The sequence below is a fragment of the Caldicellulosiruptor sp. F32 genome, assembly GCF_000404025.1.
Lineage (GTDB): Bacteria > Bacillota > Thermoanaerobacteria > Caldicellulosiruptorales > Caldicellulosiruptoraceae > Caldicellulosiruptor > Caldicellulosiruptor saccharolyticus.
In genome coordinates this window covers 1-41,179 of sequence record NZ_APGP01000104.1, presented here as the reverse complement: position 1 = coordinate 41,179, position 41,179 = coordinate 1, and the positions used below count along the sequence as shown (strand labels likewise).

The window sequence follows — 41,179 nt, the reverse complement described above, 5'->3', positions numbered from 1 at the left end:
AGGTGAGGCAAAGATGGCAGCAAATCCACTTACAGGAAATCTTTTAATTAAACTTCAAAATGGAACAACTTCAACTGGCAAAATCAGAGTCAAAACACTCTCTTATGACATCCGACCAGATGCGCAGGATTTGGATGTTTATCAGGTTGCTCAAGCTATAGCAAGCCTTCAGACAAAGCCACTTTACGCAATCATCAGGCAGAACAACTTTGAGCTTGTGTACTGATACACTTGAGATCTTGAGGCTTTAATGCCTAAAAAGTCTTTTAGCAAGAAAGGAGGTGAGAAGCAGTGCTCACTTTGGTTTTGACATTCAGGCTTCAAAATGGCAAAACATTCAGGCTTTCAATCCCAGACCCCAAGAGCAATTTGACAGCACAAGAAGTTGAAAATGTAATGAATTTGATAATCCAGAAGAACATTTTTTCAGTGTCTGCACCAATTGTTGAGAAGGTTTCAGCGAGAATTATAGACAGAAATGTAAATCAGCTCATTGGCTAAAAATTGGTGGGGCTGTCTTCTTAAAAGCTAAACAGAAGGCAGCCCCGATATGTCTTAATAAAAGCACATGATAATTTAAATTAACAGGAGGTGATATCAGTGCAGGAGATTATAACAAACATTGCTAACATAGGTTTTCCCATTGTACTTTGCGTATATCTTTTAACAAGGTTTGAAAGCAAAATTGACAAGCTTTCTGACACCATAGACAAGCTCTCAGAAAAAATAATACAGATTAAAAGCAATTGACTTGCAAACAATTGTTCGTTATAATAAATATAAAAGTTGTAAAATCTGGTGAAGTATCAGAAGGATGGTGATTTTAAATGGACAAGATTCCAAGAGATATTATATACTTTGTGCCACAGTATCTTGATAGCGGCGATGGAGTTATGCTTCTTCTTTTAAACGGTGAAAAGAAAGTCTGTCATATGTCAATCAGAAGCTTTACAAAAAAGCTCTATTCTATGTATGCAATTGATCCTTTGACTATAAAAAAGCTCATCTCAAAGAAGATAGGGCAGAAGAACCTTCTTCCAATTGTTCTTCCAGATGTTACATTTATCCCTGTCAAGACCAGAAAGGCAAAAGTAGCAACAGACCCTATCTTTGGCTATGTGAACTTGTCTCAGGTTTTTAAAATAGATGAAAAGAAAGAAGGTTTTGAGATTTTATTCAAGTGCGGAGCAGTTTTGCAGTGTTTTGGCTCTGCAAAGTATTTTAAAAGAAGGATAACAGCTGCAAGCATAATCAGCGACTATTTCTCTTCAATGTGGGCAAAAGGAGTGTGTACAATAAAAGAAGAGTGTGAGCTTGAAAATGTCTTTAGTTTAGAGTAGGGCAAATAATTCATTTTGCATGTGGCATCAGGGCTGCAACATCCTTTTGCAGCTTTGGTGACCACGTTTTTTATAAAAAATTCAGAAAGAAAACTCCTACCTCTCTCAATCTCCAAAGGACAGGCTACAAACTTGCTTTCTTTTTCAAATGTTTCTGCAGTAATATCTTACTCACACCCAAAAGGAAGGTTACAAACACGTCAAATAACTTGATTTTATTATATCTAATATTATATACATATGTAGATGTTTTCACATCAAAACATCTATGAATAATTAAGTTTAATATAGAAAAATCAATGAGCGAAACCACCTTAAAGCCTTTCGTCTATACAGCTGCTGCCAGAGACTTCAAAAAAGCTACGCCAAATCTAAATGAAACCGCATACAAATCAAACCTCAAAATTTTTACACTGGAGGCCGATGGATACAACTTTTGATCAAATTGTAAAATCTATTTATATTCAGAGCATAAATATAAATCAAGAATTGTACAATCAATTTTACATACTTTTTGAGCTTTCCATTGAATCAATAAAGCAGCTGATATGAAATATATGAATGTTCAATTTATCAAGAAAATGGTATATATAAGCTTTGCTAAAGAAGAGTGGTTGTACAATGAAGTTTTCAACGAAATATAGGTTACAGCCTGATTAAGAACCTTTCTATTGCATCATTTGCATTTTCAACATAAATTGGCATTGGCACAGCTTCGAGACCAACTGCGTCATAGCTTACAAGAAGCCAGCAGCCTTTTTTGAATTTGAAAGTTTGCTTGAACATATCTTCGCCTATACCAAAAGCGTCAGTAATTCTTTCTTGGTCAGATTTTCTTGGGAGTTTGCTCACAAAGTATGTATGGGGCTGTGCCATGATGTTTGTGTTAAGATAAGTTATTCGCTGAGTGGCAATTCCAACGCCAAGCCCAAATTTCCTTCCTCTTCTTGCAAGGTTCATCACAACTTCACTTGAACGCTCATAAGAATCTTTTGCATCCTGTGGAATAAATTCATCTGCCTCATCAAATATAAAGCTCACTATAGGTTCGATTATTCCATTTCTACGCCTATCTTCAAAGATTGACATGCCAAGCTGATACGCTTTGTTTCGAAGATCATTTGGGTCATGAGATTGGAATATCAAGAGCGATTTTTTAGAACCATCATTCAGTAGATTCAAACTGGTTTCTTGGTCTATGGTATATTCTGGTCTTGTGGAATTTGAGGTAAGATCCCTATATTTATTTTCAAGTTCTTTGACAAACAATTCCAAGTTAGAACGAGCTATGCTGTTCAAATCCCCTGAAAGATAATTGTTTTTTATTCTTTCTATAGTAGCCTTACAAAGATTAACATCAAGTGGGCGGTTAACCTGCTTCATCTTTTCAACAAGCTCTCTTAAAGTTGCTTCGCTTCTTCCAAGATATCCTTTAAAAAGCTGTTTTTCATGAAGTCTTACAAAATCAGCCAAGGTCAAACCTGAATCTTGCCACAGTTTTATCTTTTTATCATTTAAAATTTTATAGAATGCTTTTGTAAAAAGGTCTCTGTATTTGGCAAGACCTTTTGGATACAAAGAAGAATATGCCATGTCCTTAGCTGCTTTGATAAGCAGTTTTTTATGCTCTGCTACCTCTGGATTGCTTCTAAAAACCTCTAAGACAGATCCAACAAATGTCTTTTCGCCAAGTCCGACGATATAGGCTTGGTCAATTGAATACAGAAGGTCGACAAGCAGGGTTGAGTACTCACTCATCAAGTCAAAAATTACTATTTTTACAGGAAGTTCTACATCAAGCATAATTTTTCTAATGAGAGTGCTCAAAAGATTTGACTTTCCAGCACCTGTAAAGCCAAAAATTCCAAAATGAAGTCTTAAAAGCTCTTCAGTTTTGAGCAAAATCTTGACATTTTCATCTCTTATTAGATGCCCAATTTTTATTATCTGTTCTTGACCATCAATTCCGTGGTTGATTATTCTGTTTGTCAAATTAACATCAAGCAAAAATGCTTTTGCGCCTATCATAGGAAGATTTGACTCAATTCCAATTTCTAATTTTCCACTGCTGTTTATAACAATCTCAAAATTGGTGGGGATTGCGATACATTTTATCTTTGTTGCATCATCAAGTGGTTCATCCTGCTGGTCTTCCCAGTCTCTATAAACATTTTCAGCAGCTTCGACCAAAAAACCAGGATATCCACTCAGGTCATTGTTAAGACCATAGTGCAAAGGCAAAATGGATGAGATTTCAAGAATACAATAGTGAATTTTGTCAGAAGACGACGAAAAGTTCTGGATTGCCAAAAGAGACCCTTCTTTTATCTCATTTATTGCTTTTTTGGTGTAGTCAAACCAAACCTCAGCCCTGTATCTGGTGTAAAAATCCGAATCTACTTTCATAAGTATTCCACTTATTTCCTGATTAAACATATCTCAATTCCCACCTTTTTTAGTTTTCATCTTCAAAATCTGTATTGTCTCTTAATTTTCTCAAAGGCTTGGCCAGAGGAAATCTTTTTTCTTCTATGTCAGAACTTTTTATAATCCCTTTTGCAAATCTCAAGAGAGTCCTTGCGCTTCTGTCAGCTTTATGAAGCGGTTCAGGATAGCCTATAACCTCTGGAAAATGATTTTTTGTAAGAACGCTCAAAAAATACATATTCATTGCCTGTCCCCAGCTTGTAAAGGTTTTATCTAAGTGTATAAATGGGCAAATAGAGCCCAACTTGGGTGAATCAATTAATGTATTTTCTAAAAAATTTTTGTCAAGGCTTGGGTGCAAAAGCCTTTCAATAAATATTGCATGCCCCATTGAAGGGATTTTTTTCTTTCTGCTAATGAAAAACTGTGCAATGGATTTTGCAAATATCCTATCATCTGCAACAATGTGTCCTTTTACACCAGTTATTTCGCCTTTTTCGTTCACGAAAAGTGTTGAAAGTGCAGAGTCAAATTCCACAGAAGACCAAGGCGAGTTGAGATTGTGATTGAAGTATGCGTAGTTTTCAAAAAGCAGTCTGTCACTGCACAAAATGGGTATAGGATACTTTTCCATTTTTTCTTTCATCTCAGCTGATAACAAATTGCTTGCGATGAGGAGCTTAAGATAGTTTCGAGAAAAATATCTGCTTTGTGAATCCTTTGCAATTCCAACAAGTAAAATATTGTTATCCCAGCACTTTTCAATTAAAGCTCTTATTCCCACTGAAATTAAAAAGTTGATGTCGTCATGTGATATTACTCTTTTAAAATTTTGGTGCGAGATATTTTGGTACGGTGTGCCACTATCTTTGTAAAAATCTAACTCTAAGGATTTTGGGTCTTTTTTGATAAAAAGCTGAGAACAGAAATACTCAAAAAATTCAACTGTATATTGCCAACAAAGATCAGGAGATGTATCCATTTGTATGCCGTCTTCTTTGATTTTTAAAATTTGGTTTTTTTCTAAAAACTGGACAATTCGCTTGAGATCTTCAATATTTTTCCCAGTTAGCCTGCAAAGCTCATCATAAGTAAAGGCGGTTTTTGTTCTGTCTTGGCTCATTGATTGAGTGACTTTTGCAAGAAAATATGAATAATCCCTGTACTTCTTTTTAGATGGTACAAGCAACTGATAATTAAAAGGATGGGATAGCGAAACAACCACATTACTAATTTTTATGGTATCGTTTCTGAACCTATGACCTAACAATCCCAAGGATTTATAATTAACATATGGAATTCTCAAGAGAGAGCTTGGCATAAGGTCTAAAAGGATTATTTGAGGCATGTCAATAGTAGAGGATGAAGCCATATGGTATGCAAGGTAGATTTCTGCTAATCGCATAAGTGAAACGTGAAGGTTTAAAATCTCTTGATAATCTTTATCAGAACTTATACCCAAGAGTTTCTTTTCTTCTTCGCTTGCGATAAATTCAATTTCATAAGGCATAATTGGTATTTGGGCCATCATTGTAACATCTCTTGAAAAGTCCCATTTTTCATACTTGATTTTTTCCGAGTAAGGAGCAAGTATGATTTTTCCTCTTGCACCGTAGGCTCCAGCAAAAAATATTAGGTAATTGGAACTTTCCCATTTTGTACAAGTGCCATCAATTGCAACAAAGTTTATTTCTCTTTTTTGAAAAAAGCTCTCTATCTTTTGAGAAAGTTGATGCCTGAAAGTGGGGTTTGAAAAAAAACTATCCCATTCTATGGCAAAGTCAGGCATCACGTTTTCATAGAAGCCTGAAAGAGCTTGAAATATGCTACTTAAGTTTGTATTAAATCTAACTTTAGACTGGGTAATTGAATTTTTCCAAAAGGAATACATTTGGGACAGTTTAGACATATAAAAATTCCCCAATATTTTTTCTATTTACCTAATATTATAATTGTTTTGACGAAAATGTACAGGGGGATTGTGATAAAAATGCGAATATTCAAAACAATTCACATTTTTAATTTGTAATTATGAGGTGATTTTGATGAAAAAGTTTATAAATCATCCGACAAAAGCTTGATTTCTTAGAGAAGCAGTATCAACAAGAGAAGATTGAAAGCCAAAATATAGAATATCTCAAAAGGACAATAAGCTGCTTTTCGAAAAATCCCCTTATTAAAAGTTATCTGGAATAAGTTAGGAAATATTTTTGACATTTTAAGTGATACAAGTCTTAATACAAAAGATTCAGAGATAAAAGTTATTTTCAACTGTGAAATGGGCAGATAAAGTAAAATACAAGAGGCTGTCCACTTTGAAATATATGTGGGCAGCCTTATTATTTTAGTTTTTTCATGTTTTTTGGTCCCAGTCAATTTCTATTTCGTATTCAATAGGGTCTTTTACCCCAATTTTTCTGAAAGCTTCTATTCGCTCTGTACAAGTTCCACATCTTCCACAAGCTTTTTCACCGCCTTTGTAGCGGGACCAGGTGAGAGAGTAGTCAACACCAAGTTTTAGCCCAATCTTTAGAATATCCTCTTTTTTCAAGTCTACATATGGAGCTTCAAGCTCTACAATTTGATAGTCACAAAGAAGAATTGATCTTTTCATAGCTTCAACAAATTCTTTTCTGCAGTCAGGATAAATAGGATGGTCGCCAGCATGTGCTCCGTAGAAGAGCTTTTGTGCTTTTAAGGATATTGCATATGATGTTGCCAAGCTTAAAAAGACCATATTACGATTTGGAACAACTGTCTGCTTCATGCTCTCATCTGTGTAATATCCTTCAGGCACTGACCAGCTGCTTTTTGTCAAGGCTGATGGTGCTAAGTCTGCAAAAAAAGATATATCAACAATCTTGTGTGGAACTTTCAAAAGTTCACAGGTTTTCTTTGCAAATTCAAGCTCTTTTGAGTGTTTTTGACCATACAAAAAGCTAATAGCATAGGTTTCATATCCTTGGTTTTTGATATCATAAAGTAGAGTGGTTGAATCCATTCCACCAGACAGAACAACAACAGCTCTCATTTTTTAAAATAGCCCTTCCTTTCTTTTTCAGCTTTTTACTTTGCAGCAATAACATCAACTTCAACCAACGCACCTGGCAAAAGCTTTGCTTCTACAGTTGTCCTTGCTGGATAGTTTCCTTTGAAGATGTTGCTATAGACTTCATTAAACTTAGCAAAGTCAGCCAAATCTGAAATATATACGTTTACTTTTACAACATCGTCAAAACAAAACCCAGCCTCTTTTAATATAGCTTCGATATTTTTAAAGACAAGCTCTGTTTGAGCTTTTATGTCATCACCTTCTATTTTCCCAGTTTGCGGGTTTATAGCAAGCTGGCCAGACACAAAAAGCATATTGTTAATCAAAACGGCATGTGAATAAGGGCCGACTGGTTTTGGAGCGTCGTTTGCCACTATACACTTTTTCATTTTTTATCAGTTCTCCTTTCTAAAGTAAGTCTTTAAAGATTTTATTCAAGTTTTTGACCACAATATGGGCAGTACAGGAAGTTTTTTGAAACTCTGTTTCCACAGTTTGGACAAAAATCAGAGTCAATGCCTTCTTGGTACATTCCCTGCAAATTTCTAAAAAGTTCAACATCAGCAAGGGTAATAGGCACATCTTTGCCATACTCTAAATCATGTGCAAGTTGAGGGTTTGTAATAAGGTAAACTTTTGAACAACAACTTGTTTGAATAAAATATCTTGTGTTCCACCTCAAAACAGGTATAAAAAAGAAATGGAGATAGTTATAAACCTTAAAAAGAGTGTACGAACCTTTGCGTGTGCAAAATGGGCATATTTCAACATCTATTTGACGAATGACTTTTGCCTTTTCTTCTATACCAAATATTCCTATAAAGAACATCGACTTTAAACTCAGCTCCAGCTAAAATCTTCTTTTTAATATTTTATCATTTTAATATATGTTTTCAACCACAGAAGAAGAAACTCCTCAAAAATTTTCATGATATAATTGAGGTATGCTATAATTAATAAGGTATTTTAAATATTTTGTGGGGAGGGATTTTAAAGGTGACAGTGGTATTTGTTGGAACAAACAAACAGGTTACTATAAAAGGACCGAAAAGTGCCCAGCAGCTTGCAAAAGAGCTTGGGATAAGCTTAGAGTCACATGTTTTTATAAAAAACGGTGAGATTGTTGCTCCAGATGAAATCATACAGGATGAGGATACAGTTGAGATAATCTCTGCAATCTCAGGTGGCTGATGAGAAGGGGGATTTGGTTAATTGAAGTGTGTAAGATGCAAACAAAAAGCTAAAATTTTGCTCAAAAGACACAATGCAGCCTTTTGCAATGAGTGTTTTTTGTATTATTACAGAAATCAAGTAGCTAAAAATATTCGCAAATACAAGATGTTTGACAAAAAAGATAAGATTTTAGCAGTAATCTCTGGTGGCAAAGACAGTATGGCTCTTTGGGATGTTCTGGTCAAAGAAGGCTACAATGTTGTTGCAATGTATATAAATCTTGGAATAGGTGAGTATTCCAACAGGTCACAAGAGGTTGTTGAGAGCTTTGCAAGTAAAAATAACCTTCCGCTCATTGTAAAGGACATCAAAAAGGAGTTTGGACTTGATATATACAAGCTTTCAAAGACTTTAAAACGAAGTCCTTGTTCTATTTGTGGGTCGATCAAAAGGTATTTGTTTAACAAGGTAGCATACGACGGCGGTTTTTCGGCTGTTGCAACAGGTCATAACTTGGACGATGAAGCGGCAACACTTCTTGGGAATGTCTTAAGCTGGGAAGAGGGGTATCTTGCAAGACAAGCACCAGTGCTACCTCAAACTCATCCAAAACTCATAAAAAAAGTAAAGCCTCTTTATAGTTTAACAGAAAGAGAAAACCTCTACTATGTGCTTTTGAACAAGATTGAGTTTTTGCATGAAGAGTGTCCTCATTCTGTTGGAGCACGTTCAATTCTTTTCAAAGAAGTACTAAATAAGCTTGAAGAGGAAAGCCCTGGGACAAAGCAAAGGTTTTTAAATGGTTTTCTTGAAAAGGGCAGAAGGCATTTTCAGGATGTGAGTGAAAAACTTGAACTAAGAGAGTGCAAAACTTGTGGACAGGTCACAACGACCGAGGAGTGTTCGTTCTGCAGGTTTGTAAAGATTTGCAACCAGCAACAAGAAACTTAAACTCAAAAAGGGCTGGCAGCTTTGAAAATCCAACTCGTCCAGCCCTTTTGTTATTTATTTTGTCCTATTTTTAAACTCCTCTTTCTCTATCTGGCCAGATTATCTTGTGAAGCTGAAGCTGCAGTCTGCAGTTTTGAAGTTTATGTGATAGGATGAAATTCACAATTTCTTTTGGTTCAATTTTCCCATGCACAGGACTGAAGTAGATATTGCATGAAGGCTCAAATAACCGGATTATTTCAAAAGCTCTTTCTAAATCCTGCTTTGTTCCAACAACAAATTTCAAAACGTCAGACTTACCAAGATATTTAATATTGTCTAATAACATCTTGTCTTCCATTCCACTTGATGGACATTTGTAATCCATTGTGATAATGGCATTTCGGTTGACATATCTTATATCAACAGAGCCATTTGTCTCAATGTTAACTTCAAAACCTTCTTTAATAAGGCTATCAATAAGGTGGTATATGTGAGGCTGTATTAAAGGCTCGCCACCTGTTAGGGTAACCCTTTTAAAACCTGTTGAATTAACATATTCAAGTATTTGGTCAAGTGTTATTTCTTCATAGTTAGGATTTTGTGTGGCATACCTTGTATCGCAATAAGAGCAGTTCAAATTACACCCTGCAAATCTCAAAAAGATAGCAGGAAACCCGCTTCTTATTCCTTCTCCTTCGATGCTGACAAATTTTTCTACAACTTTGAATTTGGCTTTTTTCATTTTATCACCCTACCAGTTTTAACATCCAGTCAAGAAGAGTGTTTTTGCAAAAAAGTAAAATTCTTTTTATGCTATAATTTTTAAAGCATGACAAGCAAGAAGCTGTGCATTGATAAAATCAGCGGTGTAACTATTTTAATACATAAAAATTTAAATTTCAATGAAATATAAATATTCTTGGCAATATAAAAACCACCTTGACCTCATCAACTGAGGTGGTTTTGAGAAAAATGATTTTACTTTTTATATCTAAGTTCCCCAAAGGTAGGCTACAAACCATTAGAAAGTTTGGATAACTCAATTTAATGTAGAAAGGTCAAGGAATATAAGCACCTCAACTCTTTCCGTTTATCCAGCAGCTGCAATAATCTGAACAAGACCTTACTCTACCACGATGAAACCGAATACAATTTAAATCTTAAAAAATTGCCATTAGAGGTCGACAGAAACGACTTTTGGTCAAAATGGATATACATGCAAAAAAGATAAAAACTACAAGTGTGTAATTATAAACCGCTATAATTAAATATTAAATAAACATAGACAATGACTTCATTCATTTTATATTGAATATAACTTTCAGGAAAGTATATAATCAAGACAAGAGAAATTTATATAAAAAGAACAAAAAGGTTCAGGGATTATTATTTAGGAGCCTGTGCAGCAAAATGTTTTTGACCTCTGGACTTAGGACATATGAGAGAGTGTATAATTTCATAAAGCTTTAGGGGTGATAAAGATGATAGAGACTACACTCAATGCCCAGACAGTAAATTACCTTACCGAAAGAAAACTTGCAGATATGATAAAAAATCAAGAGTTCAAGGAAGAATTTTCTGTGCAGATATATAACTTCTTTACCGATGTTCCACTGGAGGATATTATACGATTTGTTATAAAATACAAGATTGATGAGAATATTTTATTACAGTACTATGAATCTTTTGTAAAAGAATTATATCCCAATAGAGAGTTAGAGGAGATGTTGCGAGATGTTATCTGAATTATTTAATAAGGCGCTACTTATTCTGGACTGTGCAAAAATACCTGAAGAAGAATGGACATTTGGTGGTGGTACAGCTCTTTCTTTGTACTTTCACCATAGAGAAAGCAAAGATATTGATATCTTTTTAACCGAAGCACAATATCTTCCATTTCTCTCTCCTCGGCTAAACGAAGTGGCAAGAGAAATAGTAGATGATTATACTGAGGCATCTAATTTTGTAAAGCTAAGGTTCCCAGAAGGCGAAATAGATTTTGTCGTTGCGCCATACTTAACCAAAGATTATTGTCAAATTATGGAGATTAATGGTAGAAAGGTGCGGCTTGAAACACCAGAGGAAATAATTGTCAAAAAACTTTTTTATAGGGCTGAAAATTTAAAAATTCGTGATATAGTAGATATTACGATTGTTTACAGAGAGAGAAAAAACCAAGTTAAAACAATATTTTTTATTGATTTATCCAAAAATTGAAATTATTGAGCATCGATGGGATAAACTAAAGAAAAAATATTTTGAAGACATTGGCAAAATCAAAATATTTAACAAAAGCTTGATAGAACAAGTGTCTTTGTTATTTAACCAATATTTGGAAGATTTGAGGCAAATGTCTCAATTGTAATTTTGTACTTTGGGTGAAAGTGGTATAATTAAATTAAATCAATTGTAGGCGTTATAAGTCAAGTTTCATGATAGAATTAAGATTTCACCATCTTTTGTGTTTTCTTGGCTTTAGAGGACTTGGTTATAACAAGGAGTTTGTGGATAATTTTAGAAAGGTGTATGAGAAGGTTTTTACTGAAGGCCAAAAAGTCATACTTGTCACACACCCAGATGTTATATGCCAAAAATGTCCAAGACTTGTGGATGGTATTTGCGCAGCAGAAGATAAGGTGAAAAACTTTGATGTAAAGCTTAGGGAGTTTCTTTGCAAAAACGGTATTAGCAATTTTGACAGTGTTTTGCCAAATGAGATTTACAAAGTAATAAAAAAGCTCTCAACCCAGGAATTTGAGAGTATCTGCAGAAGCTGTGAGTGGTTTTCCTTGGGGTATTGCAAAGAGGGGCTCTTGAAACTAAAAAGTGAGCAAAATTAATAAGCTTAAAAGAGGCCTCTAAACAAAGAGATTTGATTCTTCAAAAAGGAAGGGATTTTTTGAAAGCCATGGACAAAAAGTCAATATACATATTAAAAAAGCTCTGTGAAGAAGACTTTGTCTCAGGCGAAAATCTTGCAAAAGAACTAGAAATCAGCCGTATGGCAGTAAATAAAAGAATAAAAAGCCTGCAAGAGATGGGCTTTGCAATAGCATCTTATAAGAAAAAAGGCTATCAGCTTGTTGACAAAGACATAATAAGAGTTTGGGAGATAGAAGATTTCATCTCAAAGTCTGAGTTGTTCAAGGATTTCTTATATTTTCCGCAAATAGACTCAACAAACAACTATGTAAAAGAAAATCAAGAAAGCTTGAAGTCAGCAACAGTTGTATATGCAGAAAGACAGAATGCTGGCAGAGGACGGCTTGGCAGAAGCTGGACTGACTTGGAAAAAGGAGTTAAGATGTCTATTTTTCTGAGGCTTGAGGTCATTGACATAGAAAAGGTGGTTCCGCTTACACTCTTTACAGGGCTTATTGTCAACAGGGTTTTGAGAAAATATACAGTTCAAAGTTTTATCAAGTGGTCAAATGATATCCTTTTGAATGGCAAAAAGGTATGTGGGATTTTGACAGAGCTTTCAGGTGAGATCGAAGGTAGAGGAAATGTCATCATTGGAATAGGTCTTAATGTAAATGCAGCAAGCCTTCCAGATGAACTTCTTGAGATTGCAACCACATTAAGGAAGGAGATGGGGATGGACTTTGACAGGACAAAAATAATTATTGAAATCTTAAAAGAATTTGAAAACGAGCTTGAGAATTTTAAAAAGTATGGTTTTCCCCATTTTAGGGATGAGTATAAAAGCTATTGCATAAACCTTGGCAAAGAGATTATCATAAATGGCGAGAAAAAGGTGTTTTGTAAAGACATAGGCCAAAATGGTGAGCTTATCTGTGTACAGGATAGCAGAGAAATAAAAATCCAAACTGGAGAGGTGACAATAAGGTGGTGAAAATAAATTGAGATTTATTTCAAAAGATGCAAATATAAAGAAAATTATGTATCAAAAAGGGTTTGATGAGAAGGAGATTTTAGATTTTGAAAAAAGAGCAAATAGTGTAGTTTTAAAATTTGAAAATGTCAAAGATATTTCGCACTTTGTAAAGCTTCTTTCAGACCTTGGTTATTATGTAGTTACAAAAGATGATATTGCCTTTGCTACAACTTCAAAGTCTAATTTTGAAAAAACAAAGTGTTATCTTGCTGAGGAGGGTTTTGAGTGCAGCTTTGAAGCTGATTTTGCTATTTCACAAAGAATGCTTCAAGCAAAGGACAAGGTCATAAATCTTCTTAAGACAAATGTGATGGGTATAATAAATGTCACGCCAGACTCTTTTTATGAAGGCTCAAGAGTTGACTTGGCTGGGGTTTCCCAAAAAGCACTTGAAATGATTCAAGACGGGGCAGATGTGATTGATGTTGGAGGAGAGTCAACAAGACCATTTTCAGAACCAGTGCCAGAAGATGAGGAGCTAAAGAGGGTTATTCCTGCAATTGAAGCAATAAGAACTGTTAGCAAGGACATTCCAATCTCCATTGACACTTATAAAAGTTCTGTTGCAAGAAAGGCAATAGAGGCTGGTGCTGACATAATAAATGATGTTAGCGGTGGCACATTTGACAAAGACATGTTCAAGGTAGCAGCAGAATATAATGTTCCTATTATTATCATGCACATAAAAGGCACGCCCAAGGATATGCAGCAAAACCCCTATTATGAAGATGTTATAGAAGAGATTTTGCAGTTTTTTGAAAAAAGGATTGATGAGGCACTCAAAGCAGGGGTTGAGCTTGAGAACATCATCTTAGACCCAGGGATAGGGTTTGGGAAAAGGCTTGAGGACAATTTAGAAATAATAAGAAGATGTGAAGAGTTCAAAGTTCTTGGAAGGCCAATTTTGATTGGTGCGTCAAGAAAATCTACAATTGGTACTGTGTTAGGAGGGCTTCCACCTCAAGATAGGCTTGAAGGGACAATTGCAATTTCGACAATTTGTGCACTAAAGAGGATTGAATTTGTAAGAGTGCACGATGTGAAAGAGAACAAAAGAGCAATCTTGATGACAGAAGCTATTATAAATAGCTAAGGAGAAGGGATGTGGATAAAAAAATGAAGGTTGTAATTGACAGGTTTGAAGGTAAGTTTGCAGTACTTGAGCTTGAGGATGGGAAGATTGTAAATGTGCCGATTGACATAATTCCTCAGGGTGCAAAAGAAGGAGATGTGCTTTTGATAGAGATTGACAAAAAAGAGACAGAAAATAGACAAAAGAGAATTAGCAAGCTTTTTGAAGAGCTAAAAGAATAAATCAGCACAAAGGAAGGAAGTTATTGAAAGTGTCACAGAAGATAACTATTTTTTTAGGGCTTGGGAGCAACCTTGGTGACAGGCAGAAGAATATAGAGATGGCAATAGAGTATTTAAAAGAAAAGGTAGAAATTGAAAAGGTCTCAAAGATTATTGAGACAGAGCCTTACGGGTATGTAGAGCAGCCAAAGTTTTTAAACTGCTGTGTAATGGGTAAGACACAGCTTTCACCCGCTGAGCTTTTAGATTTTGTGCTGAGTATAGAAGAGAAGATGGGCAGAAAAAGGCTTTTTAAATGGGGTCCGAGAAACATTGATATAGACATTTTATTTTATGACTCTGCTACAATAGAGCAGGAGAATTTGAAAATTCCTCATCCAGAGTTACACAAGCGAGAGTTTGTGCTCCTGCCACTGATTGAAATAGCACCAGATTTTGTCCACCCAGTGTTTAAAAAGACAGTTCTTGAGCTCTACAGAGAGCTTAAAAATTCAATGTGAAAGGTGTGAAATTTGGGTATGGAATTTTTAAATATGCCAGAGTTTGAGGGCAAAATAGTTGTTATTACAGGTGCTGCCCAGGGAATTGGTCTTGTAACAGCCCTATCTTTTCTTAAAAATGGGGCAAGAGTTGCAGCAATTGACGTTGATAGAGAAGCAATTGAGGATGCAATGGAAGACTTTTTCAAAGGGTATGAAGGAAAAATACAGTTTTTTGAATGCAATTTAGCAGATGCGGAGGATATTGAAAGCACTTGTCAGGAGATTGGTCGAAATTACAAATGGATTGACATTCTTGTAAACAATGCAGCAGTTTCTTCAACAAAGCCAATTTCGCAGCGGACAGTTGAAGAGTGGGATTATGTGATAAATGTAAACCTTCGCGCACCATATCTTATGGTAAAGTACCTTTTGCCTTTCATGAAAGAAGGGAGTAGTATAGTTAATATTGCCTCAACAAGGGCGCTCATGTCAGAGCCTAACACAGAGCCTTATTCTGCATCAAAAGGAGGAATTTTAGCGCTAACTCATTCTTTGGCAGTTTCACTTTCACCTAAGAAAATCAGGGTAAACGCAATAAGCCCGGGGTGGATAGACACCTCATCTTACAAAAAAAGAAAGTATCGCCACAAGCCAAATTTGCGCGAGATAGACCATCTTCAGCACCCGGCAGGCAGGGTAGGTAGACCTGAGGACATTGCAAATACAATCTTATTTTTGACATCACAAAAGAGCAGTTTTATCACAGGTACAAACTTAATTGTAGATGGCGGTATGACAATTAAAATGATATATGAAGAGTAAAATTGAAGGTGATTAGAATATGCTTGCTGAGAATAAAAAGTGTACCTATGAAGAGTTTTTGAGAATTTCTTCTGAGAAAAGAGCAGAGTTTATAGACGGTGAGATTTATTATTTGGCATCTCCCTCTTTTGAGCACCAGATGGTAATATCAAAATTAAACATTGAATTTATGAGGTATTTTGAGGGCAGAGAATGTATTCCTGTAATATCACCATTTAATGTTGTGTTTGAGGACAAAGAGAAAAATGAGAGGCACGTTGTTCAGCCAGATATTGTAGTGATTTGTGACAAAAGTAAAATCACCGATGAAGGTTACAAAGGAGTTCCTAAACTCATTGTTGAGGTGCTATCGCCTACAACAGCTTCGGTTGATTACATTAAAAAAATGCAGCTTTACAGCAGGTTTGGGGTTTTAGAATACTGGATAGTAAATCCGCGCAACAAATCGCTACAGATATTCGTTTTAGAAAATGGAGTATATATTGAACATATAGCACTTTCTCAAACAGGCATTGCTGTGTCAGCTGCCTTTGAAGATATGAAAGTGAATATAGAAAATATTTTCAATTTCTAATGTTTATTTGGAAAAGAGAGGATTTTAAAGATGTGGGGAGGATTTTTCTCAAGTTTCGGTGGAGATTCAGTTGAGATTCGCTTTTCAAAAGAGTTTTATATTCAAACATTCTTGAGCATCTTAGCCTTGATTGCCGCTGTAGGTGCTGTATTCATTGTAATCTTAATTATAAGAAGAAGGCAAAAAAGATTTGAGAGGCTGAAAAATCTCCAGCTTGTTGAGGAGTATTACCAAAATATTTCAAAGAGGATTTTAGAGGCAGAAGAAAAATTGCCGTATTTAAAGCTAACTATGAGCTATAAGGAAGTAGAGGAGAGGTTTAACAATGCAACTTTAAACTTTACTTATTTGAAAGAGTATTATGATGGGATAAAGAAAAGCTACTCAGAAAGTGAGCTTAAAACTTTTCTTAACATCTACAGAATAATAAAAAATGATTTAGATTTTATAGAAGAGGTCTTGAAAAACTCAGAGGCAATATTGGAAAAAGAGATTGAAAGAAAAGAAAAGATTGACAGAGAGCTTGAGGCTGTTAAAAATAAGCAGGATTTAAAAAATAGAATAAATGAAATATATGAAAATGTCTATTCAGAGGATGTTTTAAAAGAAAAAATAGAGGGTATAAAAAGACTTGATGAGAAGATAGAATATTACAAAAACTTGCCTGAGGACAAAAAAGAAAAGTATTTGACAAATTTGATTAGTTTTGTGACAAATGAATTTGAAGAAAAGTATCCATTGATTTTAGCAAAATTGCCCAGGCTTGCGGAGAACATCAAAAAGGAATATGATGAGCTTTTGGCAAGACTAAAAATATCGGAAGATGTTGGAAAACTAATTTTAATTGAAGAGTTTTTAGACAAGTTTTCAAAACTTGACTCTGGCCTTTTTAAAGAAAAGACTTATGAGAAAACTTACAGCAAGGCTATTGTTGACAAATTTGCAGAGCTTAGGACAGAATACGACAATGTTGGTATGAAGTTTTACAAGATTGACCTGAAGATTGACCAAGTAGAAAGACTTATTCAAAGTGGTGCAAGACAGGAAGTAGTTGAAAAAGAGCTCGAGATTTTGAGTATGTTGATATCAAACTTCAAAAAAGATGCATCAGAGTGCAAAAGGCTTTTAGAGAGTTTTTCAAGCTTTTTAGAAAAGGCAAGTTCAAGGATATCAAACAAATACGACTTTAATATGTTAGAAAGTTATAAAGAGAGGTTGAAAGACCTTTATTATGAATGTAACTTTGATGAGTTTAAAAAACGCTACATTGAGGCCGAAAGCCTTGCACGAAATATTGTTTTAAAAAGCTTTCCTGACAGAAAAGAGGATTTTTTGAAAAGGTCTTTTAAAGACTTTTTTGATGACTTTTTTGACAGATGCTAATTATGTGCTACAAATTTTGATTAAATAAAAATTTCAAAAACAGGGGGTAACTTGAAATGGGTGTTTTTCAAAAGATTGCTCAGTTACTTAAGGCAAACATCAACGATTTGATTGAAAAGGCTGCCGACCCTGAAAAGATGCTCAATCAGCTCATTGAGGACATGGAAGACCAGCTTCAAAAAGCAAGGGCTGAGGTTGCAAATGCCTTGGCAGATGAAAAGCTTTTGGAAAAGAAGGTTGAGGAAAACAGGAAGGCAGCCGAGGATTGGCAAAAGAAGGCTGAGCTTGCAGTTTCGAAAGGCGAGGATGAGCTTGCTGTTGAGGCTCTCAAGAGAAAAAGAGAGCATGAAAGACTTGCTCAGGAGTACCAGAAACAGTATGAAGCTCAGCATGAGGCGGTTGAGAAACTCAAAAGTGGTCTTAAGATGTTAGAAGACAAGATTGAAGAAGCAAAGAGAAGAAGAGATTTGCTGATTGCAAAGTCAAAAAGGGCAGATGCTCAGATTACCATTACCCACACAATGAGCAAATTAACAGATACATCTGCGTTTGAGTCGTTTGAAAAGTACGCTCAGAAGATAGAGCAGAAAGAAGCAAGGGCACAGGCTCAAGAAGAGCTTCTAAATAGCACAAAGACATTAGAAGATAAATTTAAGGAGCTTGAAAATAGTGATGCAGATATTTTAGATGAGCTTCAAAAACTAAAAGAGAAGATGGGGAAATAAACGCAAAAACTGAATTGTAGAGAGCTTTTTGGGCTTTTTTAAAGGTGCGGGAGAGTAAAAATCCCGTACCTTTTTTTATTTTTGGGCTTCTTTTTGGATTTTGTCGGAAAAAAGTTTTAGTAAACCTTCCGATTACAACACAAAGTGCCACAGTTTATAGTGTAGATTTTATGTTACACAAAAGATTTAAAAGAGAGGAGATTGATTTGCTTTGGACAAGATAGAAGTTTTGGAGTTTAAAAGACAAAGCTTAAAGAAGGGACAGTCAGAAGGTTCAAGAAGCCTATTTTTTTTCAATGCAGAAGAGTATTTTCTTTTGATTTTGGCCTTTCTGCTTGGAAGGTGTGACCTTTTTTCAACAAGCTTTTTTTCAACTTCTTATCTCAGTAGCTTCAAGAAAAAAGACTACATCTACTATTTAGCAGCATTGTTTTCAATCTTTGGGATAATCTCAGCTTTAAGCATGTCCTCAATACTAAAATATGTAGTTTCAATCCTGGTAGTTACTACTGTCAATCATTTTTTTGAATTTAATGTCTACATAAGAGCTGTAATTGCAGCAGGGAGTGTATTTGTTGGTGGAGTACTTTCAATTAGTATATTCAAAGGAGTGCCAGTAGAAGTTTTGTATCTTCTTTTAGAATCACTTTTTTGCTACTGCTTTGTACTTTTGTTTGAAAGGTTTTTTGATACTATTGGTTCAAAAAAACAGTTTTCAAGCGAGCAGGCGGCTATTACCATAGGAGTTCTGGCTCTGAGCTTTTTAGGGCTTAGCAGTACATTTGACTCTGTTGTGGATGTAAAGAAAATTTTATTTTTCATTCTGCTTTTTATAATCTCTTTTGGCCATGGCATGATAATGTCAACTACAATGGGGTTTGTGGTTGGTCTTCTTGACAGCATTAAAGAGGGAAGCAGCATAGAGATGTCATGTATCTTTGCGTTTGCAGCCCTTCTTGCCGGGGTTATGAAAGGTTTTGGCAAGATAGGAATAGTCTTAGGCGGTTTTTGTGGATATGTAATATCAGTATTTTACATATCCTCAAACCCAACTGTTAAGTTAAGAGAAATTTTGATTGCCTCAGCTCTGTTTTGCATATTTCCGCTTGAAAAGATTCTAATTAATGACAATAATGAAGGGGAGGAGATTCAAAAGATGATTAAGGAAAAAATTTTTGGTATTGCCTCTTTACTTGAAAACTTTGGAGACACCTCTTATCAAAAGGTGATACCTATAATAAGCAAAGATGAAGCAAAGAACATTATTGAACAAACATGTCACAAACTTTGCAGCGGCTGTTCAAATCTTCAAACATGCTGGCAGTACTATTATACTCAAACCAATCATAACTTAAATGAGATGAAAAATATAATATTGAAGAAGGGAAAGCTTGACGAAAGCGACCTCAAAGTTTTTAAATTTACATGTTTTAAATCAAAAGAGTTTGTGGTTGTTGTAAATGGATTTTTGGAGTCTTTAAAATACTCAAAACTTGTGAGAAACGATGGGGTTCAAAAGGAGAGTGCGTTTAAAAACCAGATAGAGCTTATAAAAGACATTGTGGCTGATGCTGCAAAGATGGTGGAAAAAGACCTAAAACAGGACAGGGGAACTGCTAAAGAGATAGAACTTGAACTTTGCAGGTTTGGATATGAAGTCGAAAAGGTAGATTTTACGTTAGCTGATGATTATTTTCAAGTTGAGATTGAGCTTAAAGAAGGCTTCAAACCGCCGCGAAAAAAAGAAATAGAAGAAATTGTAAAGGAGATTGTTAAATGCGATATTGAAATAATCTCAGAGGTGCCAAAGCAAACTGGCGGTTATACTATATCTATCATAAAAAAACCAAATGTGATAATTGACTATGCCATCTTTTCAAAAAGCAAAGAGAATGTAAATGGCGATAGAGTGTGCTTTTTGCAGCTAAAAGACGGGAAGTTTTTAGCCTGTATCTCAGATGGTATGGGAACAGGCAAGGCTGCCGCAGATAACAGTTTTATTGTAATAGACGCACTCAAAAAGTTCACAAGCTTAGGGTTTGACAGGAAAATTGCATTAAAGTTTATAAACTCATTGCTTGCAATCAAAAACACTGAAGGGTTCGCATCTGTTGATATTGTCTGCATAGACAGGTTCAATCTTTCCTGTGAGTTTTTAAAAGCAGGTGCAATGCCAACGTATCTCAAACGCGCAAACAGGGTTTTTGAAATTTCTTCAAACTCATTGCCTGTTGGGATTGAAACAGAGACTCAGTTTGAGTATATAAATCACAAACTTGAAAAAGGTGACATGATATTTATGTGTTCAGATGGGCTTTTAGAGCTGTTAGGCGAGGATGGTCAAAAAGCGCTTCTTGACTATCTTTCTTCACATGAGTTTTTGTCAACCCAGAGCGCAACTAAACAAATCTTTGAATGGGCAATTTCAAACTCTTATGGTATCAAAGACGATGTGACATTAATTGTTTTAAAAGTTGGGGGTGTAAGTGAAAAAAAAGGTGATGAAAAGGCAAGTTAAGAAAGTTTTTGTTGTAGACAGGTTTCTCATGGGAGCTACTGTGGTAGTTTTTCTCTTTGCAAGCATTCTATCAAACTGGACAAACTATGGAAAACAAAATGTTGGAAAAAGTCAGCTTCCAGTTCCAGCTACAAAAAATAGGGGCAGCAAGGTTGTGTCAAGGAGTTTTGAAAACAAAAAAGGTGACAGTTCAAAGAAGCAGATTTATGTAAATGTACTCAGAAAAAGCACAAAAAAGGTTGAGAGAATGTCTTTAGAAGAGTATGTGATTGGAGCTGTTGCAGCTGAGATGCCAGCAGAGTTCGCAACCGAGGCACTGAAAGCGCAGGCAGTTGCTTGCCGCACATATGCAGCACGAAAGATTTCAAAAAAGATTCTGCATAAAGGATACGAAAAGCAAAAGGTGTATCTTTGCGATGACTATTCTCACTGCCAGGCATATATCGATATAAACCAGATGAAACAAAGGTGGGGCAAGAACTTTGACAAGTACTACAAAAAAATATACTTGGCTGTGATGGCAACAAAAGGCGAGGTTTTGGCATACAACGGGGAGATTATAGACAGTCTTTTTCACGCAGCCTCAGGTGGCAGAACAGAAGATGCCAAAGAGGTGTTTGGGCAGAGCGTTCCGTACCTGCAAAGCGTTGTTAGCCGTGGTGAAGAGGCATGTCCAAAATTCAGTGGCGAGTTTTATTTTCCTTATGATGAGTTTGTAAAAAGGATCAAGAATTTTTATCCAAACTTAAAGTTTGACACAAGAAAGATTTCTTCCCAGGTTAAGGTTTTACAAAGAACAAACACACAAAGGGTAAAGACAATAAAAGTAGGGAATGTCACCATGAACGGAAATGAGTTCAGGTCAATCTTTGGGCTTTATTCAACAGAATTTTGGATATACCCTCAGCAAAGGGGTATTGAAATAAAAACAAAAGGATATGGGCATGGTTTGGGTATGAGCCAGTGGGGTGCAAACTACCTTGCAAGGCAGGGGAAAAATTATAAAGAAATTCTCTTTTATTACTATAAAAATGTGAAGATTTGTAGGGTAAAATTAAAAGTATAAAATCTTTGAAAAAAGGAGCAGGATAAAAATTGAGGTGTTATTTAATTAGCAATGATGTCAGAACGTTAAAAGAGTATATTGAAAAGATAGGTCCAGACAAGTACGCAAAAGAATACCTTCTGAGAAAAATGATATATCTTCACATATACATAGAAAACCTCACACCAACACAGGCAAATATTATCAAGCAGACAATGCTCTCCATTGGCTCGGACGCTGTTGTAAACAAGGGGTGTATTGACCATTCGGTTGAGAGTTCTGACTGTCTTGTGTTTGGTAGCCTTTTGCAGCTTGAAAGGTTTTGTGAAAAGCTAAAAAAACAGCCATTTAAACTAAAAGAGGTGGCATATGAAGTACAAAAGATTGTGGAGGGGTTTAAAAATGATTGCCTTTGTTCAGGTAGAACCAGGGAAGAAAAAGATGATAGTTGAAAATGGACTTAGTATAGAAAATGACTACAATAAAAAGATTGGCCTTTGGGGAATTAATGTAAAGTGTATTTCGGGGTTTTTAAGTCCTGAGCCAATTTTTGGAGACTTTGTTGCTGTGAGAGTAGACACAGAAAGTTCATATATAGCAAATTACGACCTTTGGACAGCATTCCAGCTTACAAAAAACGAGGAGCTTAACAAGATGTATGTGAACTCTATTGTAAATTTTAAAAGGTATAGGTTTGGAGAGTATAGAATACCAGAGGTTTTGATTTTGTCATCGATCAAAAAAGAGGATGTGCTGGACATCTCAGAGATAAAAGAATTAAGTGATAGGATTTTGTCAAAGAACGACCAGATATACATCAGCTGCTTAATTGAAAGAATTACACAAAATCCAAATATAGCAAAGTATATTGTACTTAACTATTTCGATCAGCTAAGCAGTAGTAATCGTGAAATAACAAAAAAGGTTGTTGAAAAAGGTGATAGCAAACTTTATATATTCATCCAGGAAGATAGGTATGCTTGGACTGTTGAGATTTGACAACAAAACCCCTTGAGAGCTTAGATAAATCTAACAAAGTTGTACAGGGGGCAGTATACATTTTATATTATTTGTTATACAATTTTTATATAAAGTCTATACCTTTGTTTCTTTTCGCAAACTCAAGGGGGACTTTTGCATGAAACCCAGGATTTTCCTGGTATTTGTCTTGATTTTGACACTTCTGAGTGGCTGCAAACGCTCTGAGCCTAATGTCAAAGAGTATTCAAAAGAAGGAAGGTGGGAGATTTTCAATTTCAAAGGCAAGGCATTTTTTCTTGACTGTGACAATTCAAACGTAATTATAAGAGGGAAAAAAGAGTTAAAAAGCGCCACAGTTCGATATGTCAAAAAGATATTTTGGAATGTTGATGATAAAACTTCTTCATCTAAATTGCTTACAAAGTCAGAAATTGAAAAGACCTTTGATGACATGGAAATAAAGATTGAGAATACGCTTGACAGACTATATATAAAAGCAAGAGCTTACAGTGGTGAAGCCATTTTAGCAAATACACTCTCAAATCCTAAGAAAGAGTTTGAGTTTGAGGTTTTCCTTCCTGAAAAGTGCAAGGTGCTTGTCCAAAACAGCAACGGTAATGTTAGCATCTCAGATATACAAGATGGTTCAATATACATAGTAAACGGCAAAGGCAATATCACAATTACAGATGCAAAGGCCTCAATAGAAGTAAAAAACGGCGAAGGAAATATAAGACTTGACTATGTAAATGGTGATTTTTCAATAAACAACGGAAATGGGAATATAAATCTTAAGGTTGAGAAGGCGGGCGTTTTTAAGGTGATAGGCACAAAAGGAAACATAAATGCCAAGATTGATGAGCTTGATGGCTTTGGTCTTTCGTCGTTTGTCAGCTTGGGTGAGGGAAATGTAACCTTCCTTGTTGGTAAAAATATAAGAGCTCGCATTAAAGTCAATGCAAATGGTAAGGTCCAATCCAATTTTAATATGATAAAAACAGGTAAGCATTACTATATAGACCTTGATTCTGGCAAAAATTTGATTGAGATTGTCAACCTTAATGGAACGGTTAAGATTGCAAAGAACTATTGAGAATAAAAAATCCAAGGGGCCGTCCAAACTTTTTTTAAAAATTTAAGGTGAAGATTGAAGGCCCCTTTGGCTTTTATTTACACCCACCTTTGAACAATTGGCATGCGCCTGCCAAAACCAAATGCTTTTGATGTCACTTTCAAGCCTGGTGCTGCCTGTTTTCGCTTATACTCTGCTCTTTCTACCATTTTGATAATCTTTAAAACAAGATCTTTAGGATAGCCCATCTGGACTATTTCATCCACACTTTTTAACTCCTCAATATATGCAACCAAAATAGGGTCTAAGATTTCATACGGTGGAAGACTGTCTTGATCTTTTTGGTTGGGCCTGAGCTCTGCAGATGGTGGTTTTACTAAAACGTTGTGAGGTATTATTTCTCTTTCCCTGTTTATATACCTTGCAAGCTCATACACAAGCATTTTTGGCAAATCTGATATAACTGCAAGCCCGCCTGCCATATCACCATAAAGCGTGCAGTATCCAACTGCAAGCTCTGACTTGTTACCAGTTGTGAGTACTAACCTGTTTTCCCTATTTGATATAAACATGAGGATATTTCCGCGAATTCGCGCTTGTATGTTCTCTTCTGCAAGGTCTTGCAAGGGCATTTCACTTGTGTTGAACATCCTCAAGTATGCTTTGAAAACATCTTCAATTGGATATATTCTAAACTCAATTCCAAGGTTTTCAGCTAAGCTTTTTGCGTCTTTTATACTGTGCTCTGAAGAATATCGCGATGGCATGGCAACACCAAGCACATTTTCAGGCCCAAGCGCTTCAACTGCCAAACAGCAAACAACTGACGAGTCAATTCCTCCAGAAAGACCTACTACTGCCTTTTTGGTTATTCCTGTCTTTTCAAAGTAATCTCTTATTCCAAGCACCAGTGCTTTTTTAATCCACGAGATGTCTTCATGTATTTCAATTTCAGGCATTTTATCAATCTTTTCAAGTTCAATTTCCAATATGTCTTCTTCAAACTCTTTTGCTTTTGCTACCAGCCTGCCGTCTGAGCTGACCACTACACTGTTTCCGTCAAATATCAGCTCATCATTCCCGCCAACCTGATTCACATATATAACTGCAGTGCCATACTTTGTTGCAGCCTCTTTCAAAACTTTTAGCCTCTGAGTTTCAAGTTTTGTGTAGTGATAGGGTGATGCCGAAAGGTTTATAAACACCTTTGCACCCTTTTGAGAAAGCTCATCAAGTACATTTATGTCATACATTGCATTTTCATCGTTGTTTATATTCCATATATCCTCGCATATGCTTATACCAAAGTTTATCCCTTCAATAGTCACAACCTCTCTTGCAGGGCTTGGGATAAAGTACCTGTTTTCATCAAATACATCATAAGAGGGCAAAAGAGTTTTGTGTATAATCTTTTCAATCCTGCCTTGATGGAAGATAATAGCGCTATTGAAAAGTTTCGAAACATGATGACTCTTTGTTGGGCTACCGACAACAACAAAACTGTCTTCCACTTCTTTTGCAATTTTTTCTACTGCCTTATCAACAGCCTCTATAAAATCTTTTTGAAACAAGAGGTCTTTTGGAGGATATCCGCAGATTGCAAGTTCCGGAAATATAAGAATTTTTGCGTCTCTGTGCGATTTTATAATTCTTATTATCTTTTTTGTATTGCCTTCAATATCCCCAACAATGGGATTTATCTGGCAAAGTAAAACCTTCATATTTTCCACCTTCTTTGTGCTAAATATCCTTCTGGTCTTTTTTAAAAAATTCTTTATTTTTTATGCTTTCAAGAATCTTTTGATTGTATATTTCAGAATAATAGCTAAAATCAAGGTATTCTCTGAGCACACTTGCTTCGAATAAGCTTCTTTCTTCATGGTCTTTTAGAATTATCCCATCCTTGATTATGCTGTACTTTAAAAAAATATTGGCATTTTTCAGATTGACAATATCAACATCTCTTTTAAACACAGCTTTTCCCTCTTCTATCAAAAGACCTCTTAAGATTGCTTCGTCAATCGCAGGAATATCTTCTTCAAACATAACTGCGATGTCAACATCGCTCATATTGTTAAATGTCCCTTTTGCAAATGATCCGAACAAATATGCAAACTTTATTGCACATTCTTTGTTTATTCTCTCAACAAACTCTCTTGCTAGGTCTATAACTTTTTCTTGTTCCATAACACTATCCACACAGATTTTTTCAAACTCTTTCACAAAATTATATCACAAAAAAGGGGAAAACGCTTTTATTTTTGTCTTTCCTCTTTGAACTTACTTGGAGACGTTCCTGTGTATTTTTTGAATATCATCGAAAAATATTTATAGTCGCTAAATCCAACCTTTTCGGCAACCTCATAAGATTTTAGATTTGTAGAAAGAAGAAGCTCTTTTGCTTTGTTTATCCTGAGTTCATTCAAAAAGTCCACAAAACTTTTTCCAGTTTCTTCTTTGAATATTTTACAAAAATAGTTTGGAGAAATTCCGCATACCTCAGCAATATCAGAAAGTAATATTTGGTTTGCATAGTTTTTCTCAATGTAACTTATGGCATCTTTTATAATTTTTCTGTGCCTGCTTTCTTTTACATTCTGAATCTTGTCAATACAAGAGAGGGCAAAGTCTATTAGGCTCTTTTTCATATTTTCACTTTCTTGTTTATTAAAAGAAAAGGCTGCGCTTTTGACAAACTCATCTTTTAAAACAGGGCAAATTTCTTTTGCCTTTGTCAAAATAAGGTCAGAAAGCTTCTTATAAGTGTTTTCTAAAGAGCTTTTATCATCTTGATCTTCCAGTTTTTCAAAAATCTTATTTACCAGCAAAGCTGTCTTTTCCTTATCAAGAGCCATAAAAGCATTTAAAAGTTCGACTTCGTCTTCAGTCAGCTGAGATGGCAAAAACTTACTATCAGTTGCACTTTTTAAAGATAAATGCAGCTGTTTTTTGCTTGATACAACAATTCCTTTTGAAAATGAAATCTTAACATTAAGATACTTCTTTGCATTGGATTTTATTTGATTTAAAAGCTTTTCATCTACTTCTTTTGGCTCACTCAAGTTTACTATCAAAATCAAGGTGTTGTCACCAAAGCTACCGTAAAATACAAATCCACGATATTTTTCATAGATATCTTCTTCAATTAGGTTTGCAAGTAGATTTAGCACAAACTCTTTGTTCTTGTTCACAGAAGATTCCATTAACATAAAAATATCTTCAACAACAACCAAAATCACCTGAAAGTAAGGACCTTCTAAGGAGATTTTCAAAAGCCTTTCTTTTACAGGGTCAAGTACTATTTCAGGGTTTGCAAACAGACTTTTTAAAAACGAAGACCTTAAAACGTATATGTTCTCTTCCACAATGTTTTTATAAAGCATAGTCTCAAAAGACTTTTTCTGCTCCTCAATTATAGAGTCCTTTAACCCAACAACTGTCTTGACCAGCTCATCTGCGCTCACAGGCTTAAGAAGATAATCAGATGCACGAACTTTTAGGGCTGTCTTTAAGTATTCCACGTCGTCATACCCAGTAAGAAACACAATCTTTATATTCGGCAGACTCTGTTTTATGATCTTTGCAGCCTCAAGACCGTCCAAAATGGGCATTCTAATGTCCAAAAGAACAATGTCTGGCTGTTTTGAAAAGCAAAGCTGTGCTGCTTCATGGCCATTTGAGGCTTCTCCTACTATTTCAATTCCATAAGAGGTCCAGTCAATTGAGGATATTATTCCTTTTCTGATTACCCTTTCATCATCAGCAACAATCATTTTAATCATTTCAAATCACCTTCTTTTAAAGCTGGTTGTACAACAGTCACCTTTGTTCCAAGCCCTGGTGTGCTTTCGATTTCTATACCGTATTCATTTCCGAACGCAAGTTTTATTCTGTCATTGACATTTTTAAGTCCTATTTTGCCATTTGTATTATTCTTCAGAGCACTTTCAAATACCTCTTTTGGAGCACCAGCTCCTGTGTCGGACACGATAAAATAAAGCTTTTCATCTTTTGTAAACACTTCAATACTTATTTTTCCCTTCTTTCCGCTTTTTTCTATACCATGATAAATTGCATTTTCTACAATTGGCTGCAAAACAAGCTTTACTGTTTTATAGCATAGAGCTTGACTTTGAACGTTTAACGAAAATTCTATCAAGTCCTGGTACCTAACCTTTTGTATTAGGATGTAACTGCTAAGATGTTCTATCTCTTCTTTTACAGTTATGATGTTGCTTTTGTTTGCCAATATGGACCTGAAAAGTTTTGAGAGTGCCTCAACGAGGATGCATGCTTTTTTTGCACCTTCAAGCCGAGCTGTCCAGTATATTGTATCAAGTGTGTTGTAAAGAAAATGAGGATTGATTCTTTCTTGCAGCGCTTTTAACTCTGCCTCTTTTTGCTTTATTGTTGCAATGTAAACCTGGTTCATAAGTTCATTAAGTTTTGCAGACATGCTATTGAATGCTTGAATTAGCTTTGACACTTCATCATTTCCTTTTGGCTGCATGTATACATCAAAGTTCTGGTTTGAAATGTGATCAATAAGGATTCTCAGCTGTTTGAGGGGAAAAAGAATACGATTTTGGAAGAAAACAAGAAAAATAGATGCAGCAAAAAGGGCAAGAAGGATAGTAATAAAAAGATAACTTTGTATAGCTCTGTTTTCAGCAACAAGGTCTTCCTTTTCTACAAAACTCACAACCTTCCATCCAAGAGGCTTAATAGTAGAGTATGTAACAAGGAATGTCTTGCTGGAAAGTTTTGTGTAAAAAAAGCCTTGCTCAAAATTTTCCATAGGTTTTGTAGGAATCATCTTGGCAAGGTTCTTTCCGATTAAAGTCTTGTCTGTTGAGCTGAGAATAAAATAATTCTGGTTACAGATGACAAAGTTTTCAGAAAAATTTGAACTCAAGTGTATTACCTCTTCAAACAAGCTTTTTTCATCAATGTTTATCTCTAAATATCCGATTAGGTTTTTGAAGTTATTAATATCTCTTATAGGGCGAACAAGGGAAATTACATAAGTTAATATTCCTGCCCTGCTTGTTATAACGTTTGGGTACCATTCGTAGCTCTGGACGTTGATATTTGAAAGATTCAAAGTTTGATCTTTTATTCCATATGTATCAAATATAGTATTATTTTTACCCATTATATAGATGGAATGGATATATGGTTTTTCACCAACAAGGTATGTTAAAAAGTCGTTTACATGTACCCTTGCCTTTTCAAGTTCATACAAGTCAGTTTTAAAGTCAGATTTCAAAAGCTGTCTCAAATCACCACTCTGAATAAAGTAAAGCGAAGCTTCTTTTATATCATTTGTAATAAGCTCAAGAGAGCTTGCAATCTGTTTTACAGTATGAAGATGCGAAAATGCAAATTTGCTTTCCACTATTTTGACAGATTTTATGTATGAGGCTATTCCAATCGGGAAGCTTGAAAGAATGATCAGAAAGATTGCACATACCATAATTTTGAACTGGAGACTACCTGATATCTTTTTCACTTTACCGATTCCTTTCTAAAATAAAAATCTTTAAGATTAAAATAACACAGAAAAAGCTTAAATGACAAGGGCGAAAGATTCCAAAAAGATAAAAATTTATAATCTTCGAATATTTGTTTGGAGAAAATCTTAAACGAATAATGAAACAGCAAATGTGTTAAAATAATAGAAGTTTTAATAAGATTATTACCTACAAATTGCATAATCAAATTTATATAATTGACAGTAGAAATGAAATAAAAAATGAGAGGGAGGCAAAATATATGAAAAAAGTAAAATTGATTAAAAGAGTTTTAGCTATTTTGGTAGTTTTTGGACTTGTGTTTTCACTGGCTGCCTGCAAGAAAAAGACAGCTCAGCAGCCACAGCAGAGCAGCCAGAGCAAAAACATCGAAGAAAAAATTACTTTAACGTTTACTCACATGTTTACAAACGACGGAAGTGCAATAAGCACTGGTTTTTACAATGCACTAAATGAGTATAAAAAATCACATTCGAATGTCACAATAAAACAGGAAGCTCTGTCGCATGACACTTATGAGACAAAGATAAAGACACTTGCTGCCGGTGGAGAACTTCCAGATGTGTTTGTTATAAAAGGTTCAATGGTTGACCCATTTTACAACAACAATCAGATTGCACCTTTAAATGATGCCCTTGATAGTGACATGGCATGGAAAAATAGCTTTGTTGAGGGTGCGTTTGACGATTTCAAAAGAGGAGACAAAATCTTAGGAATACCAATCCAGGTTCAGCCAACATCCCTAATTTTCTATAACAAACAGATTTTTAAAGAAGCAGGCATAAATGAGTTTCCGAAAAATTGGAATGAGTTCAAGGATGCTGTCAAAAAACTCAGAGCAAAAGGGTATATTCCAATCACTGCAGGAAACAAGGGAAAATGGCTTGTTGAGTCGTGTATTCTGAGCACTCTTGGTGACAGGTTCACAGGGACAGACTGGTTTGTGTCTATAAGAGATAGAAAAGGTGCAAAGTTTACCGACCCAGAGTTTGTAAATGCGCTCAGGGCAATTGATGAGCTTGTTAAAATGAAGGCGTTTAACAGCGATATCAACTCGCTTGACAACAACCAGCAGAGGACTCTTTACTATAACAAAAAAGCTGCAATGTTCTTTGAAGGTGGCTGGGCAATTTCGCTTGTGACAAATGAGGCTCCAAAAGATGTTTTGGAGGCAACAGAGCTTGCTATAATCCCACCTGTGCCAGGTGGGAAAGGATTGCCAAACACAGTTTCAGGCGGTGCTGGCTGGGCATTTCAAATAAATGCGAACCTTGATGGGAGCAAGAAAAATGCTGCTCTGGAACTTTTAAAAGCGCTCTCAAGCGATGCGTATTCAAGGCCTATGCTTGAAAAGGGTGGTTTCCCTGCAACAAAAGTTACAAATTATGATGAAAGTAAGCTTTTTACTCTTGCAAAGAAATATCAGCAGCTTGCAAAGAATATAAAATATGTGCCTGTATATGATGTTCAGCTATCGCCTGGTGTGATTGAGGTTATGAACAGCGGTCTTCAAGACATGATAATAGGCACACTTACACCCGAAAAGCTTGCTCAAAAGATTCAGCAGGAGTATGAGAGAGAAGCGAAGTAGTTTTAGAATTTTGAAAAAGAAAAAAGAGGGGGAAAGCCTTTTTAAACTCCCCCTCTTTTGTCTACCAATATAGTTTTTACATAAATTTGAATTTTAAAAAGGGGAGACTTCAGCATGGAAAGACAACTATTCAAACCAAGCTCGAGGGTATTCATTGCCTATCTTTCACTGCCTGTTTTGTGGTATTTATTTGTTGTGGTAGTGCCACTTGTGCTGGCGATAAGGTACAGCCTTTACGAGTGGTCTGGTGGGCCAAAGATGAGATTTGTTGGGCTTTCCAATTACATCCAGCTTGTACATGACTACGACTTTTGGTTTTCTTTTAAAAACAATCTTATAATAACCCTGCTTTGTATAATAGGCCAGATTGGAATTGCCTTTATTTTAGCAGCGTTGATGACAACAAGAGTTTTGAAGTTCAAAGAGTTTCACAGAACAGTTATATTCTTACCTGTTGTACTCTCACCTGTTGTAATAGGCTTTATTTGGATGCTTATGTACAACCAGCAGATAGGCATATTAAATTGGGTTTTGAGAGCAATTGGCTTGGGCTCGCTTGTCAGACCATGGCTTGATGATCCTAAGCTTGTCATATACTCTGTTTCTGTACCACTTATTTGGCAGTATATAGGTTTTTATCTTGTTATACTTATGGCCTCGCTACAATCAATTCCTAAGGAGATATTTGAGGCTGCAGAAATTGACGGTGCAGATGGATTTAAAAGAACCATCTATGTTATACTGCCACTTCTGTCAGATACGTTAAAGGTTTCGATTATGCTTTGCATTGCAGGTAATATGAAAGTTTTTGACCATATATATGTCATGACAGGTGGCGGACCAGGCAAAAGTTCGATGGTTATGGCACAGTATGCATATAACAACTCATTTATAATGTTCAAGCTTGGATATGGAGCAACTATTTCTGTTGGGATTTTGGTTTTGAGCCTTGCAATAATCCTACTTTCGCGAAGACTGATGGGAGGAAGTGAAAAATGAATATAAAAAAGATTGCTTTCAAAATAGGGGCACTAATTCTTAACATATTAGTTATGATACTTTCTCTTTCAGCTATATTTCCAATTGTGTGGCTTATTTACTCATCACTTAAAACTGAAAGAGAGTTTGCTTTGAGTATTGCCTCACTGCCAGCACATCCTACATTTGAAAATTATGTAAATGCGATAAAGACAGCAAAGATGCATATATACTTTTTCAACAGCTTATTCACAACAGTTATCTCTGTTATCCTGATTGTAATATTTAGTTTTATCGTAGGGTATTTTTTTGCAAGGTATCAATTTAAAGGAAGAACACTCCTGTATACAATGTTTTTGGCAGGGATGCTAATCCCTATTCATGCGCTTCTGGTGCCATTGTTTGTCCAGTTTAAAGTCTTTGGGCTTTTGGATAGAAGAATTACGCTAATTTTTCCTTATGTTGGTTTGGGTCTTCCAATGGCGATATTTTTGATGGAGAACTTCATAAGAGACATTCCGCATGAAATAGAAGAAGCAGCTTATATTGATGGTGCGACCTTGACTCAGACTTTGTTTAGAATAATTCTTCCCATTTGCAAGCCTATAATCTCAACAGTTGTAATTTTAAGCGCTCTTTCAACTTGGAATGAGTTTTCATTTGCTCTTGTTTTGATAAAAAGCGATGCGTTAAAAACACTGCCTGTGGGGCTTACAAACTTTTCATCTCAGTATACTGTAAAATACACTCAACTCATGGCAGCAATAACAATTGCTATACTTCCAGTAATCATAACGTATCTTGCCTTTAACAAAAAGGTTATACAAGGGCTTGTCGCTGGTGCTGTCAAAGGGTGATAATCTTTCACCCTTATTTACTTTCTAAAATTATGAGATAAAGAGTAAAAATACAGGCAGATAAAGCAAATGTGTAAAGTATTATAATATAATCTTAGACAAAACATGTTGCTGAAAAAGAAAAACAGGGGGAGTTTACATTGAAGATAAGCCTTGATGGAAAATGGAAATTTAGAGAAGTAGGCAGCCTTGAATACTTGGATGGCACAGTTCCAGGGTGTGTTCAACTTGATTTAATCAACCTTGGCAAGCTTCCAGACCCATTTTATGGAGTAAATGAAGTTTTGTTTTATTCTCTTGAAGAAAAGGACTTTGAGTATGTTAAAGAGTTTTATATCGAAAATCTTGACTGGCAGGTCAAAAAGCTTGTGTTTGAAGGGATTGATACAGTCGCTGATGTTTATTTAAACCACTTTTACTTGGGTAGAACAGATAACATGTTTTTAAAATATGAATTTGATGTGTCAACTGTCTTGAAAGAAGGGAAAAACGTATTAAAAGTAATTCTTTACTCTCCAATCAAAGAAGCAGAAAGACTTAAAAAAATTTACCAATCAAAATATGAGTATCCGTATAGAAGCTGGATAAGAAAAGCTCAATATTCATATGGTTGGGATTGGGGCCCGAGGATTCTTCAGATTGGCATCTTCAGGAGTGTATATTTGGAACTAAACAACGGTCTTGAGATAACAGATGAGTTTGTCAAAACAGAACACTTATCAGAAGATTTAGCAGTGGTCAAAGTTTTTGCAAAGATAAATTCATTTGAAAAGCCAAGTAGTGTTGAAATAGAGATTTCAGATAGCGAATATGTTAAAAAAGTTATACCAGATGTCTACAAGTCCAAAGAAGGATATTTTATTGAAGAGAGAATTGAAATAGAAAATCCAAAACTGTGGTTCCCTAATGGCTATGGAGAGCCGCATTTATATACTTTTAAGATTGTTGTTAAAACCTCGAACGAAGAAGCAACAAAAATGGTCACAACAGGCCTCAGGACTGTCAGAATTATAAAAGAAAAAGATGAATATGGCGAAAGCTTCATCTTTGAAATAAACGGTCAAAAGATTTTTGCAAAAGGTGCAAACTGGATACCTGCTGATTCCATCCTGCCAAGGTTGAAAGAAAAGGATTACAAAGAGTTAATTGAAATGGCAAAAGATGCGAACATGAACATGCTCAGGGTCTGGGGCGGCGGAATTTATGAGTATGATTGGTTCTACAACGAGTGTGACAAAAACGGTATAATGGTATGGCAGGATTTCATGTTTGCATGCGCAATCTACCCTGATGAGTTTGACTTTTTCGTTGAGAATTTCAAAAAAGAGGCAGAGTACCAGATAAAACGACTGAGAAACCATCCGTGTATAGTGCTTTGGTGTGGGAATAACGAAAACAACTGGGGTTTTAGAGACTGGTGGCACATTGGCGACCCAGAATTTTTGGGAAATAGAATTTACAAGAAGGTTTTGCCACAGATTCTATCAGAGCTTGACCCAACAAGACCGTACCACATCTCAAGCCCGTATGGTGGGGAGCATCCAAATAGCAGCACTGCTGGTGACAAGCACACATGGGATATCTGGGCTGGCTGGAAAGACTATATTTACTACAAGCACGACAATGCAAGGTTTGTGAGTGAGTTTGGTTTTCAGGCAGCAGCACACCTTGATACAATGAAAAAGTATATTCCTCTTAAAGACCAGACAATCTTCTCTAAAACTTTGAGAATGCACGAAAAGCAGGAAGAAGGTTTGGAAAGGCTTATAAGGTATATGGCAGGCTCAATTGGTCTTCCAAAAGATTTTGATTCTTTTGTTTACCTTTCACAGTTTGTTCAAAAAGAGGCTATTAAAACTGCTGTTGAACATTATCGTAAAAACAAATTTAGAACTACCGGTGCTCTTTACTGGCAGCTAAACGACTGCTGGCCTGTTATATCATGGTCATCAATTGATTATTTGAAAAGAAGAAAGGCGCTTTACTATGAGTCAAAAAGGTTATTTGCAAAGTTTTTGCCAGTTGTTGAGTATGAGGATGGGAAGCTTAAAGTTTATGTTGTAAGTGATGATTTGAAGACAAAACAAGGCAAGCTAAGTATTACAATCTGGAACTTTGATGGTCAGAAACTTTATGAGAAAGATCTTGCTGTGGAAATTCCTAAAAATAGTGTAATAGAAGTATTTTCTGAAAAAGTAGAAAACTTGAATATTTTGAAGGGTGAGTGGTTATATATACCCAAACATATTGAAACGGCTGTAATTGGGGATAAGATAGACAGAGGACTTTTGGAAAGCATAGTTTTTGTGAGCCTTTTTGTCGATAAAGAGGAGTACGAAAACTACTTTGTATTTGAAAAGCCAATAAACCTCGAGCTAAAACCCAGTCAGTTTGAATATGAAATAAAAGATGACCATATTATAATAAAACCCAAAACTCCTGCAATTTGCCTTATAGTTGAAGCTGATGGGGATTTAGAAGACAATTTCATCTTTGCAAGGCCTGGAAAAGAGTACAAAATTCGCTTAAACGGTGCTCAGGTGAGCAGGGTTTGTGATTTGGTTGAGATGCTGATAAGGTAAACTAAGTTACATCTACAATAGAATACTCATGTAACCCCCTCTGGCATGTGACAGGTTTTAAAGCTTGTGTGATGAGAATAATTCAATGCCTGAGGGGGTTTTTGTTTTTAGAAACAAAAAAGGCAAAAATAAAATTAGTAAAATTGCTGAATGCACAACAAGTCAGATATTTGTTATAATATGATTACTGCAAATGTTTGCGCAACAATTTGTATATGGGGAAGAGGGATCATATGAGAAAGCCGCACGTAGTAGAAGCTATAATTGGTAATACAAATGTTTTAGGGCAGCTTGATTCAAATGGCATATTGCAAAGGTTTTATTGGCCTGCAGTAGATTATTATCAGCAGCTAAAACTCTTTTTGGCAGCCATTTTTTTGGATGGGCTTGTATTTTTCGAGGATGAAAATTTCAAGATAAGAAGTGGATTTGTGGATGACTTTGCGTACTTTTTTGAATATAAAATTGCAGACAAAACAATTTTTCAGCTTGACTTTGTTGATTTTGAAACAGACAGCTTGGTTCGTTTATGGGAAACGGCTTTTGAAGACTTCTATGTCTTTTTAGAACCCATGATAAATTCATCAAGCCTTTTTAATGCTGCAAAGGTTGATAAGGAAAATGAAATAATCTACGCATATTTTAAAGGGACATATATAGGTCTTACTTTTGAGAACAAGATAAAAAGCTTTACAGTTAAAAACGGACTTGATGATGCAAACGATAATCAACAGGAAGGCTTAAGTGAAGCTACAAATCCACAGATTGCCGCAAAACTTGAAAATACAGGAAAGGTTGTATGTTTTCTTGCTTTTGGAAACTCAAAAGATGAAGTCTATCAAAAACTTTCTTATTTAAAACAAAAGGGGTATGACGAAATTTACAGGCAAAACAAGGCCTTTTGGGAAAAGAAATTCTCAAAAGTAAAGCTTGTTTGCACACAAGACCCAAAAGATATGCAGCTTCAGAAAAGAAGTGCATATGTATTTTATGTACTGCAGAACTCCAAAACAGGTGGAATTTTAGCAGCATCTGAGGTTGATGAAAGGTTTTACCACTGTGGCGGTTATGGTTTTGTATGGGGAAGAGATGCTGCGTTTATAGTATCTGCAATGGATGCGCTTGGACTCTCAAGGGAGGTAGAAAGGTTTTTTGAATTCAAATTTTCTTGTCAGGAAAAGGAAGGATTCTGGGACCAGAGATATTACACAGATGGCAGCTTAGCTCCAAGCTGGGGAGTTCAGATTGATGAGACAGCTTCTGTTGTGTGGGGATTTCTCAGCTACTGCGAAAGACATAATTCCTTGCATTTGATTGATCTGCATAAACAGCAGCTCAAAAAAGCACTACTATTTTTGATAGCTGCTGTGGATACCGAAAAAGGAATTATCTTTAGAAGCTTTGACCTGTGGGAAGAAAGAGAAGGTATTCATCTTTACTCAAATGCAAGCATATATGCTGCGCTAAAGAAAGCAAAAAAATATTTTCCTGAGCTTGAAAGTGAAATTGAAAAGAAGTTAAAGGCAATAAAAAATCAGATAGTAACAGGATTTTACAGTCCCAAACTTTCACGGTATGTAAGGTCAACAGATGTCAGAATTTCAAGGGAGGAATTTTTAAAACTTCCTGAAGAGAACAAGTATGTAGAAAAGGACGAAAAGTATGAGATAACCTATTATTTCAAAAAACAAGACGAAGTTGTTGACATTTCAATACTTGGCATTTATTATCCTTTTGCAATGGTAGACAACAGTGATGAGGCTTTAAAAGCAACCATTTTGGCTATCGAAAGGGAATGTCAAAACAAGATTGTGGGTGGCTACAAAAGATATTCTGATGACAAATACATTGGAGGAAATCCATGGATACTGACAACACTCTGGCTTGCAATTTACTACAAAAAAACTGGTCAGATTGACAGGGCAGAAAAACTTTTTGAGTGGGCAAAAGCGCACAGTTTGCCAAACGGACTTTTTCCAGAGCAGGTTGACAAGCTCACTGGCAAGCCTGCTTGGGTTGTCCCTTTGGCATGGTCTCATGCAATGTATGTGCTGTATCTTTATGAATAAATTAATGATAAAAATAAAGACCAGCTTGTTTGCTCTTAAACACAGCTGGTCTTTTGGTTTTATTATTACACAGGATTATAAGGTAAATATTTCTCCAATCTCTTTTTTAAAGGTTGATATTTAAAGGTTGTTTTTCCAATCATTTCACCATCAATAAATTTTATTTCAACCTCATATGTTGCTTCTTCCAGGAACTTCCTATCATTTCCAAAAAGAACATGGGCTTCATGTAATAGTTTTAAAAATCCATCTTCAGTTTTAAACGTTTCCAAACCAATTTTTATTTTTTCTATTTTCAATTCTTCTTTTAATCTTTTTGTTTTTTAGGTGGTTGTAATAATTTTCACTTCTTGAAATGTATCTAAAGGATGATAAAGATTCATTTGCATTTACCTCGCACTTTAAGTTATTTATAGGGCAACCTTTTACTAAATATTTCAAATCATAAAATTAGTTTTACAATTTGCTTTATTTTAATAGCAAGTTTAGTATTTCAAAGAAAGCAATACCTACAATACATATTGCGATATACAAATCAATACCTTCTAAAGATGGAGCAAAAATAATCAAAAGTATTATTGTCGCAAGTATAAAGAAGACTACTATTTTACTAAAGTTCTTATATTTATAAAATTTCACTTTTTCTAAATGAAAAAAGCGGATGGTAAAAAGTGTAAACAGAAATTCAAATATTATTAACATTAAAAAAAGTTTCAGTGAAGATATCATCTTGAGCAAAAATATACCAATATCAAATAAGAAAGAGAAACTAATAAAAAATATCACAGGTTTTATTAAAATTTTTCTTGAGTAACCATTTGAATTTTGTTCTACTGACAAATCTAATATGCTGTCAACTGCTACTCCAATTACAATAAATAGTTGTGAAATTCTATTTGCTACATTTCCTTTTAAAATTGGTGAATTTCTATTGAGATAGAAGAAAAATAATGCTAAAAGTGAAAAAATAATTCCGCTGAGTGCCCAATTCAAAAAATGATGTCTGGTTTTATTTGCCATATTCGTTTCTACCTCAGACAGCTCTTTTTACGGAATCTATATCAGTTGTAAAATATTCTACATATTCAGGTATTTTGATTATCTCATTTGCAAAAACACTTGTAGCACAGCAGAAAAAATTATTTGAGTATGAAATTTAGAACTTCAAAGAATATTGTAGCAAAAACAAACATTAGTAAATATCTATACATGCCTTCTATTTCAGGGAATATTATACCCGCAGAAATTCCTATCAAAAGACCAGACAATATGACAATTTTCCCATAATTTTTATATTTCTTAAATTTGAGAATATATAAATAATTAGAACGCAAAACAGAATATGTAAAGATAATTTCAAATAAAACAAAAACTACCAAGTCTTTTATGCTTGGTATTATTTTTAAAACAAAAAGACCAATGTTTAGAGGTAGAAAAAAGAAAGTAAAAAATAACAGAAAGTTATTTAATAAAATTCTAAGGTATATTCTGTCAGAATTTTCAGTACATTTAGCATCAATTATTGCTCCGACTGCTATTCCAACTACAATCGACAATTGAATAATTCTGTTTAAAGGATTTTCTTTAAAATAAGAAAATTCTTTTAAATAGTTAACGGCGTAGACAATCAGTGTAGAAGTAATGCATCCAGCTGCAATCCAACTAAAATAACTTTTTTTATTTTCCATACTCTCTCCAACCTCTAACAAAACCTTCTCCAAATGACCAACCTATTGATATCCATCCGACAATCCCAGGTGATTTAACTAATCCTTTTGCAAAACCACTCACAGCCCCACGCATGCCAGCTTGCTCTATTCCTCGTAAAGTATATCCATTTTTCATTATAGCATTAAATTTTCTGATTTGTTTATAACCCTTTATAATACCACCTTTAATGCTACTTTCCAAACCGGAAGCTATTGCTGTTCTTTCTATATCGTTTATTACTTCTTTGACACCTTCTTTCACACCGTTTAAACTCTTCCTCCAAACTCTTTCAATTCCTGTATAGGAGTCTTTCTTACAACATATACCTGCATATTACAAAACCCCTCCTCTAAAGTTGTATTTTAGAAATTAAGCTGATATTTTGAATATACCATTGAAAAAACATCAATAATGACAAAGTTTAAATAAAATGTTTATGCAAATTGCACAATTTTTTGAAGAATAGTTCTAAGTGAAAGATTTACAAACTTAAAGTATTAGAAGTTGGAGAAGATAATTTTAGATAAAGAAACTAAAATTATAGAAACATTTCTGTTAAAACTTTATGCAAAGTGGTATAAAATATATAAACCCTTTTAAAGAAAATTGCCAATAGAAAGGAGATGAATGGTTGAAAATACTGCAGCTTACTTGGGAATATCCACCAAGGATTGTTGGTGGCATCTCAAGGGTTGTTCAAAGCATCTCACAAAGGCTTTCAGAAAAAGACACTGTCTATGTAGTTACATTTTCTGAAGATTACGAAAGATTTGAAGACTATGGAAATCTTAAAATTGCAAGAGTTCCTCTCTATCCTCTAAATCCGCTAAATTTTATTGACTGGGTTATGCTTATGAACATGGCAATGGTTGAAAAAGCCATAGATTTGGCAAGAAAACATGGCAAATTTGATATTATCCATGCACATGACTGGCTGACAGCTTTTGCAGCAAGAATGGTAAAACACTCTTTAAGAGTCCCAATGGTTTGCACAATACATGCAACAGAACATGGCAGAAATGGTGGTACTCACAATGAATTTCAAAGGTTTATTCACAACGTTGAGCGGTGGCTTACTTTTGAGGCATGGAAGGTAATTGTCAACTCAAACTATATGAAAAACGAATGTGAGCGGATTTTTAACCTCACACCTGACAAATGCGTTGTCATACCCAATGGAATTGACTTTGAAGAGTTTTCAAATGTTGAGTATGACATCGAATTTAGAAGAAGATTTGCCCTTGACAGTGAAAAAATAATCTTTTTCATCGGAAGGCATGTGTACGAAAAAGGAATTCACGTCCTACTTGACAGCTTTAGGATAGTCCTTGAGAGGTACTACAATACAAAACTTATAATTGCTGGAAATGGCCCGATGTATGGTGAGCTTTATTCAAGGGCACATGGCATGGGACTTTCACAAAAAGTCTTGTTTACAGGTTTTATTTCTGATGAAGACCGGAAAAAGCTTTTTAAAGTTGTTGACATTGCAGTTTTCCCAAGCCTTTATGAGCCATTTGGCATTGTTGCTTTAGAAGCAATGGCAGCAGGATGTAGCACAGTTGTGTCTGACATTGGAGGTTTTGCTGAGATAATCAAACATGGAGAAAATGGGCTTACCTTTTTCTGTGGAAATTCAAACTCACTTGCAGACATGATTTTATCGTTGCTAAATGACGAAAGCTTGCGCAAAAAACTTGCTGAAAAAGGATTTGAAGATGCAAAAGAGATTTTTTCGTGGGATAGGATTGTAGAGAGGCTAAGAGAGGTATATGCTGGCATAATTGATGAGAGTAAAAAGATGGAGTGGTTTTGTGAAAAAGCATGAATAAAAGGTGTTTAGTGAGGCTAAAGGAGGTCACAACGGTTGAAAATAACAATGCAAAAAGGTATAATTTTGACTAGGTGATATTGAATGTTGCTAAGTGTGCAAAAAGTTAAAGAGATATATGGTATCAGCCGAAGAACACTAATAAACTGGGAGAAGGAAGGGTTAATAACACCTCTCAGGCTACCTATGGGAAGGAGAAGGTATAAAAAAGAAGACATAGAAAAACTACTTGGCATGATAGAGGAAAAACCAAAACCAACCGTTGTTTTGTATGCAAGAGTCTCCACT

43 protein-coding genes are annotated in these 41,179 nt (G+C 35.2%); 29 read left to right on the top strand and 14 right to left on the bottom strand.

What is annotated here, in order from left to right; genetic code table 11:
* The 4 genes from H964_RS09535 to H964_RS09525 all read left to right on the top strand — a co-directional run.
* On the top strand, window positions 1–226 hold a 226-nt coding region (locus H964_RS09535), incomplete at its 5' end, for a DUF1659 domain-containing protein (RefSeq protein ID WP_237738266.1).
* Window positions 227–291: 65 nt separating this feature from the next.
* Window positions 292–501: a DUF2922 domain-containing protein gene (locus H964_RS09530; protein ID WP_039767048.1), complete on the top strand. Its 210-nt coding sequence runs from the start codon at window positions 292–294 to the stop codon at window positions 499–501.
* A gap of 99 nt (window positions 502–600) precedes the next feature.
* Window positions 601–750 carry a YvrJ family protein gene (locus H964_RS12225; protein ID WP_011915711.1) on the top strand — a complete coding sequence of 50 codons (150 nt, stop codon included), beginning with the start codon at window positions 601–603 and terminating at the stop codon, window positions 748–750.
* A 77-nt stretch (window positions 751–827) separates the two neighbouring features.
* Window positions 828–1,340, top strand: a complete 513-nt coding sequence (locus H964_RS09525; RefSeq protein WP_039767047.1) for a hypothetical protein — start codon at window positions 828–830, stop codon at window positions 1,338–1,340.
* Between the two features lie 645 nt (window positions 1,341–1,985).
* Here the strand turns inward: H964_RS09525 and H964_RS09515 are convergent.
* The 5 genes from H964_RS09515 to H964_RS09495 all read right to left on the bottom strand — a co-directional run bounded on the left by H964_RS09515 (window position 1,986) and on the right by H964_RS09495 (window position 7,648).
* Entirely contained in the window at window positions 1,986–3,776 is a 1,791-nt protein-coding gene (locus H964_RS09515) for an ATP-binding protein (RefSeq protein WP_039767043.1), read from the bottom strand.
* A gap of 19 nt (window positions 3,777–3,795) precedes the next feature.
* Window positions 3,796–5,676 carry a hypothetical protein gene (locus tag H964_RS09510; protein ID WP_039767040.1) on the bottom strand — a complete coding sequence of 627 codons (1,881 nt, stop codon included), beginning with the start codon at window positions 5,674–5,676 and terminating at the stop codon, window positions 3,796–3,798.
* Between the two features lie 444 nt (window positions 5,677–6,120).
* Window positions 6,121–6,798: a 7-cyano-7-deazaguanine synthase QueC gene (queC, locus tag H964_RS09505; protein ID WP_039767039.1), complete on the bottom strand. Its 678-nt coding sequence runs from the start codon at window positions 6,796–6,798 to the stop codon at window positions 6,121–6,123.
* Between the two features lie 35 nt (window positions 6,799–6,833).
* The gene (locus tag H964_RS09500; protein WP_039767037.1) at window positions 6,834–7,208 is read right to left on the bottom strand and encodes a RidA family protein; all 375 of its coding nucleotides are present in this window, start codon (window positions 7,206–7,208) and stop codon (window positions 6,834–6,836) included.
* Between the two features lie 41 nt (window positions 7,209–7,249).
* Entirely contained in the window at window positions 7,250–7,648 is a 399-nt protein-coding gene (locus tag H964_RS09495) for a zinc ribbon domain-containing protein (protein WP_011915717.1), read from the bottom strand.
* Between the two features lie 167 nt (window positions 7,649–7,815).
* Between H964_RS09495 and H964_RS09490 the strand changes: the two genes are divergently transcribed.
* Together H964_RS09490 and H964_RS09485 are read left to right on the top strand one after the other, a co-directional pair.
* Window positions 7,816–8,010 (top strand): MoaD/ThiS family protein, encoded by a 195-nt coding sequence (locus H964_RS09490; RefSeq protein WP_011915718.1) that lies wholly within the window; start codon window positions 7,816–7,818, stop codon window positions 8,008–8,010.
* A gap of 21 nt (window positions 8,011–8,031) precedes the next feature.
* Entirely contained in the window at window positions 8,032–8,943 is a 912-nt protein-coding gene (locus tag H964_RS09485) for a TIGR00269 family protein (RefSeq protein WP_039767036.1), read from the top strand.
* A 70-nt stretch (window positions 8,944–9,013) separates the two neighbouring features.
* Here the strand turns inward: H964_RS09485 and queE are convergent, their stop codons facing one another.
* Complete coding sequence (gene queE / locus H964_RS09480; RefSeq protein WP_039767034.1) at window positions 9,014–9,667, bottom strand: putative 7-carboxy-7-deazaguanine synthase QueE; 654 nt, start codon at window positions 9,665–9,667, stop codon at window positions 9,014–9,016.
* Window positions 9,668–10,406: 739 nt separating this feature from the next.
* Here queE and H964_RS09475 point away from each other — a divergent pair.
* The 16 genes from H964_RS09475 (at window position 10,407) to H964_RS09400 (ending at window position 23,760) form a co-directional block, all read left to right on the top strand.
* Window positions 10,407–10,670: a hypothetical protein gene (locus tag H964_RS09475; RefSeq protein WP_039767032.1), complete on the top strand. Its 264-nt coding sequence runs from the start codon at window positions 10,407–10,409 to the stop codon at window positions 10,668–10,670.
* Complete coding sequence (locus tag H964_RS09470; RefSeq protein ID WP_051109331.1) at window positions 10,660–11,142, top strand: nucleotidyl transferase AbiEii/AbiGii toxin family protein; 483 nt, start codon at window positions 10,660–10,662, stop codon at window positions 11,140–11,142. Before H964_RS09475 ends, H964_RS09470 begins: the two co-directional genes overlap by 11 nt.
* A 215-nt stretch (window positions 11,143–11,357) precedes the next feature.
* Complete coding sequence (locus H964_RS09465; RefSeq protein WP_039767030.1) at window positions 11,358–11,765, top strand: DUF1284 domain-containing protein; 408 nt, start codon at window positions 11,358–11,360, stop codon at window positions 11,763–11,765.
* 68 nt (window positions 11,766–11,833) lie between these two features.
* Window positions 11,834–12,781 carry a biotin--[acetyl-CoA-carboxylase] ligase gene (locus H964_RS09460; RefSeq protein WP_039767062.1) on the top strand — a complete coding sequence of 316 codons (948 nt, stop codon included), beginning with the start codon at window positions 11,834–11,836 and terminating at the stop codon, window positions 12,779–12,781.
* A 7-nt stretch (window positions 12,782–12,788) separates the two neighbouring features.
* Window positions 12,789–13,916 carry a dihydropteroate synthase gene (gene folP, locus H964_RS09455; protein WP_083931517.1) on the top strand — a complete coding sequence of 376 codons (1,128 nt, stop codon included), beginning with the start codon at window positions 12,789–12,791 and terminating at the stop codon, window positions 13,914–13,916.
* Between the two features lie 11 nt (window positions 13,917–13,927).
* Window positions 13,928–14,137, top strand: coding sequence for a DUF3006 domain-containing protein (locus tag H964_RS09450; RefSeq protein ID WP_333782455.1), 210 nt, complete (start codon window positions 13,928–13,930; stop codon window positions 14,135–14,137).
* 29 nt (window positions 14,138–14,166) lie between these two features.
* A complete protein-coding gene (gene folK, locus H964_RS09445; RefSeq protein ID WP_039767055.1) occupies window positions 14,167–14,637 on the top strand; it encodes a 2-amino-4-hydroxy-6-hydroxymethyldihydropteridine diphosphokinase in 471 nt (156 codons plus the stop codon).
* Between the two features lie 18 nt (window positions 14,638–14,655).
* Entirely contained in the window at window positions 14,656–15,441 is a 786-nt protein-coding gene (locus H964_RS09440; RefSeq protein ID WP_156823681.1) for an SDR family oxidoreductase, read from the top strand.
* A gap of 19 nt (window positions 15,442–15,460) precedes the next feature.
* Complete coding sequence (locus tag H964_RS09435) at window positions 15,461–16,015, top strand: Uma2 family endonuclease (RefSeq protein WP_039767028.1); 555 nt, start codon at window positions 15,461–15,463, stop codon at window positions 16,013–16,015.
* Window positions 16,016–16,045: 30 nt separating this feature from the next.
* Window positions 16,046–17,398, top strand: a complete 1,353-nt coding sequence (locus H964_RS09430) for a hypothetical protein (RefSeq protein WP_039767026.1) — start codon at window positions 16,046–16,048, stop codon at window positions 17,396–17,398.
* A 56-nt stretch (window positions 17,399–17,454) separates the two neighbouring features.
* Window positions 17,455–18,123, top strand: a complete 669-nt coding sequence (locus H964_RS09425; protein WP_011915731.1) for a PspA/IM30 family protein — start codon at window positions 17,455–17,457, stop codon at window positions 18,121–18,123.
* 211 nt (window positions 18,124–18,334) lie between these two features.
* Entirely contained in the window at window positions 18,335–20,641 is a 2,307-nt protein-coding gene (locus H964_RS09420; protein WP_039767024.1) for a SpoIIE family protein phosphatase, read from the top strand.
* On the top strand, window positions 20,625–21,707 hold the full coding sequence (gene spoIID / locus H964_RS09415; protein WP_237738265.1) for a stage II sporulation protein D: 1,083 nt from the start codon (window positions 20,625–20,627) through the stop codon (window positions 21,705–21,707). Before H964_RS09420 ends, spoIID begins: the two co-directional genes overlap by 17 nt.
* Window positions 21,708–21,736: 29 nt before the next feature.
* The gene (locus H964_RS09410; protein ID WP_039767021.1) at window positions 21,737–22,138 is read left to right on the top strand and encodes a hypothetical protein; all 402 of its coding nucleotides are present in this window, start codon (window positions 21,737–21,739) and stop codon (window positions 22,136–22,138) included.
* Window positions 22,089–22,685, top strand: coding sequence for a hypothetical protein (locus tag H964_RS09405; protein ID WP_039767020.1), 597 nt, complete (start codon window positions 22,089–22,091; stop codon window positions 22,683–22,685). Before H964_RS09410 ends, H964_RS09405 begins: the two co-directional genes overlap by 50 nt.
* 139 nt (window positions 22,686–22,824) lie before the next feature.
* Window positions 22,825–23,760 carry a hypothetical protein gene (locus H964_RS09400; protein WP_011915736.1) on the top strand — a complete coding sequence of 312 codons (936 nt, stop codon included), beginning with the start codon at window positions 22,825–22,827 and terminating at the stop codon, window positions 23,758–23,760.
* Between the two features lie 77 nt (window positions 23,761–23,837).
* Here the strand turns inward: H964_RS09400 and H964_RS09395 are convergent, their stop codons facing one another.
* The 4 genes from H964_RS09395 to H964_RS09380 all read right to left on the bottom strand — a co-directional run bounded on the left by H964_RS09395 (window position 23,838) and on the right by H964_RS09380 (window position 29,251).
* Window positions 23,838–25,460 carry an NAD+ synthase gene (locus H964_RS09395; protein ID WP_039767019.1) on the bottom strand — a complete coding sequence of 541 codons (1,623 nt, stop codon included), beginning with the start codon at window positions 25,458–25,460 and terminating at the stop codon, window positions 23,838–23,840.
* A gap of 19 nt (window positions 25,461–25,479) precedes the next feature.
* Entirely contained in the window at window positions 25,480–25,926 is a 447-nt protein-coding gene (gene mntA, locus H964_RS09390; protein WP_039767018.1) for a type VII toxin-antitoxin system MntA family adenylyltransferase antitoxin, read from the bottom strand.
* 68 nt (window positions 25,927–25,994) lie between these two features.
* Entirely contained in the window at window positions 25,995–27,521 is a 1,527-nt protein-coding gene (locus H964_RS09385; RefSeq protein ID WP_039767017.1) for a response regulator transcription factor, read from the bottom strand.
* A complete protein-coding gene (locus H964_RS09380) occupies window positions 27,518–29,251 on the bottom strand; it encodes a sensor histidine kinase (RefSeq protein WP_039767015.1) in 1,734 nt (577 codons plus the stop codon). Before H964_RS09380 ends, H964_RS09385 begins: the two co-directional genes overlap by 4 nt.
* Window positions 29,252–29,514: 263 nt before the next feature.
* On the opposite strand from H964_RS09380, the gene H964_RS09375 reads away from it, so the two are divergent.
* The 5 genes from H964_RS09375 to H964_RS09355 all read left to right on the top strand — a co-directional run bounded on the left by H964_RS09375 (window position 29,515) and on the right by H964_RS09355 (window position 37,350).
* Entirely contained in the window at window positions 29,515–30,864 is a 1,350-nt protein-coding gene (locus tag H964_RS09375) for an extracellular solute-binding protein (RefSeq protein ID WP_039767013.1), read from the top strand.
* Between the two features lie 114 nt (window positions 30,865–30,978).
* Window positions 30,979–31,863: a carbohydrate ABC transporter permease gene (locus H964_RS09370; RefSeq protein WP_039767010.1), complete on the top strand. Its 885-nt coding sequence runs from the start codon at window positions 30,979–30,981 to the stop codon at window positions 31,861–31,863.
* The gene (locus tag H964_RS09365; RefSeq protein WP_083931513.1) at window positions 31,860–32,699 is read left to right on the top strand and encodes a carbohydrate ABC transporter permease; all 840 of its coding nucleotides are present in this window, start codon (window positions 31,860–31,862) and stop codon (window positions 32,697–32,699) included. The genes H964_RS09370 and H964_RS09365 overlap by 4 nt, the downstream gene beginning before the upstream one ends.
* Before the next feature lie 140 nt (window positions 32,700–32,839).
* Window positions 32,840–35,281 (top strand): beta-mannosidase, encoded by a 2,442-nt coding sequence (locus tag H964_RS09360; protein WP_039767008.1) that lies wholly within the window; start codon window positions 32,840–32,842, stop codon window positions 35,279–35,281.
* Between the two features lie 233 nt (window positions 35,282–35,514).
* Window positions 35,515–37,350 carry a glycoside hydrolase family 15 protein gene (locus H964_RS09355; RefSeq protein WP_039767005.1) on the top strand — a complete coding sequence of 612 codons (1,836 nt, stop codon included), beginning with the start codon at window positions 35,515–35,517 and terminating at the stop codon, window positions 37,348–37,350.
* Between the two features lie 65 nt (window positions 37,351–37,415).
* Here the strand turns inward: H964_RS09355 and H964_RS09350 are convergent, their stop codons facing one another.
* The 4 genes from H964_RS09350 to H964_RS09335 all read right to left on the bottom strand — a co-directional run bounded on the left by H964_RS09350 (window position 37,416) and on the right by H964_RS09335 (window position 39,321).
* Window positions 37,416–37,649 carry a hypothetical protein gene (locus H964_RS09350; RefSeq protein ID WP_049754821.1) on the bottom strand — a complete coding sequence of 78 codons (234 nt, stop codon included), beginning with the start codon at window positions 37,647–37,649 and terminating at the stop codon, window positions 37,416–37,418.
* A 169-nt stretch (window positions 37,650–37,818) separates the two neighbouring features.
* On the bottom strand, window positions 37,819–38,370 hold the full coding sequence (locus tag H964_RS09345; RefSeq protein ID WP_011915745.1) for a hypothetical protein: 552 nt from the start codon (window positions 38,368–38,370) through the stop codon (window positions 37,819–37,821).
* A gap of 119 nt (window positions 38,371–38,489) precedes the next feature.
* Window positions 38,490–39,059, bottom strand: coding sequence for a hypothetical protein (locus H964_RS09340; RefSeq protein ID WP_237738264.1), 570 nt, complete (start codon window positions 39,057–39,059; stop codon window positions 38,490–38,492).
* Complete coding sequence (locus H964_RS09335; RefSeq protein WP_011915747.1) at window positions 39,028–39,321, bottom strand: hypothetical protein; 294 nt, start codon at window positions 39,319–39,321, stop codon at window positions 39,028–39,030. Before H964_RS09335 ends, H964_RS09340 begins: the two co-directional genes overlap by 32 nt.
* Before the next feature lie 370 nt (window positions 39,322–39,691).
* On the opposite strand from H964_RS09335, the gene H964_RS09330 reads away from it, so the two are divergent.
* Both H964_RS09330 and H964_RS09325 read left to right on the top strand, forming a co-directional pair.
* Window positions 39,692–40,888 carry a glycosyltransferase family 4 protein gene (locus tag H964_RS09330; protein WP_039766996.1) on the top strand — a complete coding sequence of 399 codons (1,197 nt, stop codon included), beginning with the start codon at window positions 39,692–39,694 and terminating at the stop codon, window positions 40,886–40,888.
* An 87-nt stretch (window positions 40,889–40,975) separates the two neighbouring features.
* Window positions 40,976–41,179, top strand: a 204-nt coding sequence (locus H964_RS09325; protein WP_039766994.1) for a MerR family DNA-binding transcriptional regulator, incomplete at its 3' end; no start/stop codon positions are given.

Coding starts and splice junctions, on each gene's coding strand:
- H964_RS09395 (WP_039767019.1), bottom strand. CDS start 25,460: ATGAAGGTTTTACTTTGCCAGATAAATCCCATTGTTGGGGATATTGAA.
- H964_RS09500 (WP_039767037.1), bottom strand. CDS start 7,208: ATGAAAAAGTGTATAGTGGCAAACGACGCTCCAAAACCAGTCGGCCCT.
- spoIID (WP_237738265.1), top strand. CDS start 20,625: ATGAAAAGGCAAGTTAAGAAAGTTTTTGTTGTAGACAGGTTTCTCATG.
- H964_RS09440 (WP_156823681.1), top strand. CDS start 14,656: ATGGAATTTTTAAATATGCCAGAGTTTGAGGGCAAAATAGTTGTTATT.
- H964_RS09470 (WP_051109331.1), top strand. CDS start 10,660: ATGTTATCTGAATTATTTAATAAGGCGCTACTTATTCTGGACTGTGCA.
- queC (WP_039767039.1), bottom strand. CDS start 6,798: ATGAGAGCTGTTGTTGTTCTGTCTGGTGGAATGGATTCAACCACTCTA.
- queE (WP_039767034.1), bottom strand. CDS start 9,667: ATGAAAAAAGCCAAATTCAAAGTTGTAGAAAAATTTGTCAGCATCGAA.
- H964_RS09375 (WP_039767013.1), top strand. CDS start 29,515: ATGAAAAAAGTAAAATTGATTAAAAGAGTTTTAGCTATTTTGGTAGTT.
- H964_RS09370 (WP_039767010.1), top strand. CDS start 30,979: ATGGAAAGACAACTATTCAAACCAAGCTCGAGGGTATTCATTGCCTAT.
- H964_RS09475 (WP_039767032.1), top strand. CDS start 10,407: ATGATAGAGACTACACTCAATGCCCAGACAGTAAATTACCTTACCGAA.
- H964_RS09365 (WP_083931513.1), top strand. CDS start 31,860: ATGAATATAAAAAAGATTGCTTTCAAAATAGGGGCACTAATTCTTAAC.
- H964_RS09525 (WP_039767047.1), top strand. CDS start 828: ATGGACAAGATTCCAAGAGATATTATATACTTTGTGCCACAGTATCTT.
- H964_RS09460 (WP_039767062.1), top strand. CDS start 11,834: ATGGACAAAAAGTCAATATACATATTAAAAAAGCTCTGTGAAGAAGAC.
- H964_RS09385 (WP_039767017.1), bottom strand. CDS start 27,521: ATGATTAAAATGATTGTTGCTGATGATGAAAGGGTAATCAGAAAAGGA.
- H964_RS09425 (WP_011915731.1), top strand. CDS start 17,455: ATGGGTGTTTTTCAAAAGATTGCTCAGTTACTTAAGGCAAACATCAAC.
- H964_RS09400 (WP_011915736.1), top strand. CDS start 22,825: ATGAAACCCAGGATTTTCCTGGTATTTGTCTTGATTTTGACACTTCTG.
- H964_RS09515 (WP_039767043.1), bottom strand. CDS start 3,776: ATGTTTAATCAGGAAATAAGTGGAATACTTATGAAAGTAGATTCGGAT.
- H964_RS09510 (WP_039767040.1), bottom strand. CDS start 5,676: ATGTCTAAACTGTCCCAAATGTATTCCTTTTGGAAAAATTCAATTACC.
- H964_RS09345 (WP_011915745.1), bottom strand. CDS start 38,370: ATGGCAAATAAAACCAGACATCATTTTTTGAATTGGGCACTCAGCGGA.
- H964_RS09355 (WP_039767005.1), top strand. CDS start 35,515: ATGAGAAAGCCGCACGTAGTAGAAGCTATAATTGGTAATACAAATGTT.
- H964_RS09405 (WP_039767020.1), top strand. CDS start 22,089: ATGATTGCCTTTGTTCAGGTAGAACCAGGGAAGAAAAAGATGATAGTT.
- H964_RS09465 (WP_039767030.1), top strand. CDS start 11,358: ATGATAGAATTAAGATTTCACCATCTTTTGTGTTTTCTTGGCTTTAGA.
- mntA (WP_039767018.1), bottom strand. CDS start 25,926: ATGGAACAAGAAAAAGTTATAGACCTAGCAAGAGAGTTTGTTGAGAGA.
- H964_RS09435 (WP_039767028.1), top strand. CDS start 15,461: ATGCTTGCTGAGAATAAAAAGTGTACCTATGAAGAGTTTTTGAGAATT.
- H964_RS09495 (WP_011915717.1), bottom strand. CDS start 7,648: ATGTTCTTTATAGGAATATTTGGTATAGAAGAAAAGGCAAAAGTCATT.
- H964_RS09430 (WP_039767026.1), top strand. CDS start 16,046: ATGTGGGGAGGATTTTTCTCAAGTTTCGGTGGAGATTCAGTTGAGATT.